General features: G+C 61.8%; 52 protein-coding genes and 1 riboswitch (1 of these 53 cut by a window edge). Of the genes, 23 read left to right on the plus strand and 29 right to left on the minus strand.

The features are described 5' to 3' along the window. The 6 genes in view from ACR3EK_RS02595 to ACR3EK_RS02620 are tightly spaced (each overlapping or abutting the next) and all read right to left on the minus strand, a layout consistent with a single transcriptional unit that may run on beyond the window. Positions 1-25, minus strand: the 5' portion of a protein-coding gene (locus tag ACR3EK_RS02595) for a polysaccharide deacetylase family protein (protein WP_480632605.1). The gene continues 728 nt to the left of window position 1, outside the view; the window shows 25 of its 753 coding nt (coding positions 1-25); it begins with the start codon at positions 23-25; the stop codon falls past the left edge of the window. Next, a complete protein-coding gene (locus ACR3EK_RS02600) occupies positions 22-1,164 on the minus strand; it encodes a glycosyltransferase family protein (protein WP_480632606.1) in 1,143 nt (380 codons plus the stop codon). The genes ACR3EK_RS02595 and ACR3EK_RS02600 overlap by 4 nt, the downstream gene beginning before the upstream one ends. After that, complete coding sequence (locus ACR3EK_RS02605) at positions 1,161-1,745, minus strand: histidine phosphatase family protein (protein WP_480632607.1); 585 nt, start codon at positions 1,743-1,745, stop codon at positions 1,161-1,163. Before ACR3EK_RS02605 ends, ACR3EK_RS02600 begins: the two co-directional genes overlap by 4 nt. Then, positions 1,742-2,818 (minus strand): glycosyltransferase family 4 protein, encoded by a 1,077-nt coding sequence (locus ACR3EK_RS02610; RefSeq protein WP_480632608.1) that lies wholly within the window; start codon positions 2,816-2,818, stop codon positions 1,742-1,744. Before ACR3EK_RS02610 ends, ACR3EK_RS02605 begins: the two co-directional genes overlap by 4 nt. Continuing rightward, on the minus strand, positions 2,818-4,065 hold the full coding sequence (locus ACR3EK_RS02615; RefSeq protein ID WP_480632609.1) for a glycosyltransferase family 4 protein: 1,248 nt from the start codon (positions 4,063-4,065) through the stop codon (positions 2,818-2,820). Before ACR3EK_RS02615 ends, ACR3EK_RS02610 begins: the two co-directional genes overlap by 1 nt. Beyond that, on the minus strand, positions 4,062-5,276 hold the full coding sequence (locus ACR3EK_RS02620; RefSeq protein WP_480632610.1) for a glycosyltransferase family protein: 1,215 nt from the start codon (positions 5,274-5,276) through the stop codon (positions 4,062-4,064). Before ACR3EK_RS02620 ends, ACR3EK_RS02615 begins: the two co-directional genes overlap by 4 nt. 373 nt (positions 5,277-5,649) lie before the next feature. Between ACR3EK_RS02620 and ACR3EK_RS02625 the strand changes: the two genes are divergently transcribed. Next, positions 5,650-8,022, plus strand: a complete 2,373-nt coding sequence (locus ACR3EK_RS02625; protein WP_480633999.1) for a mechanosensitive ion channel domain-containing protein — start codon at positions 5,650-5,652, stop codon at positions 8,020-8,022. A gap of 84 nt (positions 8,023-8,106) precedes the next feature. Here the strand turns inward: ACR3EK_RS02625 and ACR3EK_RS02630 are convergent, their stop codons facing one another. The 5 genes from ACR3EK_RS02630 to ACR3EK_RS02650 are packed head-to-tail and all read right to left on the minus strand — an operon-like array spanning position 8,107 to position 15,324. Next, on the minus strand, positions 8,107-9,456 hold the full coding sequence (locus ACR3EK_RS02630; protein WP_480632611.1) for a CoA transferase: 1,350 nt from the start codon (positions 9,454-9,456) through the stop codon (positions 8,107-8,109). Continuing rightward, positions 9,453-10,607 carry an ABC transporter permease gene (locus tag ACR3EK_RS02635; protein ID WP_170365297.1) on the minus strand — a complete coding sequence of 385 codons (1,155 nt, stop codon included), beginning with the start codon at positions 10,605-10,607 and terminating at the stop codon, positions 9,453-9,455. The genes ACR3EK_RS02630 and ACR3EK_RS02635 overlap by 4 nt, the downstream gene beginning before the upstream one ends. Then, a complete protein-coding gene (locus ACR3EK_RS02640) occupies positions 10,604-11,632 on the minus strand; it encodes an ABC transporter permease (RefSeq protein ID WP_170364965.1) in 1,029 nt (342 codons plus the stop codon). Before ACR3EK_RS02640 ends, ACR3EK_RS02635 begins: the two co-directional genes overlap by 4 nt. Positions 11,633-11,645: 13 nt before the next feature. Further along, positions 11,646-13,559 carry an ABC transporter substrate-binding protein gene (locus tag ACR3EK_RS02645; RefSeq protein WP_480632612.1) on the minus strand — a complete coding sequence of 638 codons (1,914 nt, stop codon included), beginning with the start codon at positions 13,557-13,559 and terminating at the stop codon, positions 11,646-11,648. Further along, positions 13,552-15,324, minus strand: coding sequence for an ABC transporter ATP-binding protein (locus ACR3EK_RS02650; RefSeq protein WP_480632613.1), 1,773 nt, complete (start codon positions 15,322-15,324; stop codon positions 13,552-13,554). Before ACR3EK_RS02650 ends, ACR3EK_RS02645 begins: the two co-directional genes overlap by 8 nt. A gap of 231 nt (positions 15,325-15,555) precedes the next feature. On the opposite strand from ACR3EK_RS02650, the gene ACR3EK_RS02655 reads away from it, so the two are divergent. The 7 genes from ACR3EK_RS02655 (at position 15,556) to ACR3EK_RS02685 (ending at position 23,568) form a co-directional block, all read left to right on the plus strand. Then, positions 15,556-16,053, plus strand: coding sequence for a class I SAM-dependent methyltransferase (locus tag ACR3EK_RS02655; RefSeq protein ID WP_480632614.1), 498 nt, complete (start codon positions 15,556-15,558; stop codon positions 16,051-16,053). Between the two features lie 92 nt (positions 16,054-16,145). Further along, complete coding sequence (locus tag ACR3EK_RS02660) at positions 16,146-16,775, plus strand: glutathione S-transferase family protein (RefSeq protein WP_170357059.1); 630 nt, start codon at positions 16,146-16,148, stop codon at positions 16,773-16,775. Between the two features lie 78 nt (positions 16,776-16,853). Continuing rightward, complete coding sequence (locus ACR3EK_RS02665) at positions 16,854-19,256, plus strand: GcvT family protein (protein ID WP_480632615.1); 2,403 nt, start codon at positions 16,854-16,856, stop codon at positions 19,254-19,256. A 2-nt stretch (positions 19,257-19,258) separates the two neighbouring features. Then, a complete protein-coding gene (locus tag ACR3EK_RS02670; protein ID WP_480632616.1) occupies positions 19,259-20,803 on the plus strand; it encodes a trimethylamine methyltransferase family protein in 1,545 nt (514 codons plus the stop codon). A gap of 1 nt (position 20,804) precedes the next feature. After that, on the plus strand, positions 20,805-21,491 hold the full coding sequence (locus ACR3EK_RS02675; RefSeq protein ID WP_480632617.1) for a TetR/AcrR family transcriptional regulator: 687 nt from the start codon (positions 20,805-20,807) through the stop codon (positions 21,489-21,491). Then, the gene (locus tag ACR3EK_RS02680; protein WP_480632618.1) at positions 21,478-22,782 is read left to right on the plus strand and encodes an NAD(P)/FAD-dependent oxidoreductase; all 1,305 of its coding nucleotides are present in this window, start codon (positions 21,478-21,480) and stop codon (positions 22,780-22,782) included. The genes ACR3EK_RS02675 and ACR3EK_RS02680 overlap by 14 nt, the downstream gene beginning before the upstream one ends. 54 nt (positions 22,783-22,836) lie before the next feature. Further along, positions 22,837-23,568, plus strand: a complete 732-nt coding sequence (locus tag ACR3EK_RS02685) for a hypothetical protein (protein ID WP_480632619.1) — start codon at positions 22,837-22,839, stop codon at positions 23,566-23,568. Here the strand turns inward: ACR3EK_RS02685 and ACR3EK_RS02690 are convergent. After that, positions 23,556-26,984, minus strand: a complete 3,429-nt coding sequence (locus tag ACR3EK_RS02690; RefSeq protein WP_480632620.1) for an indolepyruvate ferredoxin oxidoreductase family protein — start codon at positions 26,982-26,984, stop codon at positions 23,556-23,558. The two genes, ACR3EK_RS02685 and ACR3EK_RS02690, sit on opposite strands and share 13 nt — an antisense overlap. Before the next feature lie 139 nt (positions 26,985-27,123). Between ACR3EK_RS02690 and ACR3EK_RS02695 the strand changes: the two genes are divergently transcribed. Further along, a complete protein-coding gene (locus ACR3EK_RS02695; RefSeq protein ID WP_254433925.1) occupies positions 27,124-27,585 on the plus strand; it encodes an Lrp/AsnC family transcriptional regulator in 462 nt (153 codons plus the stop codon). On the opposite strand, the gene ACR3EK_RS02700 is transcribed toward ACR3EK_RS02695, so the two are convergent. Next, on the minus strand, positions 27,586-27,978 hold the full coding sequence (locus tag ACR3EK_RS02700; protein WP_093964572.1) for a DUF3307 domain-containing protein: 393 nt from the start codon (positions 27,976-27,978) through the stop codon (positions 27,586-27,588). 269 nt (positions 27,979-28,247) lie between these two features. Between ACR3EK_RS02700 and ACR3EK_RS02705 the strand changes: the two genes are divergently transcribed. Next, positions 28,248-31,190 (plus strand): ABC transporter transmembrane domain-containing protein, encoded by a 2,943-nt coding sequence (locus ACR3EK_RS02705; RefSeq protein WP_480632621.1) that lies wholly within the window; start codon positions 28,248-28,250, stop codon positions 31,188-31,190. Positions 31,191-31,195: 5 nt separating this feature from the next. Here the strand turns inward: ACR3EK_RS02705 and ACR3EK_RS02710 are convergent, their stop codons facing one another. The 9 genes from ACR3EK_RS02710 to ACR3EK_RS02750 form a co-directional block, all read right to left on the minus strand. Next, positions 31,196-31,483, minus strand: coding sequence for an ArsR/SmtB family transcription factor (locus ACR3EK_RS02710; protein ID WP_170340532.1), 288 nt, complete (start codon positions 31,481-31,483; stop codon positions 31,196-31,198). Positions 31,484-31,598: 115 nt separating this feature from the next. Beyond that, complete coding sequence (locus ACR3EK_RS02715) at positions 31,599-32,831, minus strand: mandelate racemase/muconate lactonizing enzyme family protein (protein ID WP_480632622.1); 1,233 nt, start codon at positions 32,829-32,831, stop codon at positions 31,599-31,601. Between the two features lie 31 nt (positions 32,832-32,862). Continuing rightward, entirely contained in the window at positions 32,863-33,957 is a 1,095-nt protein-coding gene (locus tag ACR3EK_RS02720) for a Zn-dependent alcohol dehydrogenase (RefSeq protein WP_170390849.1), read from the minus strand. An 80-nt stretch (positions 33,958-34,037) separates the two neighbouring features. Continuing rightward, entirely contained in the window at positions 34,038-35,237 is a 1,200-nt protein-coding gene (locus tag ACR3EK_RS02725) for a TCR/Tet family MFS transporter (RefSeq protein ID WP_093964576.1), read from the minus strand. 124 nt (positions 35,238-35,361) lie between these two features. Continuing rightward, positions 35,362-36,075 (minus strand): alpha/beta fold hydrolase, encoded by a 714-nt coding sequence (locus tag ACR3EK_RS02730; RefSeq protein WP_480632623.1) that lies wholly within the window; start codon positions 36,073-36,075, stop codon positions 35,362-35,364. A gap of 11 nt (positions 36,076-36,086) precedes the next feature. Next, positions 36,087-36,875, minus strand: a complete 789-nt coding sequence (gene pcaD / locus ACR3EK_RS02735) for a 3-oxoadipate enol-lactonase (protein ID WP_480634000.1) — start codon at positions 36,873-36,875, stop codon at positions 36,087-36,089. Positions 36,876-36,948: 73 nt separating this feature from the next. Then, positions 36,949-37,923, minus strand: coding sequence for a threonine ammonia-lyase (locus ACR3EK_RS02740; RefSeq protein WP_480632624.1), 975 nt, complete (start codon positions 37,921-37,923; stop codon positions 36,949-36,951). Continuing rightward, positions 37,920-38,747, minus strand: coding sequence for an alpha/beta fold hydrolase (locus tag ACR3EK_RS02745; protein WP_170367882.1), 828 nt, complete (start codon positions 38,745-38,747; stop codon positions 37,920-37,922). The genes ACR3EK_RS02740 and ACR3EK_RS02745 overlap by 4 nt, the downstream gene beginning before the upstream one ends. Then, the gene (locus ACR3EK_RS02750) at positions 38,747-39,433 is read right to left on the minus strand and encodes a haloacid dehalogenase type II (RefSeq protein WP_170367884.1); all 687 of its coding nucleotides are present in this window, start codon (positions 39,431-39,433) and stop codon (positions 38,747-38,749) included. Before ACR3EK_RS02750 ends, ACR3EK_RS02745 begins: the two co-directional genes overlap by 1 nt. A 127-nt stretch (positions 39,434-39,560) precedes the next feature. Between ACR3EK_RS02750 and ACR3EK_RS02755 the strand changes: the two genes are divergently transcribed. After that, positions 39,561-39,989: an FKBP-type peptidyl-prolyl cis-trans isomerase gene (locus tag ACR3EK_RS02755; RefSeq protein WP_170339858.1), complete on the plus strand. Its 429-nt coding sequence runs from the start codon at positions 39,561-39,563 to the stop codon at positions 39,987-39,989. An 11-nt stretch (positions 39,990-40,000) separates the two neighbouring features. On the opposite strand, the gene ACR3EK_RS02760 is transcribed toward ACR3EK_RS02755, so the two are convergent. The 4 genes from ACR3EK_RS02760 to fabA are packed head-to-tail and all read right to left on the minus strand — an operon-like array spanning position 40,001 to position 42,826. After that, positions 40,001-40,183 carry a hypothetical protein gene (locus tag ACR3EK_RS02760; protein ID WP_170357073.1) on the minus strand — a complete coding sequence of 61 codons (183 nt, stop codon included), beginning with the start codon at positions 40,181-40,183 and terminating at the stop codon, positions 40,001-40,003. 58 nt (positions 40,184-40,241) lie between these two features. Then, a complete protein-coding gene (locus tag ACR3EK_RS02765; protein WP_170340422.1) occupies positions 40,242-41,033 on the minus strand; it encodes an enoyl-ACP reductase FabI in 792 nt (263 codons plus the stop codon). A 5-nt stretch (positions 41,034-41,038) separates the two neighbouring features. Beyond that, positions 41,039-42,268: a beta-ketoacyl-ACP synthase I gene (gene fabB, locus ACR3EK_RS02770; protein ID WP_170339862.1), complete on the minus strand. Its 1,230-nt coding sequence runs from the start codon at positions 42,266-42,268 to the stop codon at positions 41,039-41,041. Positions 42,269-42,316: 48 nt separating this feature from the next. Next, a complete protein-coding gene (gene fabA / locus ACR3EK_RS02775) occupies positions 42,317-42,826 on the minus strand; it encodes a bifunctional 3-hydroxydecanoyl-ACP dehydratase/trans-2-decenoyl-ACP isomerase (protein WP_093964585.1) in 510 nt (169 codons plus the stop codon). 188 nt (positions 42,827-43,014) lie between these two features. On the opposite strand from fabA, the gene irrA reads away from it, so the two are divergent. Continuing rightward, the gene (gene irrA, locus ACR3EK_RS02780) at positions 43,015-43,434 is read left to right on the plus strand and encodes an iron response transcriptional regulator IrrA (RefSeq protein ID WP_093964586.1); all 420 of its coding nucleotides are present in this window, start codon (positions 43,015-43,017) and stop codon (positions 43,432-43,434) included. Here the strand turns inward: irrA and ACR3EK_RS02785 are convergent, their stop codons facing one another. After that, positions 43,435-44,331: a LysR family transcriptional regulator gene (locus tag ACR3EK_RS02785; RefSeq protein WP_480632625.1), complete on the minus strand. Its 897-nt coding sequence runs from the start codon at positions 44,329-44,331 to the stop codon at positions 43,435-43,437. Positions 44,332-44,417: 86 nt separating this feature from the next. Between ACR3EK_RS02785 and ACR3EK_RS02790 the strand changes: the two genes are divergently transcribed. Then, positions 44,418-45,215, plus strand: a complete 798-nt coding sequence (locus tag ACR3EK_RS02790; RefSeq protein ID WP_170598866.1) for a phytanoyl-CoA dioxygenase family protein — start codon at positions 44,418-44,420, stop codon at positions 45,213-45,215. Positions 45,216-45,230: 15 nt separating this feature from the next. On the opposite strand, the gene ACR3EK_RS02795 is transcribed toward ACR3EK_RS02790, so the two are convergent. Beyond that, on the minus strand, positions 45,231-46,094 hold the full coding sequence (locus ACR3EK_RS02795; RefSeq protein ID WP_170339870.1) for a glycosyltransferase family 2 protein: 864 nt from the start codon (positions 46,092-46,094) through the stop codon (positions 45,231-45,233). Between the two features lie 122 nt (positions 46,095-46,216). Between ACR3EK_RS02795 and miaB the strand changes: the two genes are divergently transcribed. The 10 genes from miaB to ACR3EK_RS02845 all read left to right on the plus strand — a co-directional run bounded on the left by miaB (position 46,217) and on the right by ACR3EK_RS02845 (position 56,774). After that, positions 46,217-47,536: a tRNA (N6-isopentenyl adenosine(37)-C2)-methylthiotransferase MiaB gene (gene miaB, locus ACR3EK_RS02800; RefSeq protein WP_480632626.1), complete on the plus strand. Its 1,320-nt coding sequence runs from the start codon at positions 46,217-46,219 to the stop codon at positions 47,534-47,536. 183 nt (positions 47,537-47,719) lie between these two features. Beyond that, complete coding sequence (locus tag ACR3EK_RS02805; protein WP_480632627.1) at positions 47,720-48,484, plus strand: outer membrane protein; 765 nt, start codon at positions 47,720-47,722, stop codon at positions 48,482-48,484. 164 nt (positions 48,485-48,648) lie between these two features. After that, on the plus strand, positions 48,649-49,671 hold the full coding sequence (locus ACR3EK_RS02810) for a PhoH family protein (protein ID WP_093964591.1): 1,023 nt from the start codon (positions 48,649-48,651) through the stop codon (positions 49,669-49,671). Between the two features lie 40 nt (positions 49,672-49,711). Further along, positions 49,712-50,206: an rRNA maturation RNase YbeY gene (gene ybeY, locus ACR3EK_RS02815; RefSeq protein WP_170340439.1), complete on the plus strand. Its 495-nt coding sequence runs from the start codon at positions 49,712-49,714 to the stop codon at positions 50,204-50,206. Positions 50,207-50,242: 36 nt separating this feature from the next. Continuing rightward, positions 50,243-51,127, plus strand: a complete 885-nt coding sequence (locus tag ACR3EK_RS02820) for a hemolysin family protein (protein WP_170340440.1) — start codon at positions 50,243-50,245, stop codon at positions 51,125-51,127. After that, positions 51,124-52,629: an apolipoprotein N-acyltransferase gene (lnt, locus tag ACR3EK_RS02825; RefSeq protein WP_480632628.1), complete on the plus strand. Its 1,506-nt coding sequence runs from the start codon at positions 51,124-51,126 to the stop codon at positions 52,627-52,629. Before ACR3EK_RS02820 ends, lnt begins: the two co-directional genes overlap by 4 nt. Before the next feature lie 42 nt (positions 52,630-52,671). After that, positions 52,672-52,720, plus strand: a riboswitch (SAM-SAH riboswitch). Positions 52,721-52,725: 5 nt separating this feature from the next. After that, on the plus strand, positions 52,726-53,907 hold the full coding sequence (gene metK / locus ACR3EK_RS02830; protein ID WP_480632629.1) for a methionine adenosyltransferase: 1,182 nt from the start codon (positions 52,726-52,728) through the stop codon (positions 53,905-53,907). A 127-nt stretch (positions 53,908-54,034) separates the two neighbouring features. Further along, positions 54,035-54,745: a tRNA (guanosine(46)-N7)-methyltransferase TrmB gene (trmB, locus tag ACR3EK_RS02835; RefSeq protein ID WP_480632630.1), complete on the plus strand. Its 711-nt coding sequence runs from the start codon at positions 54,035-54,037 to the stop codon at positions 54,743-54,745. A gap of 68 nt (positions 54,746-54,813) precedes the next feature. Further along, positions 54,814-56,160, plus strand: coding sequence for a 3-phosphoshikimate 1-carboxyvinyltransferase (aroA, locus tag ACR3EK_RS02840; protein ID WP_170434365.1), 1,347 nt, complete (start codon positions 54,814-54,816; stop codon positions 56,158-56,160). Further along, positions 56,157-56,774, plus strand: a complete 618-nt coding sequence (locus ACR3EK_RS02845) for a (d)CMP kinase (protein WP_480632631.1) — start codon at positions 56,157-56,159, stop codon at positions 56,772-56,774. Before aroA ends, ACR3EK_RS02845 begins: the two co-directional genes overlap by 4 nt. A gap of 30 nt (positions 56,775-56,804) precedes the next feature. Here ACR3EK_RS02845 and ACR3EK_RS02850 read toward each other — a convergent pair whose 3' ends face one another. After that, positions 56,805-57,284: a YHS domain-containing (seleno)protein gene (locus ACR3EK_RS02850; protein ID WP_170357085.1), complete on the minus strand. Its 480-nt coding sequence runs from the start codon at positions 57,282-57,284 to the stop codon at positions 56,805-56,807. Positions 57,285-57,292 lie beyond the last annotated feature (8 nt).

Below are 57,292 nucleotides of genomic sequence, written 5' to 3' on the forward strand. Positions count from 1 at the left end.
GCAGCGGTGTCCAATCGGTCGTCATTGCCGAGTCTCCCAGAGCGAGGTGGCAATCTCTACCGACTTGCGGGCACCGTCAAACCCGCCATCCAAGGGTTCGCGCGAGCCTTGATGCAGGACGCGGTCGACTGCTTGGGCCAATGCCTCTCCGGTCAGCTTCGCGCTGTTCAGCACGTCGACGGCAGGCAAGCGGGCCAGGCTTTTTGCCCTCAGGGTCTGTTCCACTTCCTTGCCATCGTCAAATGGGATCAGAACGGCCGGGGTCGCGCATTGCAGCAAGTCCATGGCGGTGTTGTACCCGCACATGCTGACCGAGGCTGCGGCCAGCGGCAGCATTTGTCTGAAATCCGGACGTACGGGCTCCAGAATGACATTTTCGCCATTTGTCATGTGCCTCAGTTCGGCAATCCGGTCTTCGGCATCCTGACCGCCGACCAGCAGGCGCCAGCGCCTGTTGGGCATCTTTTGGGCGGCCTCGATGGCCGCGCGAAAGATCGGTTGTCCGACCGATCCGCCGCCAGCGCTGACCAGAACTTCATTCGCTCCTTCCCCTTGCTCATGAGGGCCCGGCGCAGGCGGGGCAACAAAGCCCGTATAGAACAGGCGTTCGGCCAAGTTTTCTGTAACCGGCCAGCTGGTATCCAGCGGTGTGATTTCGGGGTCGGAATGAACCAGTACGCCGTCATAGAAACGCTCAATGATTTCTTCGGTCCGCGCAGCTTTGGCGGGTTTCGACGGCGGCGCGAGGATGTCCCGGACCGAACTCAGAACAACCGGACTGGACGGCAGTGACCGCGCAGTGGACAACAGGGCCAGAAACTCGTCGGCCAGGCTTCGGCGCCCGAAGGGATAGAGTTCCGTTATCAGGACATCGGGGTTTACCCGTCGAACAGCCTCGGTCAGGGCAATAGCGCGGGAGTTCAGATAGGCCGCGTCTGCAATATCTCCGTCGGCCGTCAGCAACCGCGTGAAATCGGTACCATCCGAACGCAGCGGTGGTAGCGCCAGCAGGGAAACTCCATCCGTGTTCAGTTGAGGTGCAGTCATCCCGCCGGATGCGACGGTCACGTCGTGCCCGGCATCTGCAAAAGCCCGACCGAAGGTCAATGCGCGGCTGAGATGTCCGGTCCCCAGCAGATGGGTGACGACGATCATGGACCTCATGACCCGGCCTCGCGCGAGATAAGCCGGACGGGCTCTGCCTCCGGTCGCATTTGCTCCAAATCGACCACGTAGAGACGATTGCGTTTGATGCGGAACGGCGCGGGGCCCTGGAACTCCCACCCCCAGGCAATGGCTAGGATGACCCGCATGATTCCGATATGGCAGACAGCTACGTTGTCACCGGTCAGGCTGGACAGCCATGGCATGAGACGGCGGCGAATGTCGGCCGGGCTTTCGCCGTTGGGGGGACGAAATTCCCAGCTCCAATCTTCGATATGCCGGTATCCTGTGTTGGCATCTGCAATCAGGTCTTCTCCGCGTTGGCCTTCCCAGTCGCCCCAATTCATCTCGACCAAAGCGGCCGAGGTTGCGGGTTCGCGCCCGGCGACCAGCCGCGCAGTTTCGCTGGCGCGGGTCAGGGGGCTGGACCATAGTTCGGCCCGGTCCCAAGGAGTTGGCAAGCGATATCGGGCCAGTTCGGCCTTTGCCTGATCATCGAGGCTGATGTCGCTGCGCCCCTGAATGCGCCCTGCGCGGTTCCAGGCGGTATGACCGTGGCGCAGAAGGGCCAGACGTGTCATGACATCTCCTCTACCAGCGAAGAAACTCCCGACCAGAACGTCCGCGTTGCGGTTGGCATCAAATGACGGCCGGCCACGTAGTCGCGCGCTTTTTGACCTTCGCCCCGACGCAGTTCGGGATCGGACAGCAGCCGGTCAATTCGCTCGGCCAGCGCGGCGGCGCCGTAATCAGGGGCAGGATGATTGGCAGGCGCCAGTACGTCGCGCACTCCCGGGCGATCCTGGGCGACAACGGGGACGCCCGCGGACTGCGCCTCGAGATAGGTCATCCCGTAGGCTTCGTTGACGCCCGGCCATACCAACAGAGCAGCATCGGAGTAGATCGTTTCAAGGTCATCGCGGCTGAGCAGGCCCAGAAACCGGACGCTTGTGCCGAAGGGGGCCATCAAAGCCTCGACATCCGGGCGGGCTGGTCCGTCGCCGGCGATGTTCAGCGTCCAATCCCCATTCAGCAATGCCAGCGTATCGGCCAGAATGCGGAAAGACTCCAACTTGTCCCCGTAACGCATCATTCCCACCGTCAGCATCGGCCCCGTGCATCTAGAGGGTCGAGGCAGGTCCGATCGGGGCAGGAAGGGTGGGAGTTCAATCAATGACTGATCACCGAACCGCTCGCGTTCCAGTGTGATCAAGTCATTTGCTGTGTGATAGAAGATCACCTGCGCGGCGTCGCAGGCATCGTGCGCAGCTTGGGCAAAGCCGGCCCAGGGCCCGGAAAGGCGCGACATGGCGCGGGTGCTCTCAAGCTGAACATAGGGTATTCCCCGCGCGCGGCAGACCGCGGGCCCCAAAAGGTCCGGAGCTTTGTAGTAGTTGTGATAGGTCACCCAGAGGCCTGTATCTGCAGGCAGTTCTGTGCTCAGTCGGGTGGCCTCGGCCGCGGCTTCGCGGTAGAGACGGTTCTGAAGGTCCGGGTCTCCGGTCTTGTCATAGATGCGCAGCCGCGAGACCAGATCAACACGATGCCCACCGGCCCCGATTGCAGCCATCAGGTTGCGAGCCATTTCGCGGTCGCCGGATGGTACCGGGCTGTCTGGGGCTTTCATCGGCGCATAGAAGGCGACCCGAACCATCAGGCACCCTCCGCGCACAAGGCTTTCAGGCGGCGGGACAGGCGTGCAATGCCGGGGTCCATGCGAAAATTGGCAAGCAAGCGGTCATAAGCCGCATCGGCCATGATTGCCGCTTTCTGCGGGTCGGCGGCCAAGGTGGAAATAGCGTCTGCAAGCGCCTTGGGTTCGTCATCGGACAAGATGCCGTGCACGTTGTTGCGGATGAATTCGGGAATGGCCGAGACCGGAGTGGACAGGATCGGCAGTTTTTGCGACGCGGCTTCCATCAAGACATTGGGCAGGCCGTCCCGGTCCCCGTCCGCGGCGATGCGGCTGGGCAGCACGAACAGATCCGCCTCGCGCATGGCCGCAATGACCTCGGGTTGATCGCAGGCGCCTTTCCAGGTGATGCGATCCTGCAGGCGCAGGTTTTCCGCCAGGCCGCGCAGGTTGTCCGACAAGGTGCCGCCGCCAATGTGGGTCCAGTGCCAGTCGATCTTTGGGGGGAGCATGGCCAAGGCGTGGATCAAGCGATCAAAGCCTTTCTTTTCCACCAGTCGTCCGACGGACACCATATGGAACCGGTCATCGAAGGATCGCAGCTTTCGTGCGGGCGGCTCAGGAAATCGCGTCAGGTCCAGCCCGTGATAGATCAGATCGACACGGGCGGGGTCATCGGCCAGATCGCGCAAGTGCCGCGCGCCGATCTCGGTACAGGTTGCGCCGAATGCCGCTCCAAAGGTGTCGGCATGAAGTTTTTCACGCTTTTCCCACTCGGGCGACGTCCAGATATCCTTGGCGTGAGCCGAAAAGCTCCACGGCAGGCCGCGCATGATTGCAGCATAGCGGGCAACCGAGGACGGGGTATGCAGGAAGTGGGCATACAGCGCGCGTGTACCGCCGGGCAATTCCGCGGCCAGAACGCAAGCTTGTCCAAAGCGGCGGATCCGGTTGTGCGTGGGATCGCGACGCAGATCCTGTCGCCACACCCGGTAGGCCTGTGCATAACCCGGAAGCGCCTGTGCGGTTCGTCTCGCCGCCCATACGCGTTTGGGTTCCTGGTACAGGTATTCGGGAAGATAATGCACCCGCCCCTGAAACCGGTCGTGCAGGGGGTGGCGTTTGGTGTCGGTCGGGTGGCGCAATGACCAGATGTCAAAGGCGTGGCCGGCATCCTGCAAAGCAACCAGTTCCTGAGCGATGAACGTCTCGGACAGGCGCGGCCAACCTTTGACCAACACCGCCAGTCTCGGCTCTGCGTCTGTCATCCGGTCGCTCGTTCCTGTTCCACGCTCAGCAGGGCCTCGACCCGATCAGAGACATAGTCCAAGCCATCCAGCAAACCAGCCCGGATCGCCTGCGAGGGAAGGGGCTGCTGCGGCAGGTTGCGAATGGCCGTGATCATCGCATCGGCCGTCAACCCATCGCGGGTCTCGTCCAGCATCCGCACAAGGCCCAATTCCTCGGCGCGCGAGGCGCGGATCCACTGTTCCAGCCGCGGGGTGGTTCGCGGGACGATCACCGCGCGTTTGTCAAAGGACAGCACCTCGCAGAACGTGTTGTATCCGCCCATGCAGACCACACCCGCCGCGCCGGCGAACAGGGTTTCGATCTGGGATTCGAACCCGACCGCCGTCACACGACCGTTCAGGGCCGCCACGCGGGCCTCGAATTCTTCGCGCAACTCACCGGACAGGAAAGGGCCATAGACAAGCAGGGCTCGGGGGGACAGATCAGGGTCTTTTTCATACGCGGACAGGACAAGGTTGACCATTGCCTTCCCGTCGCCACCGCCTCCGGGCGTGATAAGGATATAGGGCTGCTCGGGAGGTTCGCCGACAGGGCCGAGATCGCGGCGCAGATAGCCGGTCCAGTGAATCCGCGCCTGCGCCGACGGGCTGAGCGGCAATCCTTCTGTCGGGTCATAAACCGACCGCAGGCCGTAGACCCAGATTTCGTGATAGTATTTCTCGGTCGCGGCGACTGCGTCCTTTCGGGCCCATTCCGCCGCCAGAACCTCGGGCTCGTCCAGAACGTCGCGAAGACCCAGCACCAGTTTGGCGCGCCCGGATTGATGCAGCTGTTCCAGGGTGGGCAGCAGTTCGCCTCGGAATCCGGTCGGCTCCTTGTCGACGACGACGACGTCCGGATCGAATTGGCGCATGGTGGTCTGGATCAGTCCCGAACGCAGCTCGGTGACCTCGTCAATCCCCATTCCGATCGTGCGCGCGGCATACGAACCATCGGCCCGCTTGGTCACGCCCGGCAGGCGTACATGGTCCACGCGCCGCGGAAAAGTGAAGCGCCCGGCAACGGGCGAGCCCGTCAGGATCAGGGCCGAGGCACGCGGGTTCACCCGCGTCATTGCCGCAGCCAGCGCTCGGGAGCGTCTGAGATGACCCAGTCCGAACGTATCGTGACTGTAGAACATTATGCGCGGAGCGCGACCGGTCTGTTTGTCGTCGATGCCTAGGCTCATGCCCTCGCTCGTATCTTTGTTACGGTGCAGTTTCCGCGCGTTTCGCACCAGTTATCTTATATTTTTTGACGCCGCCTGCCAAAGGGTCTGTGTCAAAGCCGCAAATGCGTCAATCATTGCGATTTGGCAACAGCCATTGCGCAAGTCACCAATAACGCGAAGCCTGCAACATTCCCCGAAGTTGGCAAAGCCCGGATTTGCCGGATGCTGCCTGCTCTTATAGGAATTCCATAGGGTTGGAAACATCCTGCCTTTGGGCTTGCGCCAAAAACACGGTCCTACACGATGTCGGGAAGCAGCGAGTGGATCGTTTGATCAAGGCCGGTGCGTTCTATAGGCTGTCGTGCAGCAAGAGATCAGGATGCAAGACCTTATGAAACCGAACTTTCTTGTCCGTGTACTGTTCCTGACGTGGACAATCGCTCTGGCCTTCGCGACCGGTGCGGCGGCGCAGACCTCGCTGATCCCGGGGTATCCCGGGGCGTCCGGTGAAACAGAGGCCCCGCAGGACAACGATGTCGCGGCCGCGATCCGCGCCGCGACCGAGGCGGGCGCCAGCGTGATCGTCATTGACAGCGCCGGGCAGGTGGTATCCTCGGTCGGGCAGGCTGGTGGCCAGCCCGAGGACGTCGCTCATGATCCGATGGCGGAAAGTTCGCAGTTGATGAAGGCGCAGGAGCGCTTTGCCAAGTTCAGCGAAGCCGTGCGATCCCGCCTTGAGGCGTTGCCCTATTCGATCTTCGAGGTGCGCTACATCCTCGAGCAAACCAGTCCTGATGGCCGGATTTTCACCTATGTCGAGGTGCTGGGATGGAACATACTGTTCCTGATGGTTGGCCGATGGCTGTCGATCGAGCTGTACGGCAAGCGCTTTGCCCGACGGTGGGTCGTCGCCCGGATCAAGGAAAACCCGCAGGGGTATCGGGAAAAGATGCCGTTCCTTGTGTTCCGCTTTCTGATGGGTATCGGGGCCACGGTGTTTGCAATGCTGATGGCTCTGATCGTTGGGTATCTGTTTTTTGGCGAGGCCGAAGATATCTCGATCCAGTTCACCGTCACGGCGATTTTCACGACGTTTTTCCTGTCACGTACGGTTTCCGACCTGTGGCGGATGGTGCTGTCGCCGTATCTCAGCCAGTACAGGCTGCCGCCATTCTCGGACCGTGACGCCAAGCGGCTGTATATCTGGGCATCGGCGCTGGCGACCTATGACATTACCGCTGTTCTGTTTTCCACCTGGGTGGCGGATTTCGGGCTGAACTACAACGTCTACGCGATGGTTTATGGCGGGCTGACCCTGATCGGGATGGTCGGGAACATCCTGATGATCCTGTTCAATGCCCGGGCCATTTCGAACGCCATCCGAGGCGGCCGCCAGCCAGACCAGGTGTCCTGGTTGCTGCGGTTCGTATCATTTGGCTGGGCCCCGGCCCTGATCGTCTATCTGGTCTTCAGTTGGTTCAAGCTGGCGGTGGATCTGGTGCTCGAGACCGAGGACTCGCTGCCGATCGTCGCAAGCAGCTACATGATCTTCATGTCGGTCGTCATCGCATATGGCGCCATGAACTATCTGCTCGAGCGGTACTTCGATCGCAACCGGCAGATCGAGGCTCTGAATGCCGAGATCGATACCGATGAAGATACAATGCGGACCTCGGAGACGCCCGAGGCGGAGAAACGCAAGCACACATTGGTGACCTACGAAGATCTTGCGCGGCGTGTCGCGGGCATCCTGGCCTTTGTCGTCGGCATCTACGCACTGGTCGTCATCTGGAATCCCGAAGCCAGCTGGAGCGAGGATTTGCCCATTGGCAGGGCGCTGGATGTGATGGTGATCCTGTTCATCGGCTACATCCTGTTCCACTTCTTCCGGATCTGGATCGACACCAAAATCGCTGAAGAAACCGATGATGGAGCCGCCGAAGCCGAGTTGGGTGACGAGGGCGGAGAGGGCGGTCAAAGCCGCCTTGCCACGCTGCTGCCTCTGTTCCGGGGCGCCATACTGGCCGTGGTGGTAGTGACCATCGTGCTGATCGTTCTGATGGAACTGGGCATAAATGTCAGCCCGCTGTTTGCAGGCGCCGGCGTTGTCGGTCTGGCCGTGGGCTTTGGCTCGCAAACCCTGGTGCGGGACATTTTCTCGGGCGCGTTCTTCCTGCTGGATGACGCGTTCCGCAAGGGAGAATACATCGACATCGGAGATGTCAAAGGCACGGTCGAAAAAATCTCGGTCCGGTCTTTCCAGCTGCGCCACCATTTGGGGGCCCTGAACACGATCCCGTTTGGTGAAATCAAGGTTCTGACCAACTACTCGCGCGACTGGGTGATCATGAAACTGCCTCTGCGCGTGACCTATGACACGGACGTCGAGAAGGTCCGCAAGCTGATCAAGAAGCTGGGGCAGGAGTTGCTGGAGGACCCGGTGATCGGGGACAACTTCATCCAGCCGCTCAAGTCACAGGGCGTCATCGAGATGCAGGATTCCGCGATGATCATCCGGGTGAAGTTCATGACCAAGCCGGGCGACCAGTGGCTGGTGCGCAAGAAGGTGTACCAAGAAATCCGCGAGTTGTTCGCGCGCGAAGGCATCAAGTTTGCACACCGCGAAGTCACGGTACGACTGGCCGATGGCAAGGACCCCGAAGACCTGTCTCCGAAACAACGCGAGGCGGTCACCGGCGCGGTGCAAGCCGCGATTGACGAGGATTATCTGGACGATATCGGCCCCGGTGGAGACGACCGCTAGGGCGCTCCCGCCCCTTTGACCTGCGGCGCAGGTGTGCCGCCGTTCCAAGCGTTGGGCAGGGCCGCGCGGCGGTCGGGCCTTTGTTCAGGTGGTTTGCCACGTTGGATCGGACGTGCCGAGCCGGGATGCCGGGATCGGCCAGTGCATCCGTGCCTCACCGACGCTCAGCGCGGGTTTCAGCCGTTTGCCGGGGCCCCAGCCGGACTCTTCTGATCGGGATGCGTAGTCCCCGGGTTCGGCAGCGGTGATCGGGTCGCCTGTCCCGGATTTCGCGAGGCTGGCCAGTAACTCGGCAGTACGGGCAAGCGACAGGCGCCCATCCATGATCGAATGCCCCGAAGCCGCTTCTGTCAGGGCCGACAGGACAGCGGCGGCCATCAAATAGCCGGTGGCATGGTCAAGTGCCTGAACAGGCAACGGTGTGGGCTTGTCCGCTCCGGCCCAAACGCGGCCGGCGTCAGCGATTCCTGCGCTCATCTGGACGAGGCTGTCAAATCCGCGACGGGTGGCCCAGGGTCCCTGCCAACCATAGGCATCCAGCGTAACTTCGACCCGGTTTGGAGCGACCATATCGCGCACCTCTTTGGTCAGGCCCAGGGCATCCAGCGCACCGGGGCGGTAGCCGTGGACAAAGACATCCGCTTGCGCCAGCAGCTCTTGCAGCTTTTCCAGGCCGGCGGGTGTCTTGAGGTCCAGATACGCGCAGCGCTTGCCGAGCGAGATATCGGGGATCACGCCCGGCTCATCCCAACCCGGTGGGTCGATGCGCAGTACGTCAGCTCCGAACCCGGCCAGCGTGCGGGTGGAAACCGGGCCGGCCAGCACGCGTGTTATGTCGAGAACCCGAAGCCCGGCCAAAGGCCGATCCGCGCGTGCCTGTGGCCTGTCGCGCAGGGTGATCCGGCGTGGACCGTGCCAGCCGATCAACGGATCCCGCGTCACGGCGCGGCCTTGCGGGTGGTCCAGCCACTCGGCCCGGCTGCGCATGGCGGCGGCAACACCACCCTGCGCCACGATATCCGTTTCAAGGTTCGAGACCGACCAGCTCTTGATGGCCTGCGTCACCGCCGCACGATCCCCCTCGGTCGCCAAAACCTTGAGAGCCGCTTTCCTATGGTGGGGGAGGTTGGTGTGCAACCTGATCCAGCCATCGGCCCCCCGATAGTCGCCCGCGATCGGATCCCAGAGGCTTGGCATATCCCAGCCTTCGGGCTTGAACGAATACCCGAACCACAGTGACGCGAGGCGGTGATCGACCATTGCCTTGGGCGGGAGCGAGACAAGACTGGTGGCCTGCATGAACCGTCCAAGCTCGTGGCCCACGGCTGCAAAGCTGGCTGTTGCCAGCTCGGACACGGCAAAGGCGCTGGGAAGCGAACCGGAACCGGCGACCCGATAGGCCTCGGACGGTGGAAGCGAAGCCAGCAGGCTCATTGCTGATAGGGGTCCAGACTGTCGCGCAGCCCGTCACCCAGGAAATTGAAGGCTAGCACCACCACGATGATCGGTAGCATCGGGATGGCCGTCCACGGATAGATCTCGATCGAGGCGAGGTTTTGCGCGTCGTTCAGCATCACGCCCCAGCTGACCGCCGGTGCCCGCAGGCCGAGGCCAAGGAAGCTGAGCGCCGTTTCCCCCAGAATCATGGCGGGGATCGACAGCGTGGCCGAGGCAATCAGGTGAGACATGAAGTTCGGCAACAGGTGCTTGCGGATTACCCGGCCTGAACTGGCGCCCATCATCTCGGCGGCGCGCACATATTCTTCTTCGCGCAGCGACAGGAATTTGGCGCGCACGGATCGGGCCAGCCCTGGCCAGTCGAGGATGCCGAGGATGATCGAGATGATGAAGAACACGGCAACCGGCGACCAGTTCGACGGAACCGCGGCCGATAGTGCCAGCCACAGGGGGAGTTCGGGCAAAGACCGCAGGATTTCGATCACGCGGTTGATGACCCAGTCGATCCGCCCGCCGAAGTAGCCGGCCATAGACCCGAACAGGATGCCAAGGAAGAATGAGACCGAAATGCCGATCAGGCCCACGGTCAGCGAAAGCTGTGCGCCGTATAGAATGCGGCTGAAGATATCGCGGCCCAGCCGGTCCGAACCCCAGAGGAACAGTGTCGTGCCTTCCGGGGCGCAGAACAGATGCGTATTTGACCGGATGAGCCCGGCCAGCTTGTACTCGGATGCCTCGCAGAAGAACCGCACGGGTCGCGGATCCTCGGTGTCAGGGACGAATTTCCATTGGAACGTCTCGAGGTCGGCCTCGGCCACGATCGGGTAGACGAACGGCCCAATGAACTCGCCCTGGTGGAACCAGTTCACCGATTGGGGCGGTGCGTAGAGATGTTCTCCATTTCGTTCGTTCGGGCCATAAGGCGCGATGAACCCTGCAAACGGGAGCATCAGATAGCACAGCAGCAGAAAAATGCCCGATATCAGACCCAGCCGGTGTGTCTTGAACTTGCGCCAGACCAGAACCCAATTCGGGGCGTCCAGATCCCTGCGCTCCAATTGCTGCAAAGATGCTTCGGGATCAAACGGGGCGTCGTCGACAAAGCGACCGTCGGGAAGTTTGCTCATGCTTCGCGCCCCTCGTACCGGATACGCGGGTCAAGCATGACCAGCAGAATGTCGGAGATCATGGTGCCGATCAGCGTCAGCAGCGCCACGAACATCAGAATGAAGGCTGACAGGAACTGGTCCTGTGTCTTAAGCGCCGTCAGCAGCGTGGGGCCGATGGTCTGCAAACCCAGCACCACCGAAACCAGAACCGATCCCGACACCATCGAGGGCAGCAGGTTGCCGATGTCGGCCACGAAGGGGTTGAAGGCGACGCGCAGCGGGTATTTGGTCAGCATCCGCGACGGCGACATGCCCTTGGCGATAGCGGTTTCAACATAAGGCTTGCCCAATTCGTCCAGCATGTTGGCGCGCAGGCGCTGCATCATAGCCGAGGCGCCCGAGGTGCCGATCACGAATGTGGGCACGATCAGATGAACCAGGATGGATTTCATTTTGTCCCAGCTCATGGGTTGCCCCTCATACACCGGGTCCATCAATCCGCCGATGGGCAAATCGAGGTAGCGGTGCCCGTAATAAAACAGGATGAGCGCCAGCAGAAAGTTGGGCGTCGCCAATCCCAGATAGCCCACGAAGGCGGTCGTATAGTCGACCCAGGTCCGCGATTTGGCCGCCGCCATAACGCCCAGAGGCAAGGCCACGGCATAGACGAACAGGATCGCGGCAAGGTTCACGACCACGGTCAGCCACAGCGTGTCTCCGACGATGTCGGCAACCGGACGATCGAATTCGAAGGACCAGCCGTAGTTGCCCTGCAGCAACCCCTCAAACCCATGAGGGCCGGGAAAGAAGCCGACCCAGATCAGGTATTGTTCCCACATCGGGCGGTCCAGAGCGTATTCCTTTCGCAGGAATTCCGCCTTGGCCACACCGGCCGACTGCCCCGAAGCTTGCAGTTCGGCAATCTGGTTGCTGAGGTAATCTCCCGGCGGCAGGTTGATGATCACGAAGATCAGCATCGATACCACCAACAGGGTCAGCAGCATCGTGAAAAAGCGATACACCGCGTAGCGGAGCATGATCATCTATCCGCTCCTGTCAGTCGGCGAGAAAGAATTCGTCTGGGCGGTGCACTCCGAAATGCGCGCCGGGTTCCCACGCCCACATGGCCTGTTCGGGCACATTGCGCAGACGGTTTGAAACCACGATCGGCTGGGGCGCCCCGTTCAGAATTCCGATGCCATAGATCTGGTCGGCGTGTATCTTCAACATCTCCTCCCAGACCGCCCGGCGTTCATCCTCGGTTTTTGCAAGTTCCCAGATGTGGTTCAACTCCAGCAAGCGCTGGGCTTCGGGCAGGTCGGGCGGCTCGCCGGCTTCGCCGCCGGTTTGATAGTGCTGCCCCCATTTTGGCCAGGCCAGAAACACCTGGTCGGTCGGGGCCAGGTAAACCGGTGAGGTATGCAGCTGCGGGATGCCATCATCCCAGCCATACCAGACCGAAGCCATCGTATTGCCGGCGAATACGCGGTTGCGCAGGATGTCGCGGTCAAGCGGACGCATGACCAGTTTCACCCCGATTTCCCGCCAGGTATCAGTCACGATCTGCAGCGCGTTCTCGACCTCTTGGCGTTCCCCGGCCGTCTCGATCACCAGCTCCATGGGGCGGCCGTCCGGCAACACGCGTATGCCGTTCTTGTCGCGCTGCGTCAGCCCGACCTCGTCCAGCAGGGCGTTGGCCTGTGCGACGTCGTATTGCGCCCAGGCCTGCGCATTCTCTTCACTGTAGAAGGGCGAGGCAGGCAGAACGGACATGGCGGCCGGATGCGCCAATTTGAAGTACAGCGCTTGGTTGATGGTCTGCCGGTCGATGGCCAGCGAAAGAGCGCGACGGACACGGACATCGCGCAGCACATTGCGCCAGACCTCGTCTTCGAAATTCAGGTTGGGGTAGATCGCGATCTGTGACGCGACACCGGTTTTCCAGAGTAGCGTCTTATAATTTCCGTTGGCTTCGCCCTTTTTCAGGATCGACGCATCCCGAAAATCAAGCCCACGGCCCTGCAGGTCGGTCTCACCGGCATTGGCCTTGGCCGCCACCAGGCCGGGAGCAACGATCTCCATCTCGACCACGTCGATGTATGGCAGTTGCAAACCCTTCGAGTCGATGCGGTGGTAATATGGGTTGCGGACGAAATTGTGCCGGATCTTCTTGCCCGAGCTTGCGTTCAGCCAAGGCTGCAGAGTGGGCAGTTCGTGATTGTCGTACTTGTAGAGGTTGTCCAACTTGTTGTGCAGGGCAGCCCAGCTTTTGACACGTGCGTCACTGACCTCGAAGTCCAGTTTTTCCTTGTCGGCATATTTCTCGTGATAACGCTTCAGAAACGCAGCAGGGCGGTAGATGAATGGCGGTCGCGCCTGCGCCAATGAGGCCAGAAAGTTCGGGTTCGGGTCGTCCCATTCGTAGATCACCGTCGTTTCGTCCGGGAACGTGACAGTGGGGAGCTTGCCCTCAACCCTCAGGAAATCAGGGGGACCGGACGGGCTGAGAAGCTCGTTGTTGGCCACGTCTTCCCACCAGTATCGGAAGTCTTCCGAGGTGAACGGTGTCCCGTCCGACCATTTGTGTCCCTTGCGCAGGTGCAGGGTGTACTTGCGGTTTTCTTCGTTGTCGTAAGACGCCAGCAGATCGGGGACCAGATTGTACTGGGCATCGAAGCCCACTAGTCGGGCGTAGCCATAGACCACCATCTGCCGGATATCCTTGGACCGGGTGACCATCGTGCGCAGGGTTCCGCCCTGTTTGCCGAATTCGCGCCCTTTCGAAGACAGGTCGACGATCAGCGGTTCCTGCGGGATGCGATCTTGCACCGGGGGCAGGTTTCCGATGTCCACCTCGGCTTTCCAGAACGTGCTTTCCTGCAGGTCGGGAAGGGTGTCGGCCCAGGCGGGCAGCGCCGCGCCCAGCGTCAGCGCGGCGGCCAGAAACTTGAATCGAGTGGTCTTAAACATGGCAACGTACCTTATGGCCGGGCTCCATTTCCACGAGTGAAGGTATCATGGTGTCAGAGAATCTAAAGGCGTCATCCCAACTGTCCGGAGACCCGGCGCCAAGGGCGACCAGCTTCAGATCGATGGGACGATTGATATCGGGTTCGGGTTGTGCGGCAATCAGAGCCTTGGTGTAGGGGTGGCGCGGGTTGTAGAACAACGTCTCGGGTGGAGCCTGTTCGACGACCAGCCCCTGGCGCATGACCGCGACCTCGTCCGCGATACGGGCGACCACGGCCAGATCGTGAGAAATGAAAAGATAGGACAGGTTCAGACTGTCCTGCAGTCTTTCCAGAAGGGTCAGGATTTGCTCTTGGACCGAAACGTCCAAAGCCGATGTCGGCTCGTCGCAGACGATCAGGGACGGATCCAGCATCATCGCACGGGCGATTGACAGGCGTTGGCGTTGACCGCCGGAGAAAGCGTGGGGGTAGCGCTTGAGCATCCCGGCGTTCAATCCCACGCGTTCGAGCATCTCAGCGGCCTTGTCGCGGCGCTCGGCCGTCGTACCGATATTGTGGATCTCCAGCGGTTCGGTCATCGCATCCTGAATGCGCATGCGCGGGCTCAGAGAACTGTAGGGATCCTGAAACACCATCTGAGCCTTGCGCTGAAACGCCGTGCGCTCCTCGCGGGTCATCTGGTGGACGCATATCGGGTCCTCGCCCGGCGCGGCGCGAAAAAGCACTTCGCCGCCCGGGTCTGGCAACTCGGCCCCCAGCGCGATCCGGGCCGCGGTGGTCTTGCCCGATCCGCTTTCGCCGACTACGGCCAACGTCTTGCCGCGGGCCAGTTTCAGGTCGACGCCCCGGCAGGCATAAATCAGCTTGTCCGCTTTCCAACCGCGCGACGACCGCATCGTGTAGGTCTTGCACACATCCTTCATGTCGAGGATCAGATCCTCGTCCGGCATCGGAATTCCCACGGCTTCTTTGTCCGGGATTTCGGGGGCCGCATCAAACAGCTGGCGGGTATAGGGATGGGCCGGAGCATTCAGGATCAGCTCGGCTGAACCCGCCTCCATCACCCGGCCTTTGTGCATGACGACGACCTGTTCGGCCATATTGGCGACCACGCCCAGGTCATGCGTCACCAAAACCAGCGCCATACCAGTTTCTTTCTGCAGATCCTTGATAAGGCCCAGCACCTGGGCCTGGGTCGTCACATCCAGCGCAGTTGTCGGTTCGTCGGCAATCAGCAATTCCGGTTTGGACACCATCGCCATCGCGATCATCGCGCGTTGACGCATCCCGCCCGAAAGTTCGAACGGATACGAGTCATAGGCACGCGCTGGATCGGGAAAGCCCACGCGTTCGAACTGCGACAGCACTTCCTTGCGGGCCTCAGACTCGGAGGCGCCCCGATGCAGCCACAGAACTTCGCTGACCTGATTGCCGATCTTGTGCAACGGAGACAGAGACCGCATAGGTTCTTGAAAGATCATCGAAATTCGATTGCCGCGGATGCCACGCATCTCACGTTCGGAAATTTCGGACAGCGCGACGCTGCCCTTGGAGGTGTTCAGCTGCATTACGCCACTGCGGATCTGGGCCGTTCTGGGCAGAATGCGCAGCACCGCCCGGCAAGAGATCGTCTTGCCCGACCCGGATTCCCCGACCAATGCCAGCGTTTGCCCGGCCTCGACATCGAAATTCACATCTCTGACGACGGGCTCCCCGGCGCCGAAACCGATGCTCAGGTCTCGGACAGACAACAAGGCCGTCATGCGGGCTTTCCACCCGTGTGGCCACCACGTGACATTGGTTTTGAACTCCCTGGTTTTTTTGTCGCAGTTTCGCGCGCTTGGGGGCGACTAGTCAAATACCTTCTTGGGCTGAAATGTCGCGGAAACGTAACGAACAGTGCATTGTGCCTACACAAAGTCTTGAGTTTTTGTCATCAAAGCCGCGATTGGCCGCGATTGGTGGTCGTTAAGGTATCAGGGAGATATTTCGCAATGTCCGACGCGCAAAGCCGACTGGATCTGTTCATTGATCGCATGGTCTCGCAGCGGGCATGTCTGGATTTCGCGATTGCCGACACGGCCGATTTGGCCGGTCCGGTGTTCGAACTGGGTCTGGGAAACGGGCGCACTTATCATCACATGATGAACCGGGTCCGCAACCGACCCGTCTATGTGTTCGAACGCGCTGTGGCCTCGCACCCCGATTCCACTCCGCCCGAAGATCGTCTGATCCTGGGCGACGTGCGCGAGACGCTGCCCGCCGCGCTGGATCGGTTCGGCGCGACCGCCAGCCTGATCCATGCCGATCTGGGCGGCCACAACCGCGAAAAGAACGATGCCTTCGCCCGCTTTGTGTCACCCCTGATCGAACCGCTGCTGGCCGAGGGCGGGCTGATGGTCTCGAGCGACCGGATGTATTTCGAGACGCTCACGGAGCAGACCCTTCCCGCTGATGCGGTTCCGGGTCGCTGCTATATCTACCGGCGCTGAGCGGCGTTCCGCAGGGTCACTTTGCGCGGGGACTCGATCCCGGCACGGCAGGCGGTCTAACCTTCGCGTGACGTTCACGCAAAGGACCGCCCATGCTGTTTTACGATTGCTCGACCGCCCCGAACCCGCGCCGTGCCCGGATGTTCATCGCCGAAAAGGGGCTGCAGATCGAAACCCGCGACATCTCGATCGCCAAGGGCGAGCAAATGAGCGAGGCGTTCCGAAAGGTGAACCCCCGCGCCACCATTCCGGTTCTGGTTACCGACGAGGGGACCGTTCTGACCGAGAACCTCGGCATCGCTGCCTATCTCGAGGCGCGCTTCCCTGAGCCTCCGTTGATGGGGCGGACACCGGACGAGAAAGGGCTGGTGCTGATGTGGAACGCGATCGTCGAGCAACAGGGCGGGGCGCCCATCGCAGACGCGCTGCGCAACACGCATCCGGCCTTCAAGGACCGCGCCATCCCCGGACCGCAGAACCACGCGCAGATCCCGGAACTGGCCGAACGCGGCCTCGCGCGCGTCGGAGCGTTCTTCGACCTGCTCGAAGAACGTCTGCAAGACAGCGCCTTCATCGCGGGCGAGGCGTTCTCGCTGGCCGATATCTCGACCTTCGTGTTCGTGGATTTCGCCCGTGTCATCAAGATGCGCATCCCCGAGGGCAACACGGCAACCCGGGCCTGGTTCGACAGCGTGCAGGCGCGACCCAGCGCCAGCGCCTGACAGCACTGTACAGAAATGTCTAGACAGAAGTGAACAGTACCCCTAGCGTCCTTTGGGAATCGTCCAGGGGAGGTCGGGATGAAATCGCAGTATCGCGTTGTAGTCATCGGGGGCGGCGTCGTCGGCGCCTCGGTTCTGTATCATCTGGCCAAGTTCGGCTGGTCGGATGTGGTCATGCTGGAACGCCGGCGGCTGGCCTCGGGGTCGTCATGGCACGCGGCGGGGGGCATCCACGCACTGAACGCCGATCCGAACATGGCGGCGTTGCAGGCCTACACGATCGACCTGCTGAGTGAGATCGAGAAGGAATCGGGCCAGAATATCGGTCTGCACATGACCGGTGGCCTCACGCTGGCCGGAACCCCCGAACGGTGGGAGTGGTTGCAGGCGAACTACCGCATCTTCCAGTCCATCGGCATCGACGATTGCGAATTGCTGAGCCCGGAAGAGGCGCAGAAACGCTGCCCAATCATGTCCACTGACGGCATTCTGGGCGCGATGTGGGCCGACCGAGAGGGCTACATCGACACCACCGGCACCGTGCAGGCCTATGCCAGTGCCGCGAAAAAGCGCGGAGCGGAATACTACGAGGAAACCAAGGTTGAGGAACTGATCCAGACCGCCGATGGCTGGCAGGTGGTGACCGACAGGGGAACGATCACCTGCGAGCATGTGGTCAACGCCGCCGGCCTGTGGGCCAAGCAGGTGGGGCGCATGGCAGGGGTCGAACTGCCGGTGTCGCCACTGAAGCACCATTACCTGATCACCGACACGGTGCCCGAGGTCGCAGCGGCCGATTTCGAGATGCCGATGACCGTGGATCTCGAGGGCTTCACCTACATGCGGCAGGACCAGAAGGGTGTTCTGGTCGGGATCTACGAGGTGGATCACGAGCACTGGGCCATGGACGGCGCGCCGTGGAACTATGGCGAGGAGCTGTTTCAGGAGCAGCTGGACCGCATCGAGAACGAGCTGACACTGGGCTTCGAGCGTTACCCGGCGATCCAGAACGTGGGCATCAAGACATGGGTGAACGGTGCCTTCACCTTCTCGCCGGACGGCAACCCTCTGGTCGGTCCGGTGCCGGGCAAGCGCGGCTATTGGACCGCCTGCGCGGTGATGGCCGGGTTCCTGCAGGGGGGCGGCGTCGGCAAGACGCTGGCCGAATGGATGATCCATGGCGAGCCCGAGGCCGACGCCTGGCCGATGGACGTGGCGCGTTATGGCGACTTTGCTCAGAACAAGCGTTACATCCGCGAGACGACAGGCCAGTTCTATTCCCGCCGTTTCGTGATGACCTATCCGAACGAGCAACTGCCCGCCGGACGCCCGCTGAAAATGTCGCCGGCCCATGACGCGATGACCGAAGCGGGTTGCAAATGGGGCATCAGCTGGGATATCGAGGTGCCGCTCTATTTCGCGCCCAAGGGGTTCGAGGAAACGCCGACGCTGAAACGCTCGAACGCCTTCGACATCGTGGCCGAGGAATGCCGCACCATCCGCGAAGGCGTGGGCCTGATGGACATCACCGGGTTCTCACGGTTCGAGGTTTCGGGGCCGAATGCGGAAATCTGGCTTGACAAGGTGATGGCCTCGGAACTGCCGGGACCGGGTCGCGCGAAACTGGCGCCGATGCTGGGCGAGAACGGGCAGCTCAAGGGCGATCTGACGGTTCTGAACTGGGGCGACGGCACCTGGTGGATCATGGGCAGTTATTACCTGCGGGCCTGGCATATGCGCTGGTTCGACGATCATATGATCGACGGGGTCACCGTGCGCGACCTGGGCGAGGAGGTCTGCGGCTTTGCCTTGGTTGGCCCGAAATCACAGGCGGTGGTCGAGAAACTGGCCGAGCAGGATATCTCAGCCCTGAAATTCATGGGCTGCGGTGACTATGACATCGGCCTCGTGCGCGCCCGGGTGGCCCGCATGTCGGTCACCGGCGAAAGGGGCTATGAGATCAACTGCCGCTATGGCGACCACATCGCCCTGCGCCGTGCGCTGCTCGAGGCCGGAGCCAGCGAAGGCATCCGCGAATGCGGCTTCAACGCGATGCTGTCCACGCGGCTTGAGAAGAGCTTTGGCATCTGGTCGGCCGAATTCACCCAGGCCTACACGCCGGGCATGACCGGAATGGACCGCTGGATCGACTGGGACAAGGACTTCGTGGGCAAGGACGCGGCACTGGCCGAGCGTGAGGGCAACGGCCCGGCGCAGGTTCAGGTGACGCTCGAGGTCGATGCGTTGGATGCCGACGCCAGCGGGTACGAACCTGTCTGGGCGGGCGACCAGCGCGTGGGCTTCGTGACCTCGGGCGGGTATGGCCACTATATCGGCAAGTCGCTGGCCATGGCGCTGGTGGACCGCGACAAGGCGCAGCCTGGCACCGAACTGTCGGTGCATGTGGTGGGGGTCGAGCGGCCCGCGCGGGTGATCGCGCCGTCGCCACATGATCCCGAGGGCAAGGCGATGAGGGGCTGATCGTGGCGGCCCGGGGCAGGGATCGGCGAAGGCGGGGCCGGGGTGCGGAGTCCGCACCCGCGACCCATCGGGACGTGAATTATCGCCAGTTGCGCAACCCGTTTCCGGTGATGGAGGTCTTTCCCGCCGACCAGATCGCCGACGTGCACGAAACCGCTCTGCGCACGCTTGAGGAACTGGGCGTCAAGGTCCTGCTGCCCGAGGCGCGGCGTCTCTTTGCTGCTGCAGGCGCGCGGGTGGATGAAGACAGCCAGATGGTGTTCATCGGCCGCGATCTGGTCGAGGCTGCGGTGGCCTCGGCCCCGAAATCCATCGCCTGCCGGGCAGGGGCGCGGCATCGCGACTTTACGCTGGAGCTGGGGAGCCTTGTCTTTCAGCCCGGCGCAGGGGCGCCCAATGCCACCGATCTGGAACGCGGCCGCCGCCCGGCCAGCGGGCAGGATTACCTCGAATTCCTCAAGCTCACCCATCATTTCGACGTGTTCCAGATGATCTCGCCGCAGGTCGAGCCGCAGGACGTGCCCACACACCTGCGCCACTATTTCACCACGCAGGCGCAGGTGGAGCTGACCGACAAGTTCCCGTTCTTCTTCTCGCGCGGCACGCCGCAGGTGATGGATTGCTTCCAGATGCTGGCCGTCGCGCGGGGCCTGTCCGACGACGAGTTCCGCACCCGGCCGCATTGCTACACGATCATCAATACCAACAGCCCGCGCACGCTGGACATTCCGATGGCGCAGGGGCTGATCGATTTCGCCCGTCACGGGCAGATGTCGATCATCACGCCGTTCACGCTGATGGGAGCGATGGCGCCGATCACGGTTGCGGGCGCGATCACCCTGTCCCATGCCGAGGTGCTGGCCGCCCTGACTCTGACCCAACTGGCAAATCCCGGCGCGCCGGTCTGCTATGGCACCTTCACCAGCAACGTGGACATGAAATCCGGCGCCCCGGCTTTTGGCACGCCCTCGCATTTCCAGGCCTCGCTGGCGGCGGGACAACTGGCGCGCCATCTGGGCCTGCCGTGGCGGTCGGCGGCCGGGTCGGCCTCGAACGTCAATGACGTGCAGGCCGCGAATGAAAACCAGTTCGGGCTGTGGGGTTGCCTGATGGCGGGGGCCACGGTGATCATCCATTCGGCCGGGTGGCTGGAAGGGGGGCTGACCGTGTCCTTCGAAAAGCTGGTCTGCGATGCCGAGGTGCTGAACATGGTGGCCGAGCTGTGCGCAGGGGCTCAGGCCGGGCGGGCCGAGATCGGGTTCGACACCGCCTTGAGCGAGGTCGAGCCCGGCAGCCACTTCTTCGCCGCCAGCCAGACGATGGAGCGCTACACCACCGAATTCTACGAACCGCACCTGCATGACTATGCCAATTTCGGCACCTGGACCGAACGCGGATCGGTCGATGCCAACCACCGGGCCACTGCGGTCTGGCGTGACATTCTGAACAATTTCGAACCACCCGCGCAGGACCAGCCGGGGCTGGACGCCATGCGCGACTTCATTGCCCGCCGAACCGCCGAGGGCGGTGCGCCGCCGGAGAGTTGAGATGAACAGCAAACCCATCCTGCATCGTGACGACCCCAAGGCCGAGCCTCTGGTCGGGAACGTCAAGGTCACGCGCGATGACTGGTTGAACGTGGCGATGGATGTGCTGATCTCGGACGGGGTCGAGCAGGTCAAGGTTCTGAACCTGGCCGACCGCATGGCGGTGTCGCGGTCCTCGTTTTACTGGTACTTCAAGTCCCGGCAGCACCTGCTGGATGCGCTGCTGGATCGCTGGCAGGCCACCAACACCGCCGCCCTGATCGCGCAGGCCGAGGCCCCGGCCCAGACCATCACCGCCGCCGTCTGCAACGTGCATCGCTGCGTGGTCAACACCGCCCTGTTCGACACGGCGCTTGACTTTGCCGTGCGCGACTGGGCGCGGCGGTCGGGCAAGGTGCGGCGGATGCTGGACCAGTCCGATGCTCGCCGCCTGGCCGCGCTGCGGGCCATGTTCGCCCGACATGGCTACGAGGCGGTCGAGGCCGAAACCCGTGCGCGCGTGCTGTACTACATGCAGATCGGCTATGATCTGGCGCAGTTGAACGAGCCGTTGGCCATGCGCCTGTCTCTGGTGCCGCACTACCTGTACGTCTTTACCGGGGTCGAACCGCGGCCCGAGGAAATCGAGGAATTCAGCGCCTATGCCAAGCGCTGTTGGGAGGGAGGATCAAGCCATGAGCCAGCCTGACGCAATCATCATCGGAACCGGCGTGATCGGCGCGGCCATCGCGTTCGAGATGGCCAAGGGCGGCTGGAAGACCCTGTCGCTGGACCGCAACGCGCAGGTGGGGCACGGCTCGACCGCCGGGTCCTGCGCGATCATCCGGATGCATTACTCCACCTTCGACGGCACAGCCTTTGCGTGGGAGGGCTATCATTACTGGCGCGACTGGGCCGACTATCTGGGTCTGCCCAACGGGGCCGATCTGGCGCAGTTCCGCGAGACAGGCTGCCTTGTCATGAAAACCGAGGCCAACGGCCACCTGTCAAGGCATATGAAATACAGCGCCGAGTTGGATTGCCCGTTTGAGGAATGGTTGGCCGAACAGATTCTCGACCGCCTGCCGATCTATTCTCTGGACAGTTTTGCCCCGGCCAAACGGATGGACGATCCAGCCTTTGGTCAGCCCAATGGCAGCAGGATGCAGGGGGCGGTGTTCTGGCCCAAGGCCGGTTATGTCACAGACCCGGCCCTGTCCGCGCAGAACCTGATGCAAGCGGCCACGCAGCGCGGCGCGCAGGTGCGGACCGGGGCCGAGGTCGTCGAAATCTTGCAGGAAGGTGGCAGAGTCAAAGGCGTCAGGCTGGCCTCGGGCGAAGAGATTCACGCGCCGGTGGTGATCAACGTGGCCGGGCCGGGATCGTCGATCATCAACCGCATGGCGGGTGTGCTGGACGACATGACCATCGAAACCCGCCCGCTGCGGCAGGAGGTGGTCCACGTTCCGGCGCCGGAAGGGTTCGATTTCGAGCGTCAGGGAACCATCGTATCGGACGGCGATATCGCCTGCTACTGCCGGCCGGAACATGGCAACCATATCCTGATCGGCTCGGAAGACCCGGACTGCGACCCGCATCAGTGGTGCGAGGACGATGTGCACTACAACCACGACTTCACCGACCAGTGGACGACGCAGGCTATGCGATACGCGCAGCGCGTTCCCAGCCTGGGCATTCCGTCCAGAACGCGGGGAGTGGTCGATCTGTACGACGCCTCGACCGACTGGATCCCGATCTATGACAAGTCCAGCCTGCCAGGGTTTTACATGGCCTGCGGCACCAGCGGGAACCAGTACAAGAACGCGCCGATCGCGGGCAAGATGATGGCCGCGTTGGTCGAGTATTGCGAGGGCGGGGCGGATCACGACGCCCAGCCCCTGCAATTCGAGCTGCCCCATATCAAACGCACCATCGACGCGGGCTTTTACTCCCGCAAGCGACCCATCAACGAGGAAAGCAGTTTTTCCGTCCTTGGCTAGCCAAGCCGGACAAATGCGCTAGCTCTCTGGAAACACTGAGAAAGGGCGGGCGCGATGGCGGAGAATGACACCAAAGTTCTGATCTTGGGAAGTGCGCCCGCAGCGCTGGCGGCACGGGAATGGGCGCGTGGGCCGTTCGCTCATATCGTGGCCATCAACAACGCCTGGCGCATCCGCGAAGATTGGGATTTCCTGATCCATCCCGAGGATTTTCCGGCCGAGAACCGTCCCGACTGTCTGACAGCGACACAGCGCATCGTGACGGCGCAGGATTATGTCCCGATCCAGAACGCGTATGGCGGTTTCGTCTATGCCGGAGGCACCATGGCCTTTACCGCCGGGTACTGGGCGCTGGGCGCTCTCAAACCATCGGTGATTGCCTTCTTTGGCTGCGACATGGTCTATCCGCGCTCGGGCAATACCCATTTCTACGGCCAGGGAACGGCCGATCCCTTGCGTGCTGACGTCACCCTGCGTTCGCTCGAGGCGAAATCGGCACGGCTGGCGCTGCTGGCGGCGCGTCAGGATTGCAACGTGGTGCGGTTGTCCGTTGGACCCAGCCGGCTGGTCTATCCGTCCGTCTCTCATACCGAAAAGATCCCCGAGGCCCGGCCGCGCCCTGAACACGTCGATGCTCTGCTGCAGGCCGAGTACGAGGCGGGCTACATGGTGCCATCCGGCCGGTATTGGGAGGTCGAAGACCGGTTCAATCCAGCCGTTGTCGACCGGCTGGATGCGGCTTGGCTTGCGGCCTACAAAGCCTCGGCGCTGGATCAGGCGGCCTGAGCGCGCGGCGCGCGCAACAAGTCTTCGACCTTTCGTCTGGCGGTCTCGGCCGCTTGTATCCGAACTGGGCCGTAACCGCGGATCTCGTCAGCGCAGGACAGGATGCTTTGCCACGTTTCGGTATCCCGATCCCCGTACTCTGCCACAAGGCGGTCCAACAGCCACTGGTACCAATTCAGCAGATCGCGATGCAGGCGCGCTTCGGCATGATAGCCAAACGGATTGAGAGCTGTTCCGCGCAGTGCCCGCATCTTTGACAGGCCCCGCAGAACCGGCTGCATCCAAGGTCCGAACGCCTTTTTCAGCGGTCGGCCCCGGGCATCGGTTTTGCGGCTCAGCAGGGGCGGAGCCATGTGGAAACGGACCGCAAAATCGCCCTCGAACTGGTTGGCCAGTTCCTTTTCGAAATGGTCCGAAGTCATCAGCCGCGCGACTTCGAACTCATCTTTGTAGGACATCAAGCGGAACAGGTTGCGAGCGACGCTGCGCAGCAGGGTCTCGTCAGCCTGCGGCAGCGCCGAGCGGAGGGCGGCGATACGATCGGCGTAGGCGTGCGCGTATTTCGCGTTTTGATACTCGGTCAGGTAGGCGGTGCGGCGCGCAATCATCTGATCCAGAGTTTCTTCCGAACCAACGTCGTCGGAAGGCAGGGCCAGAACGTCCGGACGAACCGCCATGTTGCGCCCGATTGCAAAGGCCAGACGGTTCTTCTCGGCAGCGACGCCGTTCAGCAGAATCGCCTGACCCAGCGCGACATGCGATACCGGCACAAGACCGTGCTGCCACGCAAAACCCAGCATGATCACATTGGCAAACACGGCATCACCCAGCAGGGTTTCCGCCACCGCGTTGGCGTCGAAACCGAACAGGTTTTCCGCCCCGACCACGTTCTGAATGGCCTGTTCACGGGCATTTACCTGCAACTGAGCGTCGCGGCGCAGAACGATATCGCCGGTCGGCATTTCCGCCCGGTTTAGGACCACGCGCGTACCCTTGCGGTAATGTGCCGAGGCTTTGGGGGCCGAACTGACGACGACGTCGCAACCAATCACCGCATCGGCCGCGCCCTGATCAATGCGGACCTGGTTCAATGCGTTTGGAGTGTCGCCCAAACGGATATAGCTGAGAACGGTTCCGAATTTCTGAGCAAAGCCTGTGAAATCCAGGACCGAGGCGCCTTTGCCTTCGAGATGGGCCGCCATCGTGATCAGCGCCCCCACCGTTACCACACCCGTGCCGCCCACGCCGGTGACCAGCAACTCGAACGGTTTGTCCAGGCGGGGCAGGGCAGGGTCGGGCAGCCCGTCCTCGAGTGTTGCCAGCTCCAGCTTTGCCATGCGTTTGCGGCGTTCGCCGCCTTCGATGGTCACGAAGCTGGGGCAGAATCCGTTGAGGCACGAGAAATCCTTGTTGCACGAGCTCAAATTGATCTTGCGCTTGCGGCCCAGCGGGGTTTCGCGCGGCTCGACGCTCAGGCAGTTCGACTCGACCGAGCAGTCGCCGCAGCCCTCGCAGACCAGATCGTTGATCCAGACGAACCGCTTGGGGTCCTCCATCGTGCCGCGCTTGCGGCGGCGGCGTTTTTCGGTGGCGCAGGTCTGTTCATAGATCAGAACGGTCACGCCCGGGATCTCGCGCAACTCGCGTTGCAAGGTGTCCAGTTCGGCGCGGTCGTGGAACGTGGTTTCCGACGGGAAATCCGCGTGGTGGAACTTCGAGATGTCGTCCGAGACGACGGCGATCCGTTCCACGCCCTCGGCGCGGCAGGTCTGGGCGATGCCGGCGACGCTGACCGGGCCGTCCACCGGCTGGCCTCCGGTCATGGCCACGGCGTCGTTGTAGAGGATCTTGTAGGTGATGTTGGTCCCGGCCGCGACCGCCTGCCGGATCGCCAGCGAGCCCGAGTGATACCAGGTGCCCTCGCCGAGGTTCTGGAAGATGTGCTTGCCGCCGTTGAACTTGGACGCCACCACATGCGGTACGCCCTCGCCGCCCATCTGGGCATAGCCGACGGTGTGGCGATCCATCCACGAGGCCATGACGTGGCAGCCGATGCCGCTGGCGGCGATCGAGCCGTCGGGCACCTTGGTCGAGGTGTTGTGCGGACAGCCCGAGCAGAAATAGGGCGTGCGGGTCGCGCCGGACACGTTGATCAGTTGCGGCGGCCGGTCCGTCAGCGCCTTGGCTTTGGCGGGCAGGTCTTGCTCGGGGAAGAACCGGTGCAGGCGGTCGGCCACGATGGGCACCAGCATCAGCGGGCTGAGTTCACCCGTCCAGGGGATCAGCGGCTCGCCGTGGCTGTCGTATTTGCCCACCATCTTGTGCGGCTTGTCGCCCGGCCAGTCATAGAAATACTCCTTGAACTGGCTTTCGATGATGCCGCGCTTTTCCTCGACGACCAGAACCTCGGCCTTGCCCTTCACGAAGCGCAGCGCGTTGCGTCGGGCCAGCGGCCAGACCATGCCGACCTTGTAGATGTCGATCCCCAGACGGCGGCAGGCGGCCTCGTCCAGCCCCAGCAGACGCAGTGCCTCCATCAGGTCCAGATGCGCCTTGCCGGTGGTGACAAAGCCGAACTTGGCGTGGTCGATGTCATAGATGCGCCGGTCGATCGGGTTGGCCTCGGCAAAGGCGCGGACCGCGCGCAGCTTGTGCTGGATACGGGTCTCGATCTCGGGCGAGGGCAGGTCGGCGGCGCGCACGTGCAACCCGCCGGGGGGCAGGTCGATCTCGGGCAGGATGAACTGCCGGTCGGGGCGCAGCTCGACCGAGCGGGCGCTTTCGACGGTTTCCGAGATCGCCTTGAACCCGACCCAGGTGCCGGAAAACCGCGACAGCGCAAAGCCGTATTCGCCGAATTCCAGATACTCCTCGACCGAGGCGGGGTTCAGCGTGGGCATGAACCATGCCATGAAGGCCACGTCGGACTGGTGCGGCATCGAGGAGCTGACGCAGCCATGGTCGTCGCCGGCCACGACCAGCACGCCGCCCTTGGGCGCCGAGCCATAGGCGTTGCCGTGCTTCAGCGCATCGCCCGAGCGGTCGACGCCCGGCCCCTTGCCGTACCACATCGAAAAGATGCCTTCGAATTCGCACTGCGGGTCCAGCGTCGCCTGCTGCGCGCCCAGAACGGCGGTTGCGCCCAGATCTTCGTTCACGGCGGGCATGAACGTAATGCGGTCGGATTTCAGCCGTTCGCGCGCGCGCCACAGCTCCAAGTCCAGCCCGCCCAAGGGCGAGCCGCGATAGCCCGAGACGAACCCGCCCGTGTTCCGCCCGGCATCGCGGTCGCGCCGCGCCTGATCCATCAGGATGCGCGCCAGCGCCTGCGTGCCGGTCAGGAATACCCGGCCAGTGGTCTGGTCGTAGCGGTCTGTGAGTTGATAAGTGCGAAGACTGCTGTCGTGGTGGCTCATGGCTTGGACCTGGATTGGCTTTGAGATTGAACAACTGTAGTTCTGTATTTGCGAAATGTTGTGCCAATGGGTCCGCAAGCTTGATATCATTTCGAAAAAAATTGCCGATAAACGCTAAAAAGACGAAAAGGTTTACCAAATGATGCAGCTGGACGACAGAGATCGCCGGATTCTGACCCTGCTACAAAGGGACAGCCGCGTGTCGAATGCGGACCTTGCCGATGCGGTCGGTATGTCGACCTCGGCCCTTTGGAGACGGGTGCGCGCATTGGAAGAGGCCGGGATCATTGAACGCTACGGCGCAGTTGTGAACCCGGTCGCGCTGGGGTTGGGGTTCGAGGCGATCGTACATGTGCATCTGACGCGGCATGATCCCGACAAGATCGTGGAGTTCATCCGGGCAATCGAAACCTGCAAGGAAGTTCAGGAATGTTTCGCAACGACCGGTCAAGCAGACTATCACCTGCGAGTGCAGTGTCCCGATCTTGCCGCCTACAACGTCTTTTTGGAGAGGTTTCTGTTTCGTTTGCCGGCCGTCGCAAGTGCACAGACGAATGTGGTTCTGCGCGCGGTCAAACGCAATCGTTTGGTCGAGTTCTGACTACCGCGCGACGAATTCAACCCAGGCCCAGGCCATCGCGATGTAAGTGAGGTTGTGCAGGCATTGATCCAAACCGGCGGCCCGCCAAAAGGCGGCCTGATCAGGTTGCAATTGTTTCTTGTCGGAATAGCTGGCTTTGGCGAAATCGATATTGAAATGCACAATCCACTCAAGCGCACCAATGATCAGAATGAACGAAAGCGGCGCGCCGAATATCAGGAAAACCACGACTGATCCCACAACATGCACCGCAGCATGCTGTGCGCGCCCGACATGCAGGTACTCCCCCCGCCCAGACAGCATCTTGGGCGTTTGGAGGTAGAAATCGGCAAACATGTGTTTGATCTGCAGTGCACACAGCAGAAGCAACACAGTGCCAAGTGTAGCAGGCAAAAACTACCCTCCCGATATCGTCCTGACCTTCAGACTAAGGGCTATGAGACAGGATCGCAAATGAACTAGTTCACACAAGTCGAAATAGTTTTCGCCTTGGAAACCATTTGCCTATGCAAGCGCGATTGCAGTACCGTCGTGCTGCTTTGACCGCGGCAGGATCGCTGCAAAACAGTTTCGGGTCACCAGTAGGGGCAGGGGCCATAGAACGTTCAATTTTTGGATTTATTTGGAAGTATTCCAAGCGTGATCAGCTTGTTCTGCTGGCCGTGACGGCAACTTTGTTCCCGCTGCTGTACCTGACGCTTGAATTGCCCAAACGCATCATCAACGACGCAATCGGCGCCTCCAGCGAGATCGTGGATGTCTGGGGATACAGTCTGTCGCAGACGACGTTTTTGGTAATTTTGTGCTTCGCCTTTTTGGCGGCGGTGTTGGCGCATGGTTTGATGAAGATGCGCATCAACACGATGAAAGGCGTTCTCAGCGAACGAATGCTGCGCCGGTTCAGATACCAGTTGATCAATCGCGCACTGTTGTTTCCTCAACCCTATTTCGAGCGCGTCAGTCAGGGCGAACTGGTCTCGATGATCACCGCCGAAAGCGAGCCGATGGGCGGGCTGATGGGCGATGCGATCAGCCAGCCTGTCCTTCAGGCGGGGCAGATGCTGACAATCCTGTCCTTTCTATTCCTGCAAAGCGTCTGGTTCGGATTGGCTGCTGTCGCGCTGATCCCATTGCAGGCCTGGCTGATCCCGCGATTGCAGCGCCAGATCAACCTGTTGAACAAGCGCCGGATCCAGGAGGTGCGCGTACTGGCCGCTCAGATCGGCGAGAATGCAGCAGGCGCGGCAACCCTGCGGCAGAACGGCGGCTGGCGCCATCGCCGAGCGCTGATTTCAGATCAACTGTCCCGGCTGTTCAGCATCCGGTTCGAGATCTACCAAAAAAAATTCTTCATGAAGTTCATCAACAACTTCATCTCTCAATTGACTCCGTTCCTGTTCTACCTAGTCGGTGGTTTGCTGGTTCTGCAGGGGTCAGTTTCGCTCGGTGCTCTCGTGGCCGCGCTCGCTGCCTACAAGGACCTCAGCTCGCCCTGGAAGGAGCTGCTGACTTATTACAACCAGACACAGGACATGTCTCTGCGCTGGGAGGTGGTCATCGAACGGTTCGCCCCAAGCGGCATGCTGGATGAAAGCCTGTTCGAAGGCGAGCCCGACAGCCGACCGCACCTGAATGGCCCGATCGAGTTGGAGCAGGTCTCGGTGCGTGATCTGGATGGCAATCAGGTTCTGGATGATCTGAACCTGACCTTCCCTGCCGGCAAGACCATAGGGATCGCGGCCCCCAGCGAAGAGGACCGCCGGGCCCTGGCGGATCTATTGACCCGGGAGATCCTGCCAAGTTCGGGCCGGGTCGAAATCGGGGGTGTTAACCTGTCCTCGCTGCACCAGGCCGTCGTGGCGGCCCGGATCGGTCATGCCACATCGCGACCGGTGATGTTCCAGGGAACCGTTGGCGGCAACGTGATGATGCCGATGCAGCTCAGGCCTCTGACCGCTCCACCGGAGGACGCGGACCACCTTGAAACGCTGCGTGCGGGCAACAGCCCCGATCCCTTCCGGGCCACTTGGCTGGACCCTTCCCTGGCCGGGTTCGAAACGGCCGAGCAGCTGCGCGATTGGTGGCTGAAGCTGATCGACGGACTGGGCTCCGGGCCCACCTTGTTCCAACGCGGGGCCGAGTTGGGTTTCGATCCTGAAAAACACCCCGACCTTGCTGCCAAGCTGATCGAGCTGCGGCCCTTGGTTCAGGACGCCGTCAAAAAGGCCGGTCTGGAGTCGCAAGCCCTGATTTTCGACCGCATGACGTACAACGCTGCGCTGCCCGTTGCCGAAAACCTGCTGTTTGCTGTGCCACGCGTGCAGGTGACGCAAGAGTTGCTGGCCCGGCAGACCGTTTTCCTGGGGCAGTTGCGCGAGTTGGGCCTGGATGAAACACTGGTCGGCCTGACACGTGACGTGATCGAAATGCTGCGTCAGATCTTTGGTCTGGACGGGACGGATCACCCGTTGTTCCGCAAGCTGGGTCTCGAGGCCGCCACCTACGAAGCCGCTGTCGACCTGGTAGAGAGGACCCGGGAAACCGGCGCATCGGGGTTGGACGATGACCAGTTGGCCAGCCTGCTGGCCGTGCCTTTCGTGATCTCGGCCGAACAGATTGGGCCGGCCTTTTCCGAAGAGCTCAAGAACCGCATCCTCGAACTGCGGCACAGCCATTCCGACAAGTTGATGGAGCGCCTGAACGACGTGTTCGAGCCGCTGGACCCGGCCACCTTTGCGCCCGGATTGACGGTTATGGAGAATGCGCTGTTCGGCAAGGTCAGCCAGATCGGGGGCGCGCGGTCGGACGAGGTTCGGAAAGTGATCGCAGACGTGCTGACCGAAAACGGAGCCCGTCCGCTGGTGGTTGAGCTGATCTACGATGTACCGGTCGCGCTGGGCGGGCAGAACCTGCCGGCCGCGCTGGCCGAGCCTTTGGCCTTTACCCGCGCGACAATCAAGAAGCCGGATATCCTTATACTGGAAAACGCACTGGCGAGTTATGGCATGGACACGCAGGTGGCTGTGTTCAGAAACCTGCGAGAGCTGCTTCCGGACGCCACGATCATCTACCTGAACGAACAGTTCAAGAACCCCGGCGCTTTCGACATGTTCGTCGAGATCCGACAGGGGCGCGTAGTGTCCGATCAGGTTCCGTCGGATGTCGAAGGTGACAGTGCAGCCTCGGCGGACCTCACGCGAAAGCTGCGTGCCTTGGAACAGACGCCGCTGTTTTCGGGGCTGGATCGTCGTCAGCTGCGGCTGCTGGCCTTTGGTGCGCGCTGGTACGAGGCAAAGGCCGGCGAAGTCGTGTTCCTCAAGGATGACCAGCCGACCGATGGTGCCTACATGATCATCGACGGCGAAGCGGGTCTGTACCTGCCGCAGCCGCCCGAGGAGGATCGGCTGGTGACCCGCGTCGGCAGCGGCACCCTGGTGGGCGAACTGGGCCTGATCCGCAAAGAGCCCCGCGCACTCAGCATGGTGGCCGAAACCGATCTGACCTGCCTGCGTATCGGCGAGGAAGAGTTCCTGGCCGTGGTGGAAAACGATGCTGCGACCGCGTTCAAGCTGTTGCAGGTGATCGCAGGCTATGTATCACGCTGACAGGTTCAGGCCTGCGGGCTACAGAACAGGGAATGCATCAACTCGATCACCTGCTTGGCTTTGCCGTCACGCAGCGAATAGTAGATCGTCTTGCCCTCTCGGCGGGTTGAAACCAGGCCTTCGGTTCGCAGACGCGCCAGCATCTGGCTGACCGCGGCCTGGCGCAACTTGAGCAAGGCTTCAAGCTCGCCCACCGAGCGTTCTCCGGCCGCGAGATGGCACAGGATCATCAAGCGGCCCTGATGCGCCAGCGTCTTGAGGAAAGCCGCTGCTTGCGCGGCGCTTTCCTCCATTTCCGAGGGCAATTCGGATTGTGGGGTCGTCAATTCGGCGTCAGTGAAAGTCACGTGGTACCTTGGGGATGGAAATAAGGGGTAGACGCAGTATGCACCAACTTGTCTGAAATTGTCATCCCTCGGTTGCCGGGGCCCCGCCCTGAAACGCATTGCCGTTGACATAGTCGCAGGGGGCTTCCTGCATCTGCAGGTGCAGACCGTCGCCGGAATAGGGGTGGGCACGGGCCAGTTCCTCGTCGACCTCGATGCCCAGGCCGGGGGCCGAAGGCGGCTCGACAAAGCCGTTATCGACCCGGATCGAGCCCTTGAGCAGCTGGTCATGAAACGGCGTTTCGATGGTCTCGAGCAGCAAAAGGTTCGGGATCGAGGCCGCGAGATGGATGTTCGCGGCCCATTCCACCGGCCCGGCATAGAGATGCGGCGCCATCTGCGCATTGAAGACCTCGGCCATGGCGGCGACCTTCTTCATCTCCCAGATACCACCGGCCCGGCCCAAGGCGGGCTGCAGGATCTCGGCCGCGCCGGCGCGCAGAACCGCGCCGAATTCGGCCTTGGTGGTCATCCGCTCGCCCGTGGCCACGGGGATGCGGACACTGCGGGCGACGCGCGCCATGTCCTCGATCATGTCCGGGGGGGTGGGCTCTTCGAACCACAGCGGCGAGTAAGGCTCGATCGCCTGCCCAAGGCGGAGGGCGCCGGCAGTGTTGAACTGACCATGGGTGCCGAACAGCAGGTCGGCCTTGTCGCCCACGGCCTGGCGGATCGCCTTGCAGAAGGCCACCGACATCGAGATGTCGGACATGGCGGGCATATGCCCGCCGCGCATCGTGTAGGGGCCGGCCGGGTCGAACTTGACCGCCGTGAATCCGCGCCGGACCATTTCGGCGGCGCTTTCCCCGGCCTGTTCGGGCGAGGTCCAGAAATCGGTCAAATTGTGCTGCGGCAGCGGGTAGAGATAGGTGTAGGCGCGGATGCGGTCGTTCATCCGGCCGCCGATCAGAGCGTATACCGGGCGGTCCCGGTCCTTGCCCAGAATGTCCCAACACGCGATTTCCAGCCCCGAGAAGGCGCCCATCACGGTCAAGTCGGGGCGCTGGGTGAAGCCGCTGGAATAGGCGCGGCGGAACATCAGCTCGATATTCTCGGGGTTTTCGCCAGCCATATGGCGGTCGAAAACGTCACGGATGACGTGTTTCATCGCCTCGGGACCCACCGAGGAGGCATAACACTCGCCCCAGCCCGTGATGCCGGTATTGGTGGTGACTTTCACCAGAATCCAATAGCGCCCGCCCCAGCCCGGCGCGGGCGGAGCGGTCACGATGATGTCGAGATCCTGCAGTTTCATCCGGTCTCCTCCCGCCGGTGGTCCGGGGCCGTCAGCCCCGGTCGAATACGATCACGTTGCGCTTGGCCGAACCGGTCTTGGTGTCCTCGATGGCCTCGTTGATCTGTTCCAGCGTCCAGCGACCCGAGATCAGCTCGTCCAGCTTCAGACGTCCCTGTTCATACAGATCGATCATCCACGGAATATCGCGCTGGATCACCACGTCGCCCATCTTCGACCCGACCATGCCCTGACCCAGGGCCGCCAGAATGACCGGCTCATAGCTGGATTGCGCGCCGGAATGGGGCATGCCGATCATCACCGCCTTGCCACCGCGACCCAGATAGCGGGGCGCCTGATCATAGGCGGGGATCGCACCGACGGTGATCAGAACCGCATCGGCCCCGCGACCGCCAAGGGCCTTGTAGGCTGCTCTCCACGGTTCTTTCAGCGTGGCCAGAACCCCATGCGTGGCGCCGAATTCCTTGGCGATTTCCAGCTTTTCCTCGGTCATGTCGACGGCCACGATCCTCCGGGCCCCGGCCAGCCGCGCGCCCTGGATGGCGTTCAGGCCCACACCGCCCGCGCCGATGACCACGACATCCTGACCCGGGCGCAACTGCGCGGCGTTGACCGCCGCCCCCACGCCGGTGATCACCCCGCAGGACAGCAGGCTGGCCACGTCCTTGGGCATCGCGTCGGGTATCTTGACGATCTGGCGGTGGCTGACCACGACCTTTTCGGCAAAGGCGCCACAGGCCATCGCCTGTTCCAGCGGCCCGCCATCCGCAGTGCGCAGCGGGCCCTTGACGGTGTCATAGGGTGTTTCGCAGATCACCGGCTTGCCGCTGGCGCAGGACGGGCAGGACCCGCAGGCGCGGATCAGGGTCACCACGACCGCATCGCCAACCTTGAATCCTCCGCTGGCTTCTCCGACGGCCGAGATCACACCGGCGGCCTCGTGCCCGTAGACGGCGGGCAGAAACCCGCCCCAAGCGCCGCTGGCATAGGTGATGTCAGAATGGCAGATCGCCACCGCATCCAACGTGACTTCGACCTCGCCCATGCCGGGCGGCGCGATCTGGATGTCTTCGATGACAAGCGGTTCGTTGAAGGCGCGGCATACGGCGGCTTTGATGGTCTGCATGGATCCCTCGTTTGGTTTGGGCCACGGTGACGCGGGAATCTGCGGTCCGCAAGGCTGAAACCGTCATTCCCGTGTCGTTGTTACGTTTCGCTGGGATGTGCGCGCAGAAACAGGACGAATCCGGCCAGCATCAGCAGCAATGCCAACAGGAACGGGGCCCCTGGAAGGTAGAATGCTGCATCAACGCGCGCGAATTGGGCGAAAACGGTGGTCATCACCAACGGGGAGATCACCATCGACAGCGCGTGGAGCGCGGCCAGAACCCCCTGAAGCTCTCCCTGCTGCGAATCCGGGGTTGCACGTGACATCTGTGCCTGAAGGGCCGGCGTCACGACGGCGCCCAGTGCGGTGATCGGAATCAGCATCAACGCAATCGTGCCGTTTGTGAGAAAACCCAGGGCCAGAAAGCTGACGATCTCGAAGATCATGCCCCAAACAATCGTGGTCCGCTCTCCCAAGTGGCGGGTGGCGGGGCGGATCAAGCCGCCCTGAACTGCCGCCATGCCCAATCCGTAGACCGCGAGTGACAACCCGATCATCTGCGGTGACCAACCGAAACGCTCGGTCGTGAAGTATGACCAGATGGCGGGATAGACGTAGATCGATACCGAGTACAAAAAGTATACCCATAGCAACGGTCGGATGCCGGGCAGGGCGGCGATGGCACGTAATGCGCTGTCAGGACGCGCGCGGTGCCAGCGGAATCCGCGGCGGTTCTTGTCGGTCACCGTCTCAGGCATGACCGCGAGGCCCAGCAGGAAATTCGCAAATGACAATCCGGCAGCCGCCCAGAACGGGGCGCGGGTTCCGTATTCGCTCAGCAATCCGCCCATCAAAGGGCCGAGGACGAAACCCACACCAAAAGCTGCTCCGATGAGACCGAAATTGGCGGCCTTTTCATGAGGTTTCGAAACGTCCGCCATAAAGGCCGCTGCGGTAGAGTGGGTGGCCGCGGTGATGCCACCCACGATGCGGCCGATCAGCAGCAGCCAGATGCTGCCGGCCATGGCCATGACCACGTAGTCCAAGCTCATGACAAACAGGGAAACCAGTAAGACCGCGCGGCGTCCGTAAGCATCCGACAGGTTGCCCAGCACCGGACCGAACAGGAATTGCATCGCGGCAAAGGCCGTGCTGAGGATCCCGCCCCAGATGGCTGCCGATGCCAGAGAGCCGCCCTGAACCTCGACGATCAGCTGAGGCATGATCGGCATGACCAGTCCGATGCCCATGGCATCGATCATGACAGTGCCGAGGACGAACAGAAAAGGAAGACGCATGAAACCGCACGAATGACTTATTTTGCAGGACCTTAGTCGTCAGCCTGTCGTGTTGTAACCCGGTCTTTTGTGATCGAGGCGAAAATCTCGACTGACGGTACGTCAGCTTTGACCCGGCCGGATCTCAGACGCGGGTAGCGATTGCGGCCAATTGGCGGGCCAGATCCGCCGGATGCGAGAAGAATGGAGAATGGGAGCTGTCGATCGTCAGGCGCAATTCGGGCGGCGCGCAATGGCTCATCTCTTCCTGGTATTCAGTTGGAATCGTCCGGTCATCCATGGTGAGGATATAGGCCTTGGGAATTCCGTCAAAACGCTCGCTCAGAACCAACGGCGTGTCCTGCGGGCGGATCGCCTGCGGGCACAGGCGGGCCAGGGCATAGGTAACAACGTCGGCCGGACAGTCGTGGTAGAAGAGGGATTGCACCCGGTCCGGCAACACGCTGTAGGACAGTCCGTCTGCCGATTTCTCGACCGCATCGCCAATCAGCTGTCTTGGTGCACGCCGGCGCATTTCTATCATCGACAGCCCGGAGACCGGCACGTAGGCGCAGACATAGATCAGGGCCCGCATCCGGTCTGGGGCGAATTCGGCGGCCGCACTGATCGGGTAGCCGCCCCAGGAATGGCCGACAAGGATCGTTTGCGGGGTCGTGGCATTCAACACCGCATCTCGACAAGTCTCGAGCGTAACCTCGGATACTGGGGTCGGGTCCGATCCATGACTGGGCAGGTCGATCGCCCGGACCGAATGCCCCAGATTCTCAAGTTCCGGTATCAGATCGCGCCAGCACCATGCGCCGTGGCAAGACCCGTGCACAAGAAGAAATTCCGCCACCGTGACCTCCTTCAGATATGTCCGGTTTCTCGCAGAAAAGCGTTCAGCAACTCGGCGTAGACCTCGGGCCGCTCGACGCAGGGCAGGTGCCCGGCCTTGCGGATCAGCTCGAACCGGGAGCCGGGGATCAGGTCGATGGTTTCGCGCACCAGATCGGGAGGGGTCGAGCCATCTTCCGAGCCCGCAATTCCCAACGTCGGCAGTCTGAGCCCGCTGGTTGGCGTATAGAAATCCGTGCCCGAGATGGCGGAGCAGCAGCCCAGATACCCCTGGACCGGTTGGCGTACCATCATATTGCGCCATAGCTCAACATCGGGGGTTTCCCGAAATGCTTTCGAAAACCAGCGCTCCATGGTTGCTTCGGCCAGCGCCTCGATCCCACCTGTACGAACGGCTGCCATCCGATCGGCCCACATAGAGGGCGTCCCTATTTTGGCGGCCGTGTTGGACAGGACCATCGCCCGGATCTGATCCATCCGCTTGACGGCCAGCCCCTGCGCGATCATTCCGCCAATCGACAGGCCGACGAAGATGCAATCCCGTACCTCGAGAAAGTCCAGAAGCCGCTCGGCATCGCGCACCAGACTTCCCATCGAATAGGGGCCATCCGGTTGCGAGGACAGGCCGTGCCCGCGCTTGTCATAACGGATGATGCGCAGACCTTTGGGAAGCAGAGGTAGCACGGGGTCCCACAAGCGCATGTCGGTGCCCAACGAATTGGCAAAGACCAAATGTGGGCCATCCGGGTCACCGTCCAAGCGATAGTGAATCTGAACATCTCCGAAATCAGCGATGTGCATCTGGTCAGCCTTTTTTGCTGGTATCATTCCGACAGTTTACGCCGCGATTTATTGCATCTGTCCTAACCCGTTGTCAGGTAAGGAATTCCAACGCGCGGGCAAAGACCTGTGGATCGACATTCCCGCCCGATGCCACGACGATAACGGCGTCGCCCTGGATATCGTCCTTGCGGAACAACGCCGACGCCAACGAGACTGCCCCGCCCGGTTCCAGAACGACCTTGAGGCGCAGGAACGCCAAGGCCATGGCGCGGAGAGCCTCGTCTTCCGATACCGCCAATCCCGGTCCGCAGAGGCGACGGAGGATCGGAAAGGTAATATCACCGGGCCGCGGTGTCAGGATCGCGTCGCAGATATTGCCTGCGGCTGCGTTGTTGGTCTGAACGGACCCCGAGGCCAGGGATCTTTTGACATCGTCGAATCCTTCGGGTTCGCAGGGGCGCGCCCTGAGACCCGGCGCATGTTTTTCCAGGGCAAGTGCCACGCCTGAGGTCAGTCCACCGCCACCACAGCATACCAGAACATCGGCGTCGGTCACACCGAGATCGCGCGCCTGCCGCGCCACCTCGAGGCCGACGGTGCCCTGACCGGCGATCACCTGCGGTTCGTCATACGGGCGGATCAACGTAAGACCGCGCTCCCGGGACAACGCCTCGCCGATCTCTTCGCGGCTTTCATTGGCGCGATCATATAGGATGACCTCGGCGCCCAACGCGCGAGTGTTTTTGATTTTCAGAGCCGGTGCGTCGGATGGCATGATGATGACGGACTGAACACCATGAAGCGTAGCGGCATGCGCCACGCCCTGCGCATGGTTGCCTGATGAATACGCGATCACCCCGCGTTTGCGAGCCTCGGAATCCAGGGCGGAAATCGCAGACCACGCGCCGCGAAACTTGAAGCTTCCAGTGTGTTGAAGACACTCGGGCTTGACCAGAACGCTCCGCCCGGCAAGGTCGTCCAGAAACGGCGATGTGAGGATCGGGGTTTCGCGCGCGTGCCCTTGCAGGCGCACGGCAGCGGCTTCGATCAGGTCAATTGTGCTCATATCAAATCCAGTACTTTGCGAATGACGGTAATGGACTGCGGTTCGTCCAGAAATGGAACATGGCCCCGGTCGGGCACTTCAGCCGAAATCAGCCCCGCGTGACGCCGGTGCATCTCTGTAAGGGTCTCGGCGCTCAGCAAGTCCGAGTTCGCTCCACGGATCACTCCGGTGGGAAGCGGGTTCAGGGCTTCGAACAATGGCCACAAATCAGCGGGCGGGCCCGCTGCAATCTGTTCTTTCAACGCGGTTCTCAATGCGGGGTCATAGCGCAACCGAAGGCCGGTGCCGGTTTCTTCGTATTGGAATGCGGCCTGCTTTCTCCAGGTTTCAATCGATACGCCCGGAAACTGCGGGTCCATTGCCTGTTTCAGCGCAAAAGCGGCCTGTTCCAGCGTTGTTGCGGCAGGAGCCTTGCCGACATAATCCATAATGCGGCCGATGGCCGACGGTTCGATTTCGGGGCCCACATCATTCAGAATGACGGCACTCAGACGTTCGGGGCGAATTGCGGCGAGGGTCATGGCAATCAACCCGCCACGCGAGGTGCCAAGGATGCTGACCCGATCTAGCTTGAGGTGATCCAGCAACTCGATCACGTCCTGTGCCTCGCGCGGAACGGAATAGTTGCGATAATCCGGATCAAAATCCGAGTCGCCGCGCCCCCGATAGTCCATCGCAATGACACGCAGTCCGTTGGCGTGCGGCGCGAAGAAGGAAAAATCCCGGCTGTTTCTGGTCAGGCCGGCAAGGCACAGCAGTGGCTTGCCGCTGCCTGTTTCTTCGTAGGTCAGGCGCAGACCGTCAGACGTCGTGAATTGCGGCATCAAACGCCCGCCAGTTCCGGAATCGAGGTCAGGTCGGACAGGACATGCGCCGGGGTCCACGGCAATCGGTCCATTGGTTCGCCGGCGCGGTTGACCCAGGCTGTAACGAACCCGTACCCGCTGGCTCCGGCGGCGTCCCAACCATTCGAGCTGACGAACAGAACGTTCGATCGTTCGCACCCGAAACGGTCGCACACAAGATCATAGACCCGTGCATGCGGTTTGAAGACGCCGACGCTTTCGACTGACAGAATGTCGTCCAATACGCCGGCGATACCCGCAGATCTGACCGCGCCTTCCAGCATGGGCGGCGATCCGTTGGACAGGATCGCGGTCTGCATCCCGCCATCCTTGAGCGCCTTCAGCATGGCGGGAACCTCGGGATAGGCCTGCAGTTCCCAATACAGGTCCAGCAGTCTCTGCCGCAGCGCTGGGTCCCTCTGCAAGCCTGTCGCCTCGAGCGCCCAGTCCAGGCCATCCTGCGTTACGTCCCAGAAATCGGCATGTGCGTCCGCCACAGCACGCAGCCACGTGTATTGCAGCTGCTTCAACCGCCAGTGGTTGGCCAGTTCAGGCCACTTGTCACGCAGCGCATCCTGGCCCGGTTCGGCGGCCGCCTGACGTGCGGCTGCGGCCACGTCGAAAAGGGTTCCGTACGCATCGAAAACGCAGGTTGTGATCGCCATCTGCCTCTCCCCATCTTCCGGGGCAGGTTGGCACAGGCCATGCGCGGGTTAAAGCGTAAAAGGGTTTACATTGCCGGGTCAGTCTCTAGGTTGGACCGCTCATTCCAAACTCAGGTCGGAGACAGTCATGACCGCAATCAAACAAGGCGACACGGTTCGCATTCACTACACTGGAACTTTGCGGGACGGCAACGTTTTCGACAGCTCGGAAGGACGAGATCCGCTTGAGTTCGCCGTGGGGTCCGGCCAGATCATTCCCGGTCTGGACGCCGCTCTGCCGGGTATGGAAATCGGCGAGAAGAAGCGGGTCGAAGTGGATTGCCAGGACGCCTATGGGCCGATCAATCCCGCTATGCGCCAGGACGTCCCGCGCGAAGGCATCCCGGACGACATCCCGCTGGACCCCGGCACCCAGCTACAGATGCAGACCCCCGATGGTCAGGCGCTGCCTGTGACGGTGGTGGACGCCAACGAAGAAACCGTGACCCTGGACGCAAACCACCCGCTGGCGGGCCAGGATCTGATCTTCGACATCGAGGTCGTTTCGATCAACTGATCAGCGCGCGTTCAGCCGCCCAACAATGACCCAACCGCCTCACGAAGCTGCGGTTGGGTATAGAAGATCCACAATACCAACAATGTCGTCAGGGTCAGCAGCAGCGTACGCGCGCGGCTGCTGAGCACTCCGGTCTTGCGACGAGAGTGAGATGCACGCGAATTGGTCGCGATTATCCGGTCTAGTTTGCTCATGTGATATCCCTGCCGCGGAAGTTTGGTAAAATCTTGGCAACGACAGGGAAAGATCGCGTCACATGAAGTCGGGCTGTGGCATTCCCAAGATGTGGAATCCGCCGTCTACGCGAATGATTTCACCGGTGGTGCAGGCCCCTGCGTCTGACGCAAGGTAGACGGCCGTGCCGCCAACCGCTTCGAGCGTAGCATTCGATCGCAGCGGGGCGTTCTGGTCGCAGAACTTGTAGGTCTTGCGAGCCCCCCCGATGGCCGCGCCGGCCAGGGTTTTCATAGGTCCGGGCGAGATGGCGTTGACCCGGATCCCGTCGGGGCCCAGATCATTCGCAAGATAGCGCGTCGCCGATTCCAGTGCAGCCTTTGCAACACCCATGACATTGTAATTCGGCACGACCTTGTTCGAACCCTGATAGGTCAGGGTGAGCAGCGTCCCGCCGTTTTCCTTCATCATTGGATAGGCGCGACGGGCCACTTCGATGAATGAATAGGCCGAGACATCCAGCGAGTGCTTGAAATTCGCCCGCGTGGTGTTCAGGAACCGCCCGGTCAGTTCGGTCTTGTCCGAGTAGGCGATGGCGTGGACAAGGAAATCAATCGTTGGCCAACGGGAGGCCAGTTCGTCGAAGGCCCGGTCCAGCGATGCGTCATCGGTCACGTCCGCATCGACCATGAAGTCGCTGCCCAAGCTCTGTGCAAGCGGTTCCAGCCGTTTTCCGAAGGCCTCGCCCTGGTAGGTGAATGCCAGTTCAGCGCCTGCCTCGTGCATGGCCTTGGCAATGCCCCAGGCGATCGACCGATCATTGGCGACGCCCATGATCAGCCCGCGCTTACCCTTCATAGAATCCGACATCATAATCACCCGTTATACTTGGACAGAATCATGGAACCGTTGGTGCCACCAAAGCCGAAGCTGTTGGTCATGACACTGTCCAAACCTGCGTTTTCAACAACCTCAGTTGCAATTTCGCCGGGCTGGATGCCTTCGGCCAGCGTGTCGACATTGATCGACGGCGCAATGAAATCATGCTGCAGCATCAAGAGGCAGAAAATCGCCTCGAGCGCGCCGGCAGCACCCTGAGCGTGGCCGGTCATCGACTTGGTCGAAGAGATCGGCGGCACATTGCCCTCGCCGAAAATCCGGCGGACGGCTTCGACTTCGCCCACATCTCCGACCGGTGTCGAGGTCCCGTGGGCGTTGATGTAGCCGACCTTGCGGCCTTCGGGCAGGGTGGACAAGGCCAGGCGCATCGCGCGCTCTCCACCTTCTCCCGAGGGCGCGACCATGTCGTGCCCGTCCGAGGTTGCGGCATAGCCCGTTACCTCGGCATAGATCTTCGCGCCGCGGGCCAGAGCATGTTCCAGCTCTTCCAGAACGACGATGCCACCGCCGCCCGAGATCACGAATCCGTCGCGGTTCTGATCAAACGCGCGTGAGGCTTTTTCGGGGGTGTCGTTGTATTTCGAGGACATCGCGCCCATCGCATCGAAAAGGCAGGACAGGGTCCAATCCAGTTCTTCGCCGCCACCGGCGAACATCACGTCCTGTTTGCCCAGCATGATCTGCTCGGCCGCGTTTCCGATGCAATGCAGCGACGTCGAACAGGCCGAGGTGATCGAGTAGTTGATGCCCTTGATCTTGAATGCGGTCGCCAGGTTGGCCGAGATCGTCGAGCACATGCATTTCGGAACGGCAAACGGTCCGATGCGCTTGGTTGCGCCGGTTTTCAGAACGGTCTGGTGCGCCGTCAGCATGGCGCTGGTGGACGGTCCACCGGACCCGGCAACAAGGCCGGTACGCGGATTGACGACCTGATCTTCGCTCAGACCCGCGTCAGCGATTGCCTGGCTCATCGCGATATGGGCATACGCGGCGCCTGGTCCCATGAACCGCAAAGTGCGCTTGTCGACCTGTTCCGACACATCGATCTTGAGCGTCCCTGCAACCTGGCTGCGGAAGCCGTGCTCGACCATCTGCTCGCTGGCCTCGATGCCGGACTTACCCGCCTTGAGCGAGGCCAGAACCTCTTCGGCATTGTTCCCGATGGAAGAGACAACCCCCAAACCGGTGACGACGACGCGACGCATTTGCGTTCTCCTGTGTTCCATTCCCTGTTGACTGTCAGTCAGCTGGGGTCAGCTTTCCGACAATGCAACCTTCATGTCCTTGACCTGATAGATGACTTCGCCATCCGCTTCGACCCGGCCATCCGCCACACCCATAGTCAGGCGGCGGGTCTGGACTGCCTTGGTGAAGTCCACGTAATAGGTCAGCATCTTGCGGTCAGGGCGCACCATGCCTGTCAGTTTCACTTCGCCCACACCCAGCGCATAGCCGCGACCCTGCCAGCCGCGCCAGCCGAGGTTGAAACCGGTCAGCTGCCACAGTCCGTCAAGACCCAGACAACCCGGCATGATCGGGTTTCCGGGAAAGTGGCAATCGAAGAACCAAAGGTCCGGTGTGATGTCGAATTCGGCCACGACATGCCCCTTGCCGTGCGCGCCGCCGTCGCCTGAAATGTCGGTGATGCGGTCCATCATCAGCATCGGGGGAGCCGGAAGTTGAGCATTTCCGGGGCCGAAGAGTTCGCCGCGCGCGCATTTCAGCAGGTCGTCCTTGTCAAAGCTGCTTGGGAATTGGGCCATTCTGCCGCGTCTCCTGCCAGGGGTCTGTTTATTCAATCTGGCCTCGTCTATCACCCGTTTGCAAGGTCCTGCAAGACCACCCGAACACATCCGGCCCGCCGGAGCCGTTGGTTGCGAATGAATTTCATTTGAAATTGGTGGTGGTCGGCACTTATATATTGGGGCAGGGGAAATTGGGTAATGGTTTCATGACAGCTCAAAGTCGGGACATCGCTACGAACTGGTTGGTTGACGCTGGGCTGCGCCCGACGCGCCAGCGTGTTGCCTTGGCCGAATTGCTGGTGGGCGATGGCCGCCACCGACATGTCACCGCCGAAAGCCTGTTCGAGTCGGCCAAGACCAAGGGCGACGCCGTTTCCCTTGCAACGGTCTACAACACCCTGCGTGCCTTCTGCGATGCCGGCGTTCTGCAGGAAATCACCGTGGACGGCTCGAAAAGCTATTTCGACACCAACACCCATGACCACCCGCATTTCTTCTGGGAGGACGAGGGCCGCCTGAGCGATGCGCCGTCCGACCAACTGGTTATCCAGCGTCTGCCCGAAGCACCGGCCGGGGTTGAGATCGCGTCGGTGGACGTCGTAATCCGGCTGCGCAAAAAGCGCTGATCACAGTTTCCCAAGCGACCTAACCAGAGCCTGTTCAGCAGCGGAGACTGTCGTGTCCGCAGGACCGGTGCCGTGACGAGCCAGAATCACGGCCTCGGTTGCATCGGGGTCGGTGATCGGCAGGCTCAGCAGCGGCATCCGATCATAGCTGAAGCCGTTTTGCGGGCTGGCATAGCTGATGCCCACCCCTTCACAATGGGCCGCAAGACTGCGTTGGATCTCGAGCGATTCCGCGCGGTAGGACACGCTGGGGTGCAGCCCATGACGCCGGAACAGGCCCAAGACATGCTGCGCTGACAGACCTTCTTTGGACAGGATGAGCGGGTATTGCTCAAGCTCGGCAAGTGAAACGCTGCCTTGCCCGGCCAAAGGGTGCGCAGGATTGACCAGCGCGTTTGGCGTACTGTCCAGCAGCTTGTGGCGTGAGAAACCGGCATCGAGGCCCAGATCATAGGTGAGCGCCAGATCGAAACGGCCGTCGGTCAATCCGCTGATCAAGCCTTCGAAAGTGTCAACACCGTTGGTCAGAACGATATCGGGAAGGGCGTCCCTGATCGTCTGCATTGCCCGCGCCAGCAGGAACGGCGCAAGATCCACAAAGCAGCCCAACTTCAAACGGCTTGTTCCGGCAACCGGGGCTTTCGCCTCTTCGATCCGGGCAGCGCTCGTCAGCAAGGCTTCGGCCTTGTCGATGAACTTGCGCCCCTGAGGCGTCAGCGACATTGCCGCGCCGCGTCGGCGCGAGAACAGCGGATGGCCCAGGTGTTCTTCGACCCGGGTCAGCGCGTTTGAAAGCGCAGGTTGCGAAACGTTCAGGTGCTGTGCCGCGGCGGACAGGCTTCCGTGTCGCCCAATGGCGCAAACATATTCGTATTGGCGCAAGGTGATATATAACATGGAGTTAATGCTTATTTTGAAAGATATGATTTGAACAGGGGTGCCGGACATGTGCAAATCGGCCTCAGCAAATGACGGAGACCGAAATGCCACACCCTCTTGTTTCACCGGAGATGATCGAAACCTATCGCAATGACGGGGTTGTTCTGGTCAAGGGCCTGTTCGCCGATCACGTCGATGCCTTGCGAGAAGGGGTGGCTCGCAACATGGCTGATCCCGGGCCATATGCGTCGGAAAACAAGAAAGAAGGCGAAACCGGCCGTTTCTTTGACGACTACTGCAACTGGTCTCGCATCCCCGAGTTTCGGCAGGTCATTCAAGCCTCTCCGGTTGCCGAGGTCGCTGCCGACCTGATGGAGTCCCGTTCGGTCCAGATTTTCCATGACCACGTTCTGGTAAAGGAGCCCGGCACCTCGATGGCCACGCCGTGGCATCAGGATGGGCCCTATTACTTTGTGGAAGGGCGTCAGACGATAAGCTTCTGGTCGCCGCTCGACCCGGTGACGCAGGCGACTCTGCGGTGCGTGGCGGGGTCTCACCTGTGGGAAAAGGAAGTGTTGCCGACGCGCTGGGTTTCGGAGGAGGGTTTCTTTCCTGACGAGGGCCAGTACATCGCGGTACCAGACCCCGAGGCCGAAGGGATGCGGATCGTTGAGTTCGACATGGAACCCGGCGATGCGGTCGCCTTCAACTTTCGAACCCTGCATGGTGCCCGAGGAAACCAGTCGAACAGCCGGCGCCGCGCCTTCTCGCTGCGGCTGGTCGGGGATGACGCCCGGTATGTCGAGCGTCCGGGCCGGACGTCGCCGCCGTTTCCGGGGCATGACATGCGGGCTGGACAACGGTTGCGCGAGGACTGGTTCCCGGTTCTGCTCAATCGCTGAGCCGTTCCGGCCCGCTCAGAACCACTGGCCAGGTTCCATCAGGCCAAGGTCCAGCAACTGGTGCGAGTTCCATTGGAAAGGAACCGAGGACGGGCAGCGGAAACTGGGAATATCAAAGGTCGATCCCGCGTTGCTTTTCAGCGCTTTGGCGGCGCGGAACGAACAGATTGCGGCCGTCAGGTTGTGATGCCAGGGACAGGCATAGGTGTTGTACTCGGGCTCGTTAAAGGTGTGATCGGGTTGGAGGGTCAGACCCTTGCAGCTTTTGAACAGCGCGATCCGGTCGATCCGGCGCCGTTCATACGGGATGTGATCCTCGAACCGCCAACGCAGGCCACCCGACATATCCAATTGACGCTCCAGCGGTTGTCCCGATCGGTCGTGCCGGGAATGAGCATAATATCCAGTGCTGTCCAGCATCGCATGATCCGGGGCCACGCCGTTGGGATAGGCGGACAGGTCGTCGGCGTAGATGTCGATCACGTGGCAGAGCATCGCGTCGCGCCGCTCCTCGGCGTGAAAGGCCAGCATCTCTGCGACCGTGCGCGTTTCACAGAACGGAAAGAACAGGTATTCCGAGTTGTAGCAGTAGTACAGCCAGATGTTTGGCGCCGCCTGAATGACGCGATTTATGGTGTCGAACACCACGTTTCTGGGCGAGCAGCGCATCGTGACCCGGTGCACCCGGTCCAAGATTTCAGGCAAGATCGAAAACTGGGCCGGTGCAAATACGATCACGGATTTGAACCCCAAGTCCAAGTGATGGCGCAAGGTCCCATCAAGCTCGACATCGTCTTCGGCAAAAACCAATGCGACCGGCCCCTTGGTCAACGCTGCCCGGCCCGATTTCAGAAAGTGGTCGAGGGATTCGTATTTCATTGCCCGCTTGTAGCCTGCCTTGCTGGAAATACCCGTCAAATTCGGGTAATTGCGCCAGCATTGCAAGCGGCGTTCGATGCGTATAGACGACGCCGATCCAGCGAACGCAAAAGGCCCAGCCCATGTCCGAACCGAAAAAGCTGTATATCAAGACCTATGGCTGTCAGATGAACGTCTATGACAGCGAACGCATGTCCGAGGCGTTGGGCGGGCAGGGCTATGTGGAAACGCAGTCGCCCGAAGATGCGGACATGATCCTGCTGAACACCTGCCACATCCGCGAAAAGGCGGCCGAGAAGGTGTATTCCGAACTGGGCCGGTTCAAGGGGTTGAAGGCCGAAAAGCCCGATCTGAAGATCGGCGTGGCCGGTTGTGTGGCGCAGGCCGAGGGCGAAGAGATCATGCGTCGGCAGCCGCTGGTCGATCTGGTCGTCGGCCCGCAGAGCTATCACCGCCTGCCCGAACTGGAAGCCAAGGCGCGTGCCGGCGAAAAGGCGCTGGACACCGATTTCCCTGAAGAGGACAAGTTTGAGAAGCTCAAGGACCGTCCCAAGGCCAAACGCGGCCCGACGGCGTTTCTGACCGTGCAGGAAGGTTGTGACAAATTCTGCGCCTTCTGCGTCGTGCCCTACACCCGTGGGGCCGAGGTCAGCCGCCCCGCCGATCGTATCCTGCGCGAGGCGCAGGACCTGGTCGAGCGCGGCGTGCGCGAGATCACGCTCCTTGGCCAGAACGTCAACGCCTATCACGGGGCAGGTCCGAACGGTGACATGACCCTGGCCGGGCTGATCTGGGAGTTGAACAAGATCGACGGGCTGGAACGCATCCGCTTCACCACCTCGCATCCCAACGACATGACCGACGACCTGATCGAGGCGCATGGCACCTGCGAAAAGCTGATGCCCTATCTGCACCTGCCGGTGCAGTCGGGGTCGGACAAGATCCTCAAGCGGATGAACCGTAGTCACACCGCCGAAAGCTATCTGCGTCTGATCGAGCGGATCCGCGAGGCGCGCCCCGATATCCTGATGTCGGGCGATTTCATCGTGGGCTTCCCAGAAGAGACCGAAGAGGATTTCCAGACCACGTTGGATCTGGTCGAGCAGGTCCGCTATGGCTATGCGTATTCCTTCAAGTATTCGACCCGGCCGGGCACGCCCGCGGCCGAGCGTCCGCAGGTCGACCCGCAGGAGGCGGACGACCGTCTGCAACGCTTGCAGGCTCTGATCACCCGGCACCAGCGCGAGATCCAGGATGCGATGGTTGGTCGGACAGTCCGGGTTCTGTTTGAGAAACCCGGGCGTCTGGCCGGACAGATGGTTGGCAAGTCCGAGTATCTGCATGCCGTCCACGTTTCCGGAGCCGATCTTTCGGCGGGAGATCTTCGCAACGTCCGGATCACGGCCTCGGGCGCCAATTCACTGGCCGGCGAGGTGCTGTGACAGGGCTGCGTTTCACCGCTCACGCAACATTCGTGGCGTTTGTTTCCAAAATTTACCCTTGATTTATCGCTTGGAACTATGGTCGGAGAATAGCCAGAATTCTCGGGGCCGTGTTTCAGGTGGCCTTCGGGCTTTACACCGGCGGGGCTTCGGGTCGTCCGGGCACCGCAATGGAGGGTACGAGTGACACGTCAGGCAGGTATTCGACAAACAGGGGTGGGCCGTGTTCTGGCCGGCCTATTGCTGGCCGCCAGCGGAGGTATTCCCACTCATGCGGGGGATTTGGACGGCGCCGTTTCCGATCCGGTCGTGTTGGGGCCGGAGCGTTATTCCAAAGACGTCAGTGCCTTTTATCTGGGGTTCAGCGCCGGGTATGGATCAGGCGGAACAGACCAGTTCGGGCTCGCTACCAATGCGGGCACCTTTCCCATCGGCAAACTTGACCTGAGCGGTGCCTACGGCGGGATACGGGGCGGTTGGCGCGGTGTTCTGCCTGCGCGTGGCGGGCGCGATTACGTCTACGGGTTCGAGATCGGGTACGATTTCGCTTCGCTGGATGACAGTGTCACCACGCAGATAGGCACCACGACCGTTCAGGGCGGTTCCGAGATATCGGATGTCCTGTCGCTGCGGTTCAAAAACGGGCTGACCAACCCCAGCGGTTCGGTTCTGTATTTCGTTACCGTCGGGTTCGTTCAGGGTGAAATCGAAACGACCAACAGCTTGTCCAGCGGCGGCACCACTCAGTCTTTCGCAAGCGATGACCGACGCAACGGATTCGTTGCCAGCATCGGGGCCGAGCATCAGTTGAACGACAATTGGTCCGTCACCGGCGAATTCGAATATGTGCAGTTCCAGTCGAAGGTCGTCGATTTTGGCTCGGGGTTCTCGACCAAATCCACGCCCAGCTACCAGGGGATTCGCGTCGGGTTGAACTACAAGTTCTGATCCCGCCGGCGGATTCCGGCCTGAGATTTCATCACGCCGGGCCATGTATTCCTTTCCGCCTGACCGATTTGCGATCAGTTGCTCAGATTTTTGAATCTGTGGCTTGCGCCGACCGACTCTTGTTGTCTACGCTTGGGGTGACAACGCCAAGACAGGAGAACGGATTGGCCATCGGTGCCCTTACCCCACCGCAAGATGAAATGCCCGCGAACGAGGCGTTTGTTGAATTCCCTGACAACCGATTGTTGATTGATCTTTGCGGCGAATACGACCGCAATCTGGCCGAGATCGAGCGGAAACTGTCCGTTCAGATCGTGCGCCGCGGCAACCAACTTGTCGTCATGGGTGAAGACGAGCTTCAGAAGCAGGCGATCGAGGTTTTGCAGGCCCTCTACACCCGGCTGGAAGGCGGGCGCGACGTCGAAGCTGCCGACGTTGATCGCGAGTTGCGGATGGGCAATTCCGAGGCCGGAACCGGCTCGCGTGATGGCGACCAGCTTGAAATGTTCAAAGGGGGAACTGTCGAAATCAAGACCCGCAAAAAGCTGGTCGAACCCCGTACTGACGCGCAAAAGGCTTATGTGCAGTCGCTGTTCAACAACGAACTCGCGTTTGGCATCGGCCCGGCGGGAACGGGCAAGACCTACCTTGCCGTGGCCGTGGGTGTGTCGATGTTCATCGGCGGACATGTGGATCGAATCATCCTCAGCCGCCCAGCCGTCGAAGCTGGCGAAAAGCTGGGTTACCTGCCTGGTGACATGAAGGACAAGGTCGATCCGTATATGCAGCCGCTATACGACGCATTGAATGATTTTCTGCCAGGCAAGCAACTGGCCAAGTTGATCGAGGAAAAGCGGATCGAAATTGCCCCTCTGGCGTTCATGCGCGGGCGGACACTGGCCAATGCCTTCGTTGTATTGGACGAGGCCCAGAACGCCACGACGATGCAGATGAAGATGTTCCTGACGCGCTTGGGCGAGGGCAGCCGGATGGTGATCACCGGCGACCGGTCGCAGGTGGATCTGCCGCGCGGCGTGGCTTCGGGGCTTGCGGATGCCGAGCGGCTGCTGAAGACGATCCCGAATATCAGCTTCAACTACTTCACATCCAAGGACGTGGTGCGCCATCCGCTTGTCGCGGCGATCATCGAGGCGTATGAGGCCGACTCGGGCCGGGAAACGGGTTGAACCGTCGGAGCTGGGGAAATCGGCCTCGGAGCGTTTCGAGATGAACTTGGAAATCACGATCGAAGACCCGCGTTGGCAGGGTCTTGAGCCGTTGGCGCACAAGGCCGTGGCCGCGACGCTGGCGCATTGCGGCGTGGATGCCGATTTGTGCGAAGTCAGCGTGCTGGGCTGCGACGACACCCGGATTGCCGAGTTGAACGCTGAATTTCGTGAAAAGCCTGCGCCGACGAATGTGCTGAGCTGGCCCGCCGAGGAACTTGCGGCGGATCAGCCCGGCGGCACACCGCTCGTGCCCCAGCCGGATTTCACGGGTGACATCGCGCTTGGTGACATCGCGATCTCGTATGACACTTGCTGGCGCGAGGCTCAGGAGGCTGGGAAATCCATGGATGACCACGTGACCCATTTGCTGGTTCACGGAGTGTTGCATTTGCTGGGGTATGATCACATTCGTGACCTTGACGCCACTTTGATGGAACGTGCCGAGGTCGAGATACTTGGCAAAATGGGTATTGATGACCCATATAATGGGTAATGTGGGCCTTGGTGCCCGATCTATTGGAACAGGAAAATGGGCGATATTGACGGCAGTTCTGGAGCGGCGCAGAGCGCGCACTCGCAGAGCAGCGATGAAACCAAAGAGAAAAGCGGGCTTTTCTCTCGTATTCTTGATGCTTTTTCTTCCGCCGAGGATGACGCCGAAGTCGTCGTGAACGGGAATGAGGCCGTGACCCCTCAGCCACGCGGCATGATCAATCTGCGGCGCATGCGGATCGAGGATGTGGCAATTCCTTCCGCCGACATCGTGTCCGTGCCTTCGACCATCACCAAAGAGGAACTGGCCCAGGTCTTCCGGGATAGCGGTCTGTCCCGAATACCGGTCTACGAGGGGACGCTGGACACGCCGCTGGGCTTTGTTCACCTCAAGGATTTTGCCCTGACGCATGGGTTCAACGGTGGATCGGCGGAATTCGATCTGATCTCGATGCTCCGCCCGTTGCTGTTTGTCCCGCCTTCGATGCCGATCGGTGTTTTGCTGACCAAGATGCAGACCGAGCGTCGCCACATGGCGTTGGTGATCGATGAATATGGTGGCGTCGACGGGCTTGTCACGATCGAAGATCTGATCGAACAGGTCGTCGGAGAAATCGCCGATGAGCATGACGCCGACGAAAATCAGCTGTGGGTGCAAGAAAAGCCCGGGTGCTATATCGTTCAGGCCAAGGCGCCGCTTGAGGACTTCGAGGCCGAAATCGGCCGGTCGCTGACCAGCCACGAGGATGTGGACGAGGAAGAGATCGAGACCCTGGGTGGGCTGGTCTTCATGCTTTCTGGGCGGGTTCCAGCTCGCGGCGAGGTGGTTTTGCACCCCGAAGGCCCCGAGTTCGAGGTTATCGACGCGGATCCGCGGCGCATCAAGCGCCTGCGGGTGATGCTGCCGGATATGGCTGCATGAATCCTGCCTTGCGGTGGCCGCATTGGCTGCGCGTGATACTGGCCGCGTTACTCGGCGCGTTGGCGGCCTTTGGCTTGGCGCCGTATGGCTATTGGATAATCACCTGCATTGCGCTTGCATCCGTCGCGCCGTTGTTTCTGGCCAGTTCCACGCGCGCTCGCGCGGCATGGGTGGGCTGGGCTTTCGCAACCGGTTACTTCGCCAATGCCCTGAGCTGGATCATCGAGCCCTTTCAGATCGACGCTGAGCGTTATGCCTGGATGGCCCCTTTTGCGCTTGTGTTCATGGCTGCTGGCTTGGCCTTGTTCTGGGCGTTTGCTTTTTTGCTCGCGCGCGGAACCCGAGAGGTGGGGCCGCGGAAGGTCATCGTTCTGGCCCTGACCCTGTCGCTGGTTGAAATGGCGCGCGGCTACGTTCTGACCGGGTTTCCTTGGGCGGGAATGGCACAGATTTGGGTGGATGCCCCGGCCGGGCAACTCTTGGCATGGGTTGGTCCATATGGCCTTGGGGCCGCGACCTTTTTGCTTGCCCTGCCGTTGGGCGCTGCCGTCGCCGGTCCTCGCAACGGCAAGGCGTTTCTTTGGCCCGTCGTGGCAGTTGGCATCTTTGCCGGTTTGGCGCTGGTTCAAGCCAGCAACCGCCCGAGGGTTGCAGAGACCGGTCATATTGTTCGTCTGGTCCAGCCCAACGCGCCGCAAGAGCAGAAATGGGACCCTTCTTTTGCCCCGCTGTTTTTTGCTCGACAGATTGAATTCACTGCCGCCGATCCGCGCCCCGACCTGATCGTATGGCCGGAGACATCGGTTCCGGCGTGGCTGGGCAGCGCGGGTCCCTATCTGGAAGCGATTGCCGAGGCCGCTCCGGGAACGCCCGTCATCCTCGGTATCCAACGCGGAGACGGGCCGCGCATCTACAACTCGATGATCTACCTCGACGAGCAGGGGCGTCAGACCGGCCTGTACGACAAGCATCATCTGGTGCCCTTCGGCGAGTATGTTCCCCTTGGCGATCTGATGGACAGGTTCGGAATACACGGTATGGCCGCGACCACCGGAAGCGGGTTCAGTGCCGGGCCCGGAGCGGCGATGCTGAACGCCGGCAAGCTGGGTCTGGCGCTGCCGCTGATCTGCTACGAGGCGATCTTTCCGCAGGATGTCTCGGCGGCACCGCAGCGTCCGGATTTCCTTCTGCAGATAACCAATGATGCCTGGTTCGGGACCCGCACAGGACCATTCCAGCATCTGGCGCAGGCAAGGATGCGGGCCATCGAACAGGGTCTGCCGCTGGCGCGGTCGGCAAATACCGGTGTTTCGGCGATGGTCGATCCCTATGGCAACGTAATCGCCTCCCTGCCTTTGGGACAGGCGGGTTTCGTGGATGCTCATCTTCCGGCGCCATTGCCTCCGACACTGTATGCGCGAACCGGCGACGGGCTGACGCTTGGGCTATTGTTGGTGCTTCTGCTGCTGTTTGGGCGCAACGTTCGGTTTGGCAGGGCATAATTACCGATTGACCCCCTGTTTCTTCGGGCGTATCCCGTCGAATGCCTGTCACAACGGCTTCCTGGCGTGACGGGGAAATCTTAATGGAGCGCTTTCATGTCCCGACAGAACTACATTTTCACTTCGGAATCCGTTTCCGAAGGGCATCCCGACAAGGTGTGCGACCGAATTTCAGATGCGGTCCTAGATGCCTTTCTGAATGAAGAGCCCGAAGCGCGTGTCGCGTGCGAAACATTTGCCACCACTGATCGGGTGGTCATCGGCGGCGAGGTCGGTCTGTCGGATCAGGAAAAACTGCACGACTACATGGGCAAGATCGAAGAGATCGCCCGCGCTTGCATAAAGGACATCGGATACGAGCAGGACAAGTTCCACCACGAAACGGTCGAGGTGACGAACCTGCTGCACGAACAGTCCGCGCACATCGCCCAAGGGGTCGATGCGTCTGCTGACAAGGATGAAGGCGCCGGTGACCAGGGCATCATGTTTGGATATGCCACTACCGAAACCCCAGCCCTGATGCCGGCTCCGATCCAATATGCACACGCCATCCTGCGCCGTCTGGCTGAGGTGCGCAAGAGCGGGTCTGAGCCCGCTCTGGGTCCCGATGCCAAATCGCAGCTGTCGGTGATCTACCGTGACGGGCGGCCAGTCGGTGTCAGTTCGGTCGTGCTGTCCACCCAGCATCTGGATGAGGCGCTGACCTCGGACGATATTCGCCAGATCGTCGAGTCCTACATCCGCGAATCTCTGCCCGATGGCTGGCTGAGCGACCAGACGGAATGGCATGTGAACCCTACCGGCAAGTTCGTCATCGGCGGCCCGGACGGGGATGCTGGTCTGACCGGGCGCAAGATCATCGTCGACACATATGGCGGTGCGGCCCCGCACGGCGGCGGGGCGTTCTCGGGCAAGGACCCGACCAAGGTCGACCGGTCGGCGGCCTATGCCGCGCGGTATCTGGCGAAGAACGTCGTGGCCGCCGGCATGGCCGAGCGTTGCACGATCCAGCTGAGCTATGCGATCGGCGTTTCCAAGCCGCTTTCGATCTACGCTGACACCCACGGCACCGGACAGGTTGCCGACGCCGAGATCGAGAAGGCGGTCGGACAGGTGATGGACCTGACCCCGCGCGGCATCCGCGAACACCTGCAGCTGAACAAGCCGATCTACCAGCGCACGGCGGCCTATGGGCACTTCGGGCGCGAGCCGGATGCGGACGGCGGCTTCAGCTGGGAGCGGACCGATCTGGTTGAGGCCTTGAAAAAGGCTGTCTGAGCCAGCACCGGGAAATCAAACACGGCAAGGCGCGTCCGATGTGGCGCGCCTTTTTCGTTTCGAAGGTCGCCCCTCCGGCACGGCCCTCCCCTTGCAACGCAAACCCCACCGCAGTAAGGGCACCGGCATGAGCACCCAGTCACCCGAACGCCCCCGCAGAAACTTCTATGGCCGCTTCAAGGGCAAGACCCTGAAGCCCAGCCAAAAGACCTATCTGTCCGAGGACCTGGCCGCCCTGTCGCCGGGCGCGGTGGATTGGGACAGCAACCCCGACCGTGCCCCGATTGACCTGAACGCGCTGTTCGGCGGCAAGCCGGTATGGCTTGAGGTCGGGTTCGGCGGTGGTGAGCATCTGGTGCATCAGGCGCAGCAGAACTCCGATATCGGCATCATAGGGGCCGAGCCGTTCATCAACGGCGTGGCCATGCTATTGGGCAAGATCCGCCGGGCCGAAGTGACCAACCTGGCGGTACATCCCGGCGATGTGCGCGACCTGTTCGACGTGCTGCCCGATGCCAGTATCTCGCGCGCGTTTCTGCTCTATCCCGATCCGTGGCCCAAAAAGCGGCACCACCGCCGCCGCTTCGTGACGCCCGAGCATCTGGACCCGCTGGCGCGTGTGCTGAAACCCGGCGCGATTTTCCGCGTGGCGACCGACATCCCGGACTATGTCCGCCAGACGCTCGAGGAGGTGCCCCGCGCCGGTTTCGAATGGCTGGCCGAGGGCCCCGAGGATTGGCGCAAGCCGTGGGACGACTGGATTTCTACCCGCTACGAGCAGAAGGCCCTGCGTGAAGGCCGCACGCCGCACTACCTGACCTTCCGCCGCAACGGGTGATTGCGGCTGGACGCTGCGGCGCCAATTCGCTAATCGGCAGGGGCACTGATAGCGCAAAAGGAGCCCTCATGTCCGGACACGGCACGCCCATCCCGATGACCTCGCATCCCTGCGGCCCGCTGACCGGCACAGCCGAAGTGCCGGGCGACAAGTCGATTTCGCACCGCTCTCTGATCCTTGGGGCGATGGCCGTGGGCGAGACCCGGATCTCGGGCCTGCTGGAAGGCGAAGACGTTCTGGACACCGCCAAGGCGATGCGCGCCTTCGGGGCCGAGGTGATCTCGCACGGGAATGGCGAATGGACGGTGCACGGCGTCGGCGTGGGCGGCTTTGCCGAGCCGGATCAGGTGATCGACTGCGGCAACTCGGGCACGGGTGTGCGCCTGATCATGGGCGCGATGGCGACCAGCCCGATCAGCGCGACCTTCACCGGTGACGCCAGCCTGAACAAACGCCCGATGGCGCGGGTGACCGATCCGTTGGCCCTGTTCGGGGCACAGGCCGTGGGCCGTTCGGGCGGGCGTCTGCCCATGACCATCGTCGGGGCGGCCGATCCGGTGCCGGTATGGTACGAAGTGCCCGTGCCTTCGGCCCAGGTGAAATCCGCCGTTCTGCTGGCCGGCCTGAACGCGCCCGGCAAGACCGTGGTGATTGAGAAGGAAGCCACCCGTGACCATTCCGAACGAATGCTGGCCGGGTTCGGTGCCGAAATCACCGTCGAGGACACCGACGAAGGCCGGGTCATCACCCTGACCGGCCGGCCTGAGTTGAAACCGCAGGTGATCGCCGTACCGCGCGATCCCTCCAGCGCGGCCTTCCCGGTCTGCGCGGCGCTGATCTCGCCGGGATCGGACGTTCTGGTGCCGGGCATCGGCCTGAACCCCACGCGCGCCGGCCTGTTCACGACGCTGCGCGAGATGGGCGCCGATCTGACCTATGAGAATATGCGCGAGGAAGGCGGCGAGCCGGTCGCCGACCTGCGCGCGCGTTACTCGCCCGACATGAAGGGCATCGACGTCCCGCCCGAACGCGCGGCTTCGATGATCGACGAATATCCGGTGCTGTCGGTGGTTGCGGCCAACGCCACCGGTAAGACGATGATGGGCGGCGTCAAGGAACTGCGCGTCAAGGAAAGCGACCGCATCGACGCCATGGCGCGTGGCTTGCGGGCCAACGGCGTCACGGTTGACGAGGGCGATGACTGGTGGTCGGTCGACGGGCTGGGCATCGGCGGCGTTCCCGGCGGCGGCACCTGCGAAAGCTTTCTGGACCATCGCATCGCCATGTCGTTCATGGTGATGGGCATGGGCGCGCAACAGGCGGTCTCGGTCGATGACGGCAGCCCCATCGCGACCTCGTTCCCGATCTTCGAGCCGTTGATGAAGGGCCTGGGTGCCAAGGTCGAGCGCACATGAGCTTTACCGTCGCCATCGACGGCCCGGCCGCTGCGGGCAAGGGCACGATCTCCAAGGCCGTGGCTGCGCATTTCGGGCTGGCGCATCTAGATACGGGGCTGCTCTATCGCGCGGTCGGCCGACGCACGTTGGACGGCACCGACCCGGTCGAGGCGGCGCGGTCCCTCACGGCCGAGGAGTTGGAGCAGGGCGACCTGCGCACCGCCGAAATCGCGCAGGCGGCGTCGAAAGTGGCGGTGATCCCCGAGGTGCGCGCAGCTCTGGTCGATTTCCAGCGCAGCTTTGCCCGGCGGGCCGGCGGCGCGGTGCTGGACGGGCGCGATATCGGCACGGTGATCTGCCCCGAGGCCGAAGTGAAGCTGTTCGTCACAGCCAGCCCTGAAGTGCGCGCCGAGCGACGCTATCTGGAACTGGCAGACAAAAGCGAGGATGTAACCCGCGCGCAGGTTCTGGCCGATGTCCGCGCGCGCGACGCGCGGGACGCCGAGCGCAGCACGGCCCCGATGAAACCGGCCGACGATGCCGTAATTCTGGACACTTCGGACCTGAGCATCGAGGCCGCGCTGGAAAAGGCGGTCGCGGTTATTCAAGGAAAGCTGCCCGCGGCAAGGTGAGACCACGGACAGTCCTTCGCGACAGTCCGATTACAGTTCGCCGACCGCAATCGACTTGATATTCGCCCACTGGTCATCCGCGGTCTTGGCGGTGCCGGACACGTCTTCGAGGAACTTGGCGCGAGTTGCCGCGTTCAGAAACAGGTACAGCTTGCCATCGGCCAGCAGGTACTGATCCGGATCGCCATCGAACTTCTTGCCCACGGAAACACCATACGAGCAGAAGCCGCCGTGCTGCGGCAGGTATGCCTCGGGGTTGGCCTCGAAAGCTTCGCGGTTCTCGGCGGAGGTGAAGTAGTAGGACGCGCCATCATAGGTGGCCGAATGCGTGGCGAACCCTTCGACCGGGTTGCCGTCGGTGACCAGCGCCACCAGATCGACCCCGTGAGCAGCCAGCGGCGCACCGCCGGCCGAGATCCCGTTCGAGACATTGATCTCATCCGCCGCAAAAGCCGGTGCGGCGATCATCGGCAGGACGGCGACAAGGGCGCTGAGTACAACAGATTTCATTGTGTGTT

Source organism: Ruegeria sp. BC8 (genome assembly GCF_056535705.1).

Bases quoted from the DNA above. Each gene is read 5' to 3' on its own strand.
- ACR3EK_RS02600 (WP_480632606.1), bottom strand. From the start codon at position 1,164: ATGAGGTCCATGATCGTCGTCACCCATCTGCTGGGGACCGGACATCTC.
- ACR3EK_RS02605 (WP_480632607.1), bottom strand. From the start codon at position 1,745: ATGACACGTCTGGCCCTTCTGCGCCACGGTCATACCGCCTGGAACCGC.
- ACR3EK_RS02610 (WP_480632608.1), bottom strand. From the start codon at position 2,818: ATGGTTCGGGTCGCCTTCTATGCGCCGATGAAAGCCCCAGACAGCCCG.
- ACR3EK_RS02615 (WP_480632609.1), bottom strand. From the start codon at position 4,065: ATGACAGACGCAGAGCCGAGACTGGCGGTGTTGGTCAAAGGTTGGCCG.
- ACR3EK_RS02620 (WP_480632610.1), bottom strand. From the start codon at position 5,276: ATGAGCCTAGGCATCGACGACAAACAGACCGGTCGCGCTCCGCGCATA.
- ACR3EK_RS02625 (WP_480633999.1), top strand. From the start codon at position 5,650: ATGAAACCGAACTTTCTTGTCCGTGTACTGTTCCTGACGTGGACAATC.
- ACR3EK_RS02630 (WP_480632611.1), bottom strand. From the start codon at position 9,456: ATGAGCCTGCTGGCTTCGCTTCCACCGTCCGAGGCCTATCGGGTCGCC.
- ACR3EK_RS02635 (WP_170365297.1), bottom strand. From the start codon at position 10,607: ATGAGCAAACTTCCCGACGGTCGCTTTGTCGACGACGCCCCGTTTGAT.
- ACR3EK_RS02640 (WP_170364965.1), bottom strand. From the start codon at position 11,632: ATGATCATGCTCCGCTACGCGGTGTATCGCTTTTTCACGATGCTGCTG.
- ACR3EK_RS02645 (WP_480632612.1), bottom strand. From the start codon at position 13,559: ATGTTTAAGACCACTCGATTCAAGTTTCTGGCCGCCGCGCTGACGCTG.
- ACR3EK_RS02650 (WP_480632613.1), bottom strand. From the start codon at position 15,324: ATGACGGCCTTGTTGTCTGTCCGAGACCTGAGCATCGGTTTCGGCGCC.
- ACR3EK_RS02655 (WP_480632614.1), top strand. From the start codon at position 15,556: ATGTCCGACGCGCAAAGCCGACTGGATCTGTTCATTGATCGCATGGTC.
- ACR3EK_RS02660 (WP_170357059.1), top strand. From the start codon at position 16,146: ATGCTGTTTTACGATTGCTCGACCGCCCCGAACCCGCGCCGTGCCCGG.
- ACR3EK_RS02665 (WP_480632615.1), top strand. From the start codon at position 16,854: ATGAAATCGCAGTATCGCGTTGTAGTCATCGGGGGCGGCGTCGTCGGC.
- ACR3EK_RS02675 (WP_480632617.1), top strand. From the start codon at position 20,805: ATGAACAGCAAACCCATCCTGCATCGTGACGACCCCAAGGCCGAGCCT.
- ACR3EK_RS02680 (WP_480632618.1), top strand. From the start codon at position 21,478: ATGAGCCAGCCTGACGCAATCATCATCGGAACCGGCGTGATCGGCGCG.
- ACR3EK_RS02685 (WP_480632619.1), top strand. From the start codon at position 22,837: ATGGCGGAGAATGACACCAAAGTTCTGATCTTGGGAAGTGCGCCCGCA.
- ACR3EK_RS02690 (WP_480632620.1), bottom strand. From the start codon at position 26,984: ATGAGCCACCACGACAGCAGTCTTCGCACTTATCAACTCACAGACCGC.
- ACR3EK_RS02695 (WP_254433925.1), top strand. From the start codon at position 27,124: ATGATGCAGCTGGACGACAGAGATCGCCGGATTCTGACCCTGCTACAA.
- ACR3EK_RS02710 (WP_170340532.1), bottom strand. From the start codon at position 31,483: ATGGAGGAAAGCGCCGCGCAAGCAGCGGCTTTCCTCAAGACGCTGGCG.
- ACR3EK_RS02715 (WP_480632622.1), bottom strand. From the start codon at position 32,831: ATGAAACTGCAGGATCTCGACATCATCGTGACCGCTCCGCCCGCGCCG.
- ACR3EK_RS02720 (WP_170390849.1), bottom strand. From the start codon at position 33,957: ATGCAGACCATCAAAGCCGCCGTATGCCGCGCCTTCAACGAACCGCTT.
- ACR3EK_RS02725 (WP_093964576.1), bottom strand. From the start codon at position 35,237: ATGCGTCTTCCTTTTCTGTTCGTCCTCGGCACTGTCATGATCGATGCC.
- pcaD (WP_480634000.1), bottom strand. From the start codon at position 36,875: ATGCACATCGCTGATTTCGGAGATGTTCAGATTCACTATCGCTTGGAC.
- ACR3EK_RS02740 (WP_480632624.1), bottom strand. From the start codon at position 37,923: ATGAGCACAATTGACCTGATCGAAGCCGCTGCCGTGCGCCTGCAAGGG.
- ACR3EK_RS02745 (WP_170367882.1), bottom strand. From the start codon at position 38,747: ATGCCGCAATTCACGACGTCTGACGGTCTGCGCCTGACCTACGAAGAA.
- ACR3EK_RS02750 (WP_170367884.1), bottom strand. From the start codon at position 39,433: ATGGCGATCACAACCTGCGTTTTCGATGCGTACGGAACCCTTTTCGAC.
- ACR3EK_RS02755 (WP_170339858.1), top strand. From the start codon at position 39,561: ATGACCGCAATCAAACAAGGCGACACGGTTCGCATTCACTACACTGGA.
- ACR3EK_RS02760 (WP_170357073.1), bottom strand. From the start codon at position 40,183: ATGAGCAAACTAGACCGGATAATCGCGACCAATTCGCGTGCATCTCAC.
- ACR3EK_RS02765 (WP_170340422.1), bottom strand. From the start codon at position 41,033: ATGTCGGATTCTATGAAGGGTAAGCGCGGGCTGATCATGGGCGTCGCC.
- fabB (WP_170339862.1), bottom strand. From the start codon at position 42,268: ATGCGTCGCGTCGTCGTCACCGGTTTGGGGGTTGTCTCTTCCATCGGG.
- fabA (WP_093964585.1), bottom strand. From the start codon at position 42,826: ATGGCCCAATTCCCAAGCAGCTTTGACAAGGACGACCTGCTGAAATGC.
- irrA (WP_093964586.1), top strand. From the start codon at position 43,015: ATGACAGCTCAAAGTCGGGACATCGCTACGAACTGGTTGGTTGACGCT.
- ACR3EK_RS02785 (WP_480632625.1), bottom strand. From the start codon at position 44,331: ATGTTATATATCACCTTGCGCCAATACGAATATGTTTGCGCCATTGGG.
- ACR3EK_RS02790 (WP_170598866.1), top strand. From the start codon at position 44,418: ATGCCACACCCTCTTGTTTCACCGGAGATGATCGAAACCTATCGCAAT.
- ACR3EK_RS02795 (WP_170339870.1), bottom strand. From the start codon at position 46,094: ATGAAATACGAATCCCTCGACCACTTTCTGAAATCGGGCCGGGCAGCG.
- miaB (WP_480632626.1), top strand. From the start codon at position 46,217: ATGTCCGAACCGAAAAAGCTGTATATCAAGACCTATGGCTGTCAGATG.
- ybeY (WP_170340439.1), top strand. From the start codon at position 49,712: ATGAACTTGGAAATCACGATCGAAGACCCGCGTTGGCAGGGTCTTGAG.
- ACR3EK_RS02820 (WP_170340440.1), top strand. From the start codon at position 50,243: ATGGGCGATATTGACGGCAGTTCTGGAGCGGCGCAGAGCGCGCACTCG.
- lnt (WP_480632628.1), top strand. From the start codon at position 51,124: ATGAATCCTGCCTTGCGGTGGCCGCATTGGCTGCGCGTGATACTGGCC.
- metK (WP_480632629.1), top strand. From the start codon at position 52,726: ATGTCCCGACAGAACTACATTTTCACTTCGGAATCCGTTTCCGAAGGG.
- trmB (WP_480632630.1), top strand. From the start codon at position 54,035: ATGAGCACCCAGTCACCCGAACGCCCCCGCAGAAACTTCTATGGCCGC.
- aroA (WP_170434365.1), top strand. From the start codon at position 54,814: ATGTCCGGACACGGCACGCCCATCCCGATGACCTCGCATCCCTGCGGC.
- ACR3EK_RS02845 (WP_480632631.1), top strand. From the start codon at position 56,157: ATGAGCTTTACCGTCGCCATCGACGGCCCGGCCGCTGCGGGCAAGGGC.
- ACR3EK_RS02850 (WP_170357085.1), bottom strand. From the start codon at position 57,284: ATGAAATCTGTTGTACTCAGCGCCCTTGTCGCCGTCCTGCCGATGATC.